We start from the raw sequence: 57,168 nt of genomic DNA, 5'->3' as shown, positions 1-57,168 counted from the left end.
CATTGCCATCAATTGCGTCACTAAAAATCTCGTGATGGTTGATGGTGGTGTCCCCGTTGATCTCGCATTGCAATGCAGGCATCACGACTCTTGCGCAGGGGCCTTTCGGCACTATCGAACCGCCTGAATTCGGCCATCGGTAGCCGTCGGCAAACGTAATGCAGAAAGTGTCGGATATCCGGTCGCCCTTGGGGACCAATAACGACCCATGGTAAGGAATGGAAAAGCCCTGCATCTGCGCAAGCACGCCCTCCATGGTCGGTGAGGGTTTAACCTCCCAGAAGCCGCCGCCACCCGTCATCCACGAGCTATTGCCGGGGGATTGGGCGCCGAAGATGTAAATGGTGCATAGGGGGGCGTCGAGGTTTTCGCAAAATGTTCCACCGCCGTTCATCCAGTCGGATACGGTGAAATAAAACCTTATTCCCGCGGGTTCGTAGCGACTTTTTGTTGAGCTGATAACCACCGCATGTGCAAGGGCGGATAGTGAAAACAGGAATATAAAAAAGGCGACCCTGTATATATTTGAATACTTGAACATCGAAGGCTCCGCCCAAAAAAAGACAGGATATGCGGATTTTTGCCTTTGGGATGCCGGGCGTTGCGACAAGGTTCGTGGGAAATTTCCGACTGGAGGAGTATCAGCGGTATCGCAGGCGCGGTCACGGAAGGGAGACCGTCAGCACGGTGGACCCGGAAAACTCGCCTGATTTGACGATTCCCCTTGTGACGAGCGTCGATTTCAAGGAGATATTCGTATGCACGTTATCGGAAACGTTGATTGGCACGCCGCGCGCCGTGCTTTTCCCATCAATCGTGAGTTTCGAATACAAGCCTTCGTTCGTTCTAAGCTTGACGCCGAGCGTGTCATCGGCAGTCGTTTTGACGATGACGCTGGTGACTCCGGTGCAGGTTAATTGCAGTTGGGTTTGTGCTTCATTGCCATCGATCGCATCGCTGAACAATTCGCGGTGGCTGATGGTGGTATTGCCTCTGATATCGCATTGCAACGCCGCTGGAATGACCTTCGCGCACGGGCCGATAGGGGCGACTGCCCCTCCGGAGGATCCCCAGCTATATCCTTGGGCAAAGGTAATGCAGAAACGGCTCGAGGTTTGCGTGCCTTTCGGAACAAGTATTGATCCACGATAAGGGACGGAAAACCCCTGCCTGTTCAGCTGGGAATACACTTCCTGCATGGATGACGGTGTTACGCTCCAGGATATTCCATTCGAGATCATTCCCATGAAATCATCGGGTGACCGAACTCCAGCTATTATTAGTGTGCACCTTGTTGCGGACGTGTCATTACAGAGTTTGACGCCGCCGCTATCCCAGTCGGTAACGGTAAAATAATATCTGATTCCCGTGGATTCGTGCTGGCTGTCTGTTGACGTTATTACCACGGCAGCAGAAATGCTTGACAGAGAGAACAAGAAAATAAAACAGACGACCCGGCATATATATAAACGCTTTAACATCAATAGCTCCGCCCCAAAAACACCAGAGTAGGCGGATCCTTGCCTCCACGATGCAGGGCGTTACGGCAAGGTCTGTAGGGAATTTCCGAGTAACGCCTGCGCTTGCATCGTAGGTCTGACTGAGCGCAGCGAAGCGATCGTATTCGGAAAGGGCTTAGGAAAGCGTGCGCGTTGACGTTCCAGCCAATTCATCCAGACTCAGGCCGCAAGCGCGGGCGCGCTCGGCCAGGGATTCGCTTTGCGCCAGTGCGCGCTGGCTGGCCTCCAGCAACACATCCAACTTTTCCTGCAACGTGGCCGCCATAACCCACGCCCGCTCGGCGAACAGCGCGGCGAACTGGTCCACGCAGGTTTTACAGATGGTCTCGCCGTTCTTTTCAAGCAGCAGCGCGCCTTGTGCCAGCGTCGATTCACAAAAAATACAGGCAATGGCGCGGTTCATGCGTCTGGCGGCTCGGGGTCTGGTTGTGGCGGATGGCGCCGCACATCGCGGCGCCTGGCACATAGACAACGGCCTGGCGCGCCAAGTCTTAAGCCAATGGAAAGCCCTAGGCCACTGGTAGTACGCCATACGGACGAACTTGGCCCCGTGGCTTAGTCCACGATGAAGCCGCCGGGGCCGCTGTGTCCCAAGAGCTCGCGCGCGCATTGCATCGCTTCGCCGGGGGTGGCGACCGCCAGGAACGGCATGCCGAACGCGCGGGCCATTTTTTCGCCCTGTTTGCGGACCTTGTCCAGCGCATCCGTGTCGCGTTCGACGGCGATAAAGGCCCGGCAGCGCGCCTTCAGGCGCGGCATATTGGTCGTCTGCCATTCGATCATGGCCTTGCGGTCGTCATGGCCGGCTTCGTGGCGCATGTCGGGCACGACCATGACGAAGGTCTGGGGGTTATTCACCAGCAGTTCCATTTCGCGGATCCAGCTTGCCGAATAGCCTTTGGGCGCGCCGCCGTGCTTGGCGGTGACGATCGGGAACTGGGATAGGTCGTGGAAGAAAAATTGATCGCGGTTCATTCGAATTCTCCGTGGGGTTGAGCGGGCGCGCCGGGCTTGCAGCCGCAGCCGCCGTAGAGCACCAGGCTGTAGGAATCCAGCGCGAAGCCGCTGCGCTTGGCGATCTTCCTGACCAATTGCGCCATGGCGGGATCGCTGGATTCCAGGATCTGCCCGCAATGCGTGCAGACCATATGGTCGTGGTGCCCTTTGTCGTTGAGCTCGAATACGGTGATGTGCGCATCGAGCTGAGTACGTTTGAGTAGCCCGGCGTCCTCAAGTTGCGTAATCACGCGATAAACCGTCGCCAGGCCGATGCTGCTGCGGTCCGAGATGAGGCTGCGGTAGACGTCTGCCGCGCTCATGTGCTGATTGGCGTGTTGATAGAAGATGTCCAGGATCTTCAGACGGGGGAAGGTGGCTTTGATGCCGGCGTCGCGCAGCCGCGTGGTGTCCATGTGGTTTCTCCGTTCGGGGGGCTGATGCCCGACTGATGAGAATGATGTACATTTTCAACTGAACCCGCTAACGGGAACCCGTCAACCTGTAGCTCAAACCTGCCAACCATGCTTCATGTGGCTATCGCCGACCCGCTTCCCGACGTGCTGCTGACCCCGTTCCGCGTGCAAGGCCGCCGCGAAACCAAAGGCATTGCGGTGCCCTCGCATGTCCATGACGAGGGCATGCTGGTGCTGGTGCACGAAGGGCTGGTGTTGGTGCAGGCCGGGGCGGAGGTCTGGACCGTGATGCCGGGCAGCCTGGGCTGGATCCCGCCGGGCACGCCGCATGGCGCGCGCTGGTTTGGCAATGCGCGAGGCTCATTCCTGTATGTGCGGCGCGACGTCTGCGGCCGGCTGCCGCCACACTGCCGTTCCTGGCCGTCGTCCAAACTGATCGAAGCCCTGATCGACCGGTTCACCAGCAACCAGGACGGCGCGGTCTCGGCCGCCTACCAGCAGCAGTTGTTCGACGTGCTGCTGCAAGAGCTGGCGCAGCGCGAGCATGCGCCCCAGCTGTTGCCCATGCCCGACGATCCGCGCTTGCAGGACCTGGCCAATACCTTGCTGGACACGCCGGACGATACCGCCGGCATCGACGAATGGGCGCAGCGCTTGAACATGTCGTCGCGGACCTTGATGCGCCGGTTCCGGCAAGAAACCGGGGTGACGCTGGGCCAATGGCGGCAGCAGGCGCGACTGTTGCGCGCCCTGGAGATGCTGAGCCGAGGCGGCTCCGTCACCGAGGCCGCGCTGTCGGTGGGTTATGAAAGCACCAGCGCGTTCATCGGCAGCTTCCGCAGCGCTTTCGGCATGACGCCGACCCGCTACCTGGCGGACCGCTAGCCGGGCGGCCGTGCCGCCTTTACGCATCTTCACGTTTCTCCGACATTTTTGCGGATCTTCATTTGCGCCCCGTCCCTAGTATGGCGGCACGGGGTGGGCAGGGGTTCGTTCGTCCACCGAGATGTTCTTGAGGTGAGAAATGAATGACCTTTTGAGGCCGCGGCGCACCGGCGCGTTGCTTATCCATGGGTTGGGCGGTACGGAATTCGATATGGGCGGGCTGCATAAGGTGCTGGCGCGCGCCGGCGTGGAGACGCACGGCGTGACGTTGCCCGGCCACGCCGGCCAACCGGAAGACCTGCTGGACGTGCGGGTGGAAGACTGGATGGACGTGGTGACGCGGCGTTATCGGGAGCTGTGCGCGCGGTACGAGGTGGTCCACGTGATCGGCATGTGCCTGGGGGCGTTGTTGGCCGTGGAACTCTGCAAGCGTGAATCGCACACGCGGGGCGCGCTGGTGGCGCTGTCGGCGCCCGTGTTCCTGGATGGCTGGAGCACGCCGTGGTATCGCGGCCTGCGGTATCTGCTGTATTACGTGCCGGGGGTGCCGCGGCGGATCCGGGTTCAGGAAGAAGACCCTTACGGCGTGAAAAGCGAGCTGGTGCGCGCCTTCATCAAAGCGGGTTTTGCGCGCGGCGACGGGTTCCATTACCAGTGGGTGCCGCTGGCTTGCGTGCGGCAGGTGGACCGCCTGCGCGGCATGGTGCAGCAAGGGTTGTGGCAACTGGATTGCCCGACGCTGATCATGCACGCCGAAGAAGACGAGCTGACCAGTCCGCGGTCGGCGCGCTTCCTGGGTTCGCGCATTCCCGGCGCGACGGTAGTGATGCTGCAAGACAGCTATCACATGATCTGCGTGGACCATGAGCGCGACCGCGTCATGCGCGACGTGCTGGCCTTTCTGGGCAAGGATCCAGAGCTGGTGCGGGTACGCAAGCGGCCGGCGATGGCCAGCGCGCCGGATCAGGCCGCGGCGGGCTGGTCCGGAAGCAGCGGGCCTTGCGGATCGTTTTCCGCATCCGGGCGCGGCGGCACCGGCGGCAAGCCCAGCCCGATACGCAGGCGCTGGCAATCAGGGTTGGGCGAGCCGTCCGGCATCCAGATGTCGAATTCCCGGCAGGGCGTGGGGCGGTTCTCGTAGATGGCGCAGTGGATGCCGGGCTGGCCGAGTTCGCCGCGCAGCGATATGCAGCGGCCGCCGCCCATCTCGGTGCCCTTCATGCAGGCGCGCAGCGGACTCATCTGGGTGACCAGTTCCACGGGGACGTGGCCGCCGTTTTCGCCAGCCAGTTCCCCGCAATAGAACGACACCCTGAAGTGCGAGCAGCAGGCGCCGCAATCAAGGCAGGGGTTTGCGTCGGGATGGTCACCGGCCAGCACGGCGGGTGACACGAACGTCAGGACAGCGGTCTCGAGCAGGGACATGGGGAGCAATTCGAAAGCCTGTCCAGGCCGCGGCCGGCGCGGGATCAGGGCGCAAATAGTAGCGGGATTCGGACTGCGGCCGCTACGACTTTTTTCGGGGACGTTGCTGGGGTAGCATCGGTGGCCTGACTGCCGCCTGGAGCAACGCCTTGAACGCTAAAACCGATTTCCCCGACGGCCTGGCCCGTTGCGGCTGGGTGGATACATCCGCCGAATACATGGCTTATCACGACCAAGAATGGGGGCGTCCGCAAGGCGATGACCGCGCCTTGTTCGAACAGCTTTCCCTGGAAGGGTTCCAGTCGGGCCTTAGCTGGCGCACCATCCTGAACAAGCGTCAGGCATTCCGGCGCGGCTTCGCCGATTTCGACCCCGCCAAGGTGGCGCGGTTCGGCGAACCGCAAGTGCTGGCGTTGCTGGCCGACGCCGGCATCGTCCGGCATCGCGGCAAGATCGAAGCCGTGATCAACAACGCGGCCCGCGCCCTGGAAATGATTGAAAAAGAAGGCTCGCTGGCGGCGTTCTTCTGGCGCTTCGAAGCCCCAACCGGCGCCGCCTCGACGTTGGGCGCTTCAACGTCCGAGCAATCCGTGGCCTTGTCCAAGGCGCTGAAGAAACTGGGCTGGAAGTTCGTGGGGCCCACCACCGTCTACGCATTCATGCAGTCGGTGGGCATGGTGAACGATCACAACCCGGGGTGCCATTGCCACGCGCTTAGCGAAAACGCGCGGCGGGACTTCAAGCGGCCGGCGGACCGGCGGCCGGCGGACCGGCGGTCGGTGTAGTGGTGGGCGCGGCGGCCTGCTCGGGCACAATGCCCGGCAAGCTGTAGCGGCCTTCACGGTAGGCCCAGCTGGGCCAAAGCGCGTGCGCCAGCGCTTCGGTCGCCAGCTCGGGGTTCAACGCCACGGGCGCGTAGTCTTCCGGGGCGGTGTAGCGGTATTGCAGGGGCGTCTTGTTGGGCGCCAGCACCAGCAGATCGTTTTCCTTCAGATAGCCGTAGGTGCTGTCGTACTGCATGATGGCGCGGCCCGGCGTGCTGCGCGTCAGATCGTGGCCGATCATCGGGTGTTCGGTATCCACGCCAATCAGTGACAGCAGGGTCGGCGGCAGGTCGATCTGGCTGATCAGGCGGTCGTCGCGGCGCGCTTCGATACCCGCGCCCAGGATCACGGCGGGGATATGAAAGTGGCGCACCGGCACCAGGCTGGCGCCAAACACGCGGGAATCGTGGTCGGCGGCCACCAGGAAGACCGTATTTTCCCAATAGGGCGATGCTTTGGCGCGTTCAAAGAAGCGGCCCAGTGCCCAATCCGCATAGCGCACGGTGTTTTCCACCGTGGCTGGGTTGCCTTCCGTCTGAATGCGGCCGGCGGGGTATTCCCAAGGCGAATGGTTCGATACGCTGAACGCCAGCGTGAACGTGGGCTGGTCGGCGTCTTCGCGCAGCAGCCTGTCCAGTTGGTTGAACATGTCTTCGTCCGACGCGCCCCAGGTGCCCACGAAGGCGGGGTCGACGAAGTCGGCACGGTCAACGATCTGCTTGAAACCGTTGCCCAGGAAAAAGCCCTTCATGTTGTCGAAGTGCGATTCGCCGCCATAGATGAAGCGCGAGTGGTAGCCGTGGCGGCCCAGCAGGTCGGCCAGCGAGAAAAACCCGCGCTGCGAACGGGGCAGCTTCAGCACGGCTTGCGCCGGGGTGGGCAGGAACCCGGTCACGACCGCTTCCAGCCCGCGTACCGAGCGCGTGCCGGTGGCGTAGGCGCGCGTGAACGTCCAGGACTCCCGCGCCAACGCGTCCAGCTCGGGCGTCAGGTTGGCGCCGCCCAGGTCGGCGCTGTACTGCGCGCCCAGGCTTTCTTCCAGGATGATCACCAGGTTAAGCGGGCGCGGCGTCTTGCGCGTGGCGGCCTGGTGGTGCAGGCTGGGGTAGTCGGGGTTGGCGGGCGGATTGGGTAGCCCGGATTGCGCCAGCACCAGATCGTGCATCTTGGCGTCATCCATGCCGCCGTAAACGTCCGATGCCGACTTCTCGTTCTTCATGCTGTAGATGGCATAGAACACGTTGTAGAGCGAGTTCAGGGCCAGCGTGTTGAGCATGCCGTCGGAGCTGTAGGCGACCGAGGACGGATTGATGGGGCGGTGGCCCAGCGTGCCGCGGATGGCAAGGATAACGATGGCCAGGATGGCCACGCTGGCAAGCGGCATCTGCCACCACGTAAGTTGCGCATCGGGCTGGGCATGGCCGAACAATCCATACGCGCCCCAGCCGATCAGCGCTACGCCGCCCAGGCCACCCAGCAGCGCCAGCTTGTATCCGCGCCAAAGCATGCCGGAGACTTCGCGCGGGTGCTTCAGGTATTCCACGAACAGCCGGTTGGGCCGCGTGTCGTATTCCACGATGAACGGGGGCGACGCCACCTCCAGGAAGGCCAGCAGAATGAAGGCCGCCAGATACCAATAGCCCGTGATTGTCGCGGCGATGGCGAAGTGCCCCAGCAAGGGCGACAGCACGGCGGGCAGCGCGGCCAACACGGCGATCTGATGCGCGTCGATGCGCAAGCCGCCCAGCAGCAGCGGGAACAGGCCGCCGGCGTTGCGCACGCGCGGCCATTGCCAGGCAGCCAGCGCCAGGCGGCTCAGCGTCAACAGCGCAAACGCCGCGACCACGAAAATCAAGGTTGAATGCCGCATCAGGCCTCCAGGTTGTTCTGCTATCCGACCCGGTGGGGCGGAATCGATCGTCCGCGCATTGGAGCAGAGGGCGCGTTGAAAATTCAGTGAGCTACTGCATTCCGGTCACTGTTCCGGCATTCATAGCCATTTCGCTTTGTAACTGCCGGGCGCCGGGGCCGGGAACACGGCGTGCTGCGCAAACCCCCAGGCGGCGATGGGTCGCAGCGCGGCGTGAGCCGCCCGCCAGCCTGGCTGGCGGAAAGATCCGCACACATTATGGGGCCGGCGAGCTTAACCCTTGCAGTGGGCCGCGATACCCTTGCAGGTAACAGAGGGCCAGCGGCCGTAGGCTGGCCACAACGCCAAGGATAATAACCATGACGCGCACAAGAAAAATAGCGATCGGGATTGTAGGGGGTCTGGCCCTCGTCGTGCTGGTGCTGGGAGTGGTGATCGCCACTTTCGACTGGAACCGGGCCAAACCTATGATCAACGAGCGCGCCAGCGCTGCCATCGGGCGTCCTTTCGCCATCAATGGCGACCTGAGCGTCAAATGGGAGCGCCAGTTGGATGAAGGCGGATGGCGCGCCTGGGTGCCATGGCCGCGCATCATCGCCAACGACATCTCGGTAGGCAACGCGCCGTGGGCCAAAGCCCCTGAATTCGCCACCCTCAAGCGCGGCGAGTTCAGCCTTGCGCCGCTGCCGCTCTTGAGCCAGCGGGTCGTCATCCGGCGCATCCAGCTGACCGAACCCGCCGCCGACCTGGAACGGTTGGCCGACGGCCGCGCCAATTGGGTCTTCACCATGCCGGATACCGGCGAGCCCTCGCCCTGGGTGCTGGACATCAACGAAATCGGATTCGACAAGGGGCGAGTCGGGCTGGTCGACGAGATCCTCAAGGCCGACCTGACCGTGCTGGTGGATCCGCTGGGCAAACCGGTGCCGTTCGCGGATGTGGCGGGCGCCGCGTTCGTGCCGGAAGACGGCGCGGCGTCCGCGCCCCGTGATTACGTGTTCGGCTGGAAAGTAGATGGCAAGTTCAAGGGGCTGGCCACCAAGGGAGAAGGCAAGGTGGGCGGAATGCTTGCCTTGCAGGATGCCAGGCAGCCGTTCCCGGTGCAGGCGGATGTCGCGATCGGAGGTACCAAGGCGGCCGTGACGGGGACGTTGACGGACCCGGCCAATCTGGGCGCGCTGGATTTGCGGCTGAAGCTGTCGGGCGCGTCGATGGCGCAGCTGTATCCGTTGACGGGCGTGACGTTGCCGGACACGCCGCCTTATTCCACCGACGGGCATCTGGTCGCCAAATTGCAGAACCCGGGCGGCGCCGTGTTCGACTACAAGGATTTCAACGGCAAGGTCGGCAACAGCGACCTGCATGGCGACATCACCTTTGCACTGGGCGCGCCGCGGCCGAAGCTGAGCGGCAAGCTGTCGTCCAAGCAACTGCGCATGGTCGACCTGGGGCCGCTGATCGGCGTGCCCGCCGGTGGTACGTCGGCGGCGCCCGCCGACCGCGCCAAGGACGCGCCCGCCAAGCCCAAGGGCGGCAAGGTGCTGCCCACGCAGGCCTTCCGCACCGACCGCTGGCGCGACATGGACGCCGACGTCACGCTGGATGCGGGGCGCATCGTGCATGACAGCAAGCTGCCGTTGTCGGACCTGTCGGTGCACGTGGTGCTGCAAGATGGGAAGCTGACGCTGGACCCGTTCCGGTTCGGCATCGCCGGTGGCAGCATCAACGGCACCATCAAGCTGGACGGCGCCAGCGAAGCGCTGACGGGGCGCGTTGACCTGCACGCCCGCCGCATGCGCCTGAAGCAATTGTTCCCGGCGACGCAGGCCATGCAGAAGACCCTGGGCGAACTGAATGGCGATCTGGCGATCAGCGGCACCGGCAACTCGGTGGCCGCCTTGCTGGGCTCGGCGACGGGCGACGTGAAGATGCTGGTCAATGACGGCGTCATCAGCCGCAGCCTGATGGAAATCGCGGGGCTGAACGTGGGCAACTACGTGGTGTCCAAGTTGTTCGGCGACGATGAAGTGAAGATCAATTGCGGGGCGGCCGATCTGGCCATGAAGAACGGCGTGATGACGCCGCGCGTGTTCGTGTTCGATACCGAGAACGCGCTGATCAGCATCACCGGCACGGCCGACTTCAAGAACGAAACGATGGACATGGACATTACGCCGGACAGCAAGGGATTCCGCATCTTCTCGTTGCGTTCGCCGCTGTATGTGCGCGGCACCTTTGGCTCGCCGGACGTGGGCGTGCATGTCCTGCCGCTGGCGGCGCGCGGGGCGGGCATGGTGGCATTGGGCGTGTTGTTGACGCCCGCGGCCGGCTTGCTGGCGCTGATCGCGCCCAGCACCACCGACGAGAACGCCTGCGCGCCTTTGCTGGAGCAGATGCGCAAGCCGCCCAAGGCGCCGGCGCCCGCCGCGCCCAAGGGGAAGTAAGGAAAAGCCGGCAGCGAAGGCTGGCAAGGACGCTGGCAAGCGCCGGTCAGCCCGGCGACGCGCCGCGCGAACCGCCGTGTACGTCGTCGTCGGCCACGCACACGGCGTTGCGGCCGTGGTTCTTCGCGTAGTAGAGCGCTTGGTCTGCGCGTTGGAAGACGGCATTCAGCGAGACGCCGTGGTCGGGGTATCGCGCCACGCCCACCGAGACCGTGATGGGCGAACCCATGGCGCCGGGGGCGGGCTGCGAGGCCAGCCGCTGGCGCAGGCGCTCCGCGGCGGAGACGGCCGCGGTGAGCGATACGCCCGGCATCAAGATGACGAATTCCTCTCCGCCGGATCGCGCCAGCGTGTCGCCGCTACGCGAACCTTCGCTCATCAGCGTGGCCAGGGCCTGCAGCGCCTGGTCGCCGGCGGTGTGGCCGTAGCGGTCGTTGATGCGCTTGAAGTGGTCGATGTCGATGACCATCAACGCTACGGGCGACTCGTCGGCCTGCAGCATCGCCAGCGCTTCGTCCAGACCACGACGGTTGAGCAGACCCGTCAAGGTATCCGTCGTGGTTTCGCGGCGCAGATCGCGGATCTTGTGATGAATCGACGCCAATCCCGTGAGCAGCGCCCGCTTGAGTTGCGCGGCTTCGAAGTACCAGGAGCGGACGCCGCGGATGCGCGCCGCTGAATCGGGATCCTGCATGTGGCGGGCGATGCTGGCCAATTCGCCCAGCGGCCGCGCGATCCAGCGCGACAGCAGCCAGATCAATACCACCGACAGCAACAGCAGGGGCAGGGCGTTTGCAGCGGTGGCCATGACCAGGTCGCTCAAGGGTTGCAGGGTGCTGGCCACCGGACGTTGCGCGATCAGGCTCCAGCCTGTGCTGGGCACCGGCGCATAGCCTGCCAGCATGTCGCGTCCCTGGCTGTCCGTGAAGCGCTGTTCTCCGGTTTCGCCCCGGCGGGCCGCCGCGAAGACCTCGTCGTCGGGTGCTTTGTGTCCCAGCTGGCTGCGATCGGGGTGATAGATCAGCGTGCCGTTGCGGTCCATGACGTACAGGGAGGAATCGTCGCGATAGAAATGGTGGCCCAGCAGGCGGTCCAGCGCATTGTCCTCATGCAGGTACAGCGTACCGGCGATGTAGCCAAGATAACGGTAGTCGCGCGAGAAGATAGGGTACGAATACAGGATCAGCCAGCGGCCGGTGGCGGTCTGGTAGGGCTCGCTGATGATCGGTTGCTTGGTACGGATCGCGGTCTCGGAGGCGTCGCTGGTCAACTGCTGGCCAAGCAATTCCGGGTAGGCAGAGGACACCGCGATCACTTTGCCGGCCGGCGATACGATGACGCTGGAATTGAAATGGCCCAGTTGTCCCTGCTGGCGCCGCGTCTCTTCGGCCATCAGCCCGGGGCGGGATTCCATGTCGGCGAGCACGTCGGCGCTGTACGCCAGATAACGCCGCACATCGCTGAGAAAGGTATCGGTGGTGGACGCCAGTTTGGAGGCATAGGCGCGGTTGACCTCCAGCGCGTTGTGCAGGAGCAGGTCGCGCTGTACCAGATAGCTGGCGTGCAGGCCCCCGGCCAACACCAGGACGACCGACAGCAGGCTGATCCACAGGATGAGGCGCCGAAGGTCGATGCGGAACATGACGGTATCCGTCAGCCGCGGGCGCTGGCCGGCGCAAGGCCGGAAAGCGGCGGGCCTGCGGTCAGGGCATCCCAGGCGCACATGGCTTGGCGCGCCACGCCTTGCAGCGTCTTGCGGGTGGCGCCGTCGCGCGCCTGGATGGACATGCCGTGCAGCACGGTCGTGTAGAAGGCCGCAAGGCTCTTCGTATCGGCGCCTGCCGGCAATTCGCCTTGAGCGACGCCCGCGTTCAGGCGGGCCAGGATGCGGCCCTGCATGTCGCGCCGGTTGTCGCACAGAAAGCTGCCCACGCTGGCGTGGTTGACGCTGCCCGACGGCGCGCCCAGCACGATCATGCAGCCTGGCGGCTGGCCGGGGGCGGTGAAGCGTTCGGCTGCGGCCATCAGCATGGACTCGATGCCACCGCGCGCCGTGGGCGCGTTCTGCAACGCGCGCCGCGACGAGCCGCCCTCTGTTTGGCGGTAGAGCTCGACGGCTTCGCGGAATAGTCCTTCTTTTGAGCCGAACGCGCCGTAAAGGCTGGGCGAGTTGATGCCCATCGCCTCCGTCAGATCGGTTAGCGATGCTCCTTCATATCCCTTCGACCAGAAGATTTCCATGGCCTTTTGCAAGGCCTGGGCCCGGTCGAAGCTCCGGGGGCGCCCACGTTCTGCCATGCGGCGATTTTACCCATGACAGTAATTTTGTGTTGATCGATAAAAAAATGATTGACGCCCGCGTCGCGATACGGCGATGATATTTGTACTGATCACTACAAATTAAGGAAGAGCGATGGGCAACCTGACTGGAAAAGTGGCATTCGTGACCGGCGGCAGCCGAGGCATCGGCGCGGCCATCGTGCGGCGACTGGCCGCCGATGGCGCCGATGTGGCGTTCACCTATGTCAGCGCGTCGTCCGCCGACGCCGCGCAGGCGCTTGCCGGGGAACTGACCGTGGAGGGGCGCCGCGCGCTTGCGATCCAGGCCGATTCCGAAGACGCGCTGGCGGTGCGGCAGGCAGTGGAAGCAGCGATCAAGGAACTGGGCCCGGTGGATGTGCTGGTCAACAACGCGGGGATCTTCGTCGCGGGCCTGATTGGCGACACCAGCGTGGACGACTACGAGCGCACGATGGACATCAACGTTCGCGCGCCTTTCGTCGCGATCCGCACGGCACAGGCGTCCATGCCGGACGGCGGCCGCATCATCAATATCGGCAGTTGCCTGGCCGGCCGCGCGGGTCGAGCCGGCGTCGCGCTGTATGCCGCCAGCAAGTCTGCGCTGGTCGGATTGACGCAAGGCCTGGCGCGCGACCTTGGCACGCGCGGCATCACCGTCAACGTCGTGCATCCCGGCCCGATCAACACGGATATGAATCCGGCGGACGGCGAGCGCGTGGGCGAATTGGTGGCCGTGCTGTCCCTGCCGCACTATGGCGAAACCCGCGACATCGCCGGCATGGTGGCGTTCCTGGCGGGCCCCGAGGGGCGCTACATCACGGGCGCGAGCCTGGCGGTGGACGGCGGCTACGCCGCGTGATGCGGCCGGCGTGAAAAGTTTTTTGGCACATGACTTGCACAAACCAAAAAACCTACATATAATCTTGCTTCTTCGCACTGCACACATAACGAAACGCAGACAGCGGCACCGCACCGGCAACGGTAAAGCGCAGTTGAAAACGAATCGGAAATGAGTGGATTGCAGGGCTGTTAGCTCAGTTGGTAGAGCAGCGGACTCTTAATCCGTAGGTCGAGTGTTCGAGCCACTCACAGCCCACCAGAATTCTCTAGTAGTATCAAGCGCTTAGCCCACCGGAAACGGTGGGCTTTTTGCTTTCTGGGAATTTTGACCGCACTTCTAACGCACTTCGGTGTTTTGGCGGACTCTGGCAGCGACCTTCGAGCGCTGTTACAGAAAAAATTTCTGCCTCCATTTGCTGGCAGTTTTCGGCGAATCGGAGCCCGTGAAGCAAGGGCCCTCCCGCGTTGGCGCTTATACCTCAATCCTCAAATTGTGAGATAAGCAGCATGGCTAACATTCAGAAGCGCGGTGAATACCAGTACCAGGCCGACATTCGCCGTAAAGGCTTCCCGCGGCAAACCCAGACGTTCTTGACCAAAGACGACGCCGAACGGTGGGTGCGAAAGCACGAGGGGCAAATGGACGAGGGGAAATTCAGAGACCTGCGCCCCGTCGCGAAACTGACCCTCGGCGACGCCTTGGACCGCTACATGGAAGAAGTCGTCCCGACCAAGGCTGTAGGCGGGCAGCGCAATGAGCGCAATCGAATTCGACTGCTGAAGAAGCATCCACTGGCCAAGCGTGAGCTGAGCACTCTTCAGTCCTCTGACTTTGCCAAGTACCGCAATGAGCGAACCGCACAGGTAGGCAGTGCTAACACCGTGCGGCTGGAGCTGGCGCTGCTCTCGCATCTGTACACGATTGGCAAGAAGGAGTGGAACTGGCCACTCGACAATCCCTTGAAGGACGTGAGGCGGCCTTCGGCGCCCGAGGGCCGTGAGCGTCGGCTTCGTGGGGATGAGGAAGCCCGGCTCCTCTCTGGAGTCAGTGACGAGCGCGTTCGCCAACCAGTTTGGCTGGAAGCATGCATTCGACTCTCACTTGCCACGGGTTTGCGTGCCGGGGAACTGCTGACTCTCGAGTGGTCACAGGTTGATCTGAAAGGCGGCGTCATGAACCTGACAAAGGCCCGCAATGGCAGCAAGCGATCAGTGGGCTTGAATCTCGAGGCTGTACGCGTCCTTCAGAGCCTTCCTCGTTCGACCGAGAAGGTCATCAAGGGCTATCACGAGACCGGCAAGCTGGATTGCGATTTCAAGGCAGCCTGCGTTGCTGCTGGTTTGCTTGATTTGCACTTTCACGATCTTCGTCACGAAGCGGCGACTCGCTTGGCTCCGCACATGATGCCTCAGGAGCTGGCCAAGATCATGGGCTGGAAAACGCTGCAAATGGCCATGAGGTACTACAACCCGACTGCACAGGAATTGGCGGCGCGAATGCGTGCGGTGGAGGCGGCTCGATCGGAACCGTTACCTGGCGCGGCGAATGCTTTGGCTGTGCCCAGGGCTATCGAACTGGCTTCCGGGACGACGGTGGGTGTGCCTGCTCAGCGGGTCGGCGACCCGACCACGAGCAACGTCATTCGAGTGCAGTTCTTGCGTGAAATGCCATCGCGGACTCGCGCTATTGCCTAGTTTTGGCATCTGATGGGGATTGCTGGCGGGCAGCGGAAGAGGTCTGCTCGCCCGCCAGCATTCAAGATAAAACCCGCCGCAGCGGCGAGGACATATTGCTGCTCAGTTAGGAAACATTGATTTCGTTGCGGCACGTCATTTAGGCGTGCCATGTCAGCAGCTTTGCTTGCTCGCATTGAAGCGTCTGCGCCACGTCGGCCGTGGTGTGGACCAGAGAAAGACCGTTGCCGTGTTCGGCCTTTAGCGACTGCCTTAACGGAACCCTACATTCAACTCAACCCGCCGGCGCATGTGTTCTGGCTCCAGTTTGATATCGACAAGGGGGGAGCGTCTCATACCTGGGAGGACTGTAATCTTCCCCCTCCCACCTATGTCGCCGTAAATCCCTCCAACGGCCATGCGCACTACGGATATGCGCTTACCAGTCCAGTGTGCAAGACGGACGCCGGTCGTCAAAAGCCCTTGGCTTATCTTGCGGCCATTGAGTACGCCTACAACCGTAAGCTTGTAGCTGATCGCGCGTTTCGAGGGCCTTTGGCGAAGAATCCGCTGCATGCCAACTGGCATCTATGGCAGCCCGCGAACGACGTTGAGTACGAGCTTAGTGAACTTGCTGAGCATGTTGAGCTGCCTCGCTTGGAGGAGATGCGAACAGATCGAATCAATCCGGACTATGCCGCCTTGGGGCGGAATTGCTGGTTATTCGAAGGCTTGAGACAGCAGGCGTACTTGCGGGTAAAGGCGTTCTGGCGACCGGCAGGAGACGAGCTTTTTTATGAATGGCTCTTGCGGGAGGCTGAATCCCTGAACCGAACTTTACCGGTCCCATTGGGCTTCGGAGAGGTGAAGAGCATTGCACGCAGCGTCAGTCGCTGGGTGTGGAAGCGATTTACGCCAAGTGGCTTCCGGGCTATTCAGGCGGCTCGAGGGCGGGCCTCTGGCGTCGCGCGAAGGTTCGCCACTCAGGAGCTGCGGGAGAGGGCTGCGATGCTGACCGCCTCCGGTTTGACCTCGCGGCAAGTGGCAGGGCAGCTGGATGTGAACCAATCCACCGTGGTCAGATGGCTGCGGGCTAAAGAAGCCGGTGAGACTTGATATGGGCCTGCCGGGATTTGCCTCTGTGGATGGTGACGGCAATTGATCTCGTGTGTCTGCGCACTCGCCGAACTCCGTTGATATACTGGCGAGGCTGAAATCGACGATGAGTCCGGCCGGAGTGACATTACGGTCGAAGCTTGTGGAGCAGGACTGGAGTCACTCAGCGTAGCTGTCCAGTCGAACGGGGTGCCTCAATGAGGCGCAATTTGCGAATAGCATTTTGCGGGCGCCGTTCCGAAGAGTTAAACAGGGCCCATGCATAGCGTGGGCCTTTCCTTTGGGTGGTTCAAAGCTCAGCCCTGCTTTGGCTTATGGGGCCTCGCCACTCACAACGCTGCACGGTTCGCTTTCTCTGATGTCAGTAGGCAGACAACAAAGCTTCTGCGCCTTGGTTTGATCGGATTTCCGCAAGCGTTTCGGTGATGCACGAACCATATCAGGTAACAGCGAACTTGGGGCGCTTCTCGCCTATTCAACGGTGAGGGTGTGACCGGGTCCCTCCATAGATATCGCTATTGCAAGTTTGTGGACTCGCTATACGGCGGTTAACACTGGGTTGCCACCACGAAGCCTGAATCAAGCGCGTTACTGAGCGAGAGTGATTCGATGTTTATCTGAACGACCTTCTCACATTGGGATGGGCGCACAGGGAGCCGCAGAATGCGGAACTGCACGTATGGTGGGGTGGGACAAGCAGGGGGATCCCTTACCCAACCCAATGACGGTTGGTTGACTTACCGACTTACTTCAGGCGGGTGAGCTTCTAGTGCGATGCACGAGCCATGTCAGGTAACAGCTTATCCCAGGCCGTTCAGCTCCCGGCCAGAGCAGGGCAGTCAGGACCATTGACGTCGTCCGCTTCCGACCCCGAGCCTCCGTTGAGCAACGGCACCCTGAAGCTGCCATCGATTTGCCGCCCGCTACTGTTGGAAATTCCGGTCTCCGCCTACTAGCAATCGATAGTGTGGCAAGTTGGCGTGTGACGGGCTTCACGGAATTCTTATACTTGTACTTTTGACTGGGTCGTCCCGTGCAAACCTTTGTCGCGAGCCTCTTCCAGGAGAAGTCAGTGTCCAGAATATCCCGCACGTCCTGGTTTATTTCGTAGGTTTTGCGGGGGGGCTGCGGCTTAAGGAAGCTGCGGCGGTCCACGGCGTGGCCTGAACAGCCGTATTGGTCACCGACCGAGACGGCGCAACACCTCTGACTCTAAGTGACCAGAAAATGAACAGAGACTGGATTCTTCAAACACGCGAGACGCGCCGATCCTTTGCGAACGCGACATGGGTGCCGCTGCGCGCATCACAAGATGCTGAGCAGGGCAAAGCTCTGGTTACTCAAGTTGGCTATGTCAGCGAGTTCTTTGGCTGTGGATCGGTCGCGTTCCCTCCGCAACACCGAGAATTCGCAGAGACACTGGGCTGGAGCGATCTGGGCATCGGCCACAGCGCGCGACCGTACGCATATGAGGATGGCTACTACTCGCCGGTAGACCAGTACCAGTACAACGACAAAGAGCCGTTTGGAGTTGAGCTGGTATTCGTGCATGACCAGCCTGTCGTCGGAGGCACAAAGTGGATATTGAATCCAGACCTTGTCATCGCGCTCCGCCTAGTTAAGGAAGGCAACAACTGGGTGAGGCCGGAGGAAGACTTCGTTGTCGTCGCTCGCGAGTTCTTGGACGACGATGGCAGGTATCGGCTTATCGAGATCAAACGAGAGTTTCTGATTGATTATCTTGCCGCCAGAGGTCTAGCGCTACGTCTCTCCTACTATCGGCAACGTGTTGAAAATGTAGGTTCGCTTGAAGGCACTGAGTACGAAGGGCTGGAGAACCATCAGGACGATCGAGATGGCGGTCGCTTTGAACTCCTCTCTCGAAGCCTCAATGACGTCTATGGCGGAAGTTGGGCGTCGTTCCGCATCTGGAGAACTGATGTCGATGAGGAAGAAGACGCTCCAGTGCTGGGACCGGAGAGGGACGACAACACAGAATCCGAGCAGTCGGAAGGCGTCCGATCCGGGCCCGACGGAGTCCGCGTTGAAGGTGAGTTCTGGAAAGATGAATGGATCGATCACCGAGGCATGAGCGTGCGGGTTCGCGGCGACACCGATCAATCTTTGCCGCACTTCATCATTGAGACTGATGGAACAAGGGCGGCGTCCTCAGTGCTCGACTCTGAAGATATTGGTCGCTGGCTATGGTTTCGCACAAGCGTGGTGACCGACCTACTCGGTCGACGAGGTTTCTCCCTCAAGTGGTACACCGCAGAGACTGGTGCCATTGGGTCTACCTCTGGCTACGCCACGCATTTCGGTATCAATTCCGCTGACTTGCTAACTGTCTACGCCTACGATATCGCTCGGCTCGCGGCGTGGGAGCAGCATATCTGGGCAGCACACAACGTTCCTCCCGATGGAAAGGTCTCAGGAGAACTGCTATCTGCGCAAGTTAAGACGCAACCGGCGTCCACACATGCCGTGGAAGAGTTGCTCTTTGTGAGCATGCGAATGCTCGAACAGGGCTTCCGCGACAAGTTTGGGGTTGAGCTGTTCAGCCACAGTATCGACGACGATTCAGCCATGCAGCAGGTATCTCGCTTTCACAGCAAGGACCAAGCCTCATTGCTGCGTCTCGCGAAGGAGATCATCAGAGTCTTTTCGGATCGCCTTAACGTTCGAGAGCTCCGTAAACTCTCGACTCACAAGGAGAAGGACAAGCTTGGCTCCAACAAACTCCTTCAGGACGTACTAGCCAAGCAAGTCGGGGAGGATAGAGCGCGAACGGTGCTTGGTCCCGTAGTCGGCGCTTATGAGATGAGAGTCGGCGATGCGCATCCGACTGGATCGAAGATTGGGGACGCCCTGAAACTCGCCGGGATCGACGAGAATTTCTCGTACCTGCGCCAGGGCGAGCAACATATCCACAACGTCGGGCGCGCCGTGTGGTGGATCGGCAAGCTACTCTTCGAGAAGAACGCGAGTCCGTGAGGGCGTCGCAGATGCCGCATAACAGGTCGGTGGACTCGGACAAGTTGCGGCAAGGCGCTGCTCACCTTCACATTGAACGTCCGCTTTCATTTGCGGTGACGGCTGCCCCTGGCCGGAAGCAGCCGTTGACGACGGTCCGTTTTCGACCCTGAGCTGTGTTCCGGTGGGCCCCCGAACGCACGCAATCAGCGCGGTGATAGCCCAACGCTGTAAACGCCGACTTTTGGTTCTGAGCCTATAACGTCACAGACGTGGGCAGCGAACGGCTGACCTTAATGGTGGGAATTTATATAGCGTTATGATACAAACTGTTTCTATGGTTTTGGGCCGGCCGATTTAGACGCAGGCGCTAGCGATGGGCTACGGATCGGTGTAGCCGTACATTACGGTAGGCAAATGAAGGGAAAAAATTGATGACCGTATATATTGTGTCGTATGACCTCAACAAGGCCGGACAAAACTACAGCGCGCTCTACGAAGAACTGAAAAAATCTTCCAGTTGGTGGCACTACCTCGACTCGACGTGGTTAATCTCTACAGCAGAAAGCGCGGACCAGCTTTCTGATCGGTTGTTGGCGCACACCGACAAGAACGACCGGCTTCTCGTCATTAAGGTCGTGCGCACGTATCAGGGTTGGCTCCCGGAAGACGCTTGGGAATGGATCAACGAACACGTCATCGATCCAGCCTAACTCGTCGCTCAGACGGACGCCTAACTGCGTACATCACCTCCAACATAAGGCCGCACAAGAAAACCTAAGGAAGCGCCATTCGCGTAAAAATGCAACGTCTTTCTCACACTGCTCCCAAATGAATTTGGGAACCGGAGCACTACCGTCGTGTGGACGGGTGGTTAGCCCTTGTGAATGCTACGAGTCTGCCACGAGACACAACTTATGGGCGTGCGGGGCAGTTGCGGAACAGCGAGCGCTTAGAGTGGAGAGATATCATCGCACACATTCAGGCTCGCTGAATGTGAGGCCGAAATTGAATAAATATCAAGAGTGATCTTAGATGACAGAGGGATTTCCAAGCATCCGCCAGCCCATACGAACTGGGGAAACGGGCGTCAACGCTGTTTCGTCCACAGTGAACAACAAGTTCGAATGGATATTTCGACGAAATCACAACGAGCATGACTTCGGCATTGATGGCTATATCGACATAGTCACTGACAGTAGAGCTGTCACCGGTCAATGCCTCGCAGTTCAGATCAAGACTGGAAAGTCGTTTCTTAGAGATGGCGGAGCCGCGGGTTTCACATTCTATGGCGAGCTCAAACATCTGAACTACTACTTGAATTTACCTATGCCGGTTTTGATCGTCATTCATGACGACACAAGCGGGAAGACTTATTGGCAGCATTTCAGCCAGTCTCGAATTGAGGGAACTCCTACAGGGTGGAAGATGTTAATTCCCAGGGAGAACATCTTCGAACGCGACAAGAAGAGACTACTTGAAATTGTGGGTCCACCCACGGACCACCTAGATCGGTTGAAATCGCATTGGGTCTTCAATGACACGCTGTCTCGTTTCGATTTCATTCACTACGCCGTCGACCGGAAGGACATTGAAGACGGAAATGTTCGCCCAGTAATTAGTTTTTTTCGCCGGATTGAAGCCAGTGACGCACTGTGCCGGAAATTCCAAGGCCGTGTCGAATTGAGCATCTCTGGCTATGATGCAGACCGGAGGGAACTCTGGGAAATTCGGAAGGTGTGCAAGTGGTTCAAGAAGGTTGATCCAAATATTAACTGGTTTTATTTTTGCAACCTCATCTCACCTGCCTATGGATTTAAGGCATATATGGCTTGCCTCAGTAATACTCAACGAGTACCTGATCAATCTGGAGCTCACGCTCGATCTATGATGGTTTCCATGGATAACGGTAAACGGATGGAAATTCTTGAGAGCAACTGGCCAAAACTGAATGCGATGACAGACAGATTGGGCATGTCGATTGAAGAAAATAAGAGAATTTCTTTTGAGGTGCTGGATGTAATGGAAATTCCTCATTAGTGATGTTTTCTATGTCATCGCTGTCGCTTGGAGGCGAAAGCGACGCCTGATGATCGCTCTACCGAATCCGCTTGGACAAGCGTCATTCCGCCGATGAGCTTCAACGTTGAAAGTCCGCCTTCGCTAGTTGTCATTGGCTGCTATTGGCAGTGAATAGTCGCTCGTGACTGTCCACTTCCTGCCTCCGCATTTCTGAGCTCGCTGAGAGTGATCCCCCGCAGGCGCCCTCTGGTCTTCGGCGAATGCCGATTGCATAGGTTGCTCATGTTCATCAGAAGTCTCTGCCCGGATTTGTTGCGAGACCTTCGCTCGGCCCATTAGAAGTCGAGATGGCGTAGTAGAAAGAACAAATCCCTGAATGTTGTTGTGTGATAACTGCTTCAAAGGCCCAGAGTGATCGCCACTCTCCGATCAGCCTGGGCGCTGGTTTGTCGCTCTGGACTGCCAGATCTAAGCCCTCGTCGGCCACCATCAAGACGGTATCGGGTGGCAGTTTAAGGAAGGTTCTACTCAGCGTTGGCGTAGCTCCAGCAGCGCACGTGCGAGTCCCTGGTCGGACGGCTCATAAGGATGTTCGAAACAGTCGATCCTTACCCACTGAGAACGCTGCCCGGGGTGGACATATCCTTCAAAGTCATCGACTAGAAGGCACTGCTGAACCGTTGCGCCATGGATCCTTGCTAAGTCCTTGGTCGCGCCGTTCCACCGCACGTATTCAATTTGCGCAAACCAGTTGGGTGCCAGACCTTCATCAACGAGCAGTTCTGCGATTGGGCGAAACCTTGTTTCGCTTACCGTCGTGTACATCACGATCCTCGGAAAAATCTCACGGCACTGAATCAGGAACTCGCTGAGTCCAGGTCGAGGGATTTGGCTGGCGGCGTTAGAAATTAACGTGCCTTCTAAGTCGAGAGCAAGGGTATTGGGGCGAGTCATAGGTGAAGCCTGTGTCAAAAAGGGAGGGGTGGCAATACTGATGATATGGTCCAGCGCTTAAAGCGGAGGCGGGCCGCGCCGGCACGACTGGGGAGGTCATTCTTGGCCGCCATCGTCGTTGCCAGCGGGCACCGCGCTTTCCCCTGTGGCAAGACGAGCTTCCAACGTGCCATCTGCACGTAGTTCGAATTGGAGTCTGTTGCCAGGCCTGAGAGACAGCTTCTCGCGGATGGCGCCGGGGATCGTCACTCTGCCTTTGGTGCTCAGCTTCGCTGAGATCTGCTCATCGGTCATGCCTTAGATGCATTCTCACGTCGCCGAAGCTCCAGCAGTTCCGAGCGCATTGAGTTTGCTGATCTGAGGAGGTTAATGACTGAGTTCCAGTATTCCGCGCCTAAGTCCCCGTCCTCGTGAGCGAGTCGCCAGAGCGTTCGAACTGCCTCGTTCAGGTCGACGGGTTGGTCAGAGTTATCGCCTCCTGCGTTTGCCAGGGAAATGCGGCTTGAGTTTGAGGTCTCGATCATCTCCTTGCTTCCTGGCCAGCCTTGGTCGGATCCGGCACGAGTGTTGAATGACGCACTATCGTTTACTACACGCGTCGGAAGAACCGGAACAACTTTGTGCGGATGTAGAGGAAGCAGGCTTTGAAGTTCTGACGCCGACAGTCCATAGATGGGCCGAAACATTCGGTAGATCACTTCATCATGGTCTTGGGCGACATATTGGAAGACAGGGCAGCTTGCCTCTAGCGCGTCGTCGTTGCTGTCGTCATCCGGCTCAAGCAAACCCAAGGCTTTCGTGCATTCGATGAGCAGGACCCGCATTAGCGATCGACTTTCTCGTGGCAGATCTGCTCGTCGCAGAAGTTCCTCAGCCTCCACGCGATGATGGTCGCTCTCGCCTAGCTCGATTCCGATGGCCATCATTGTGTGAAGGAGTCGCTTTGCCGGGTCACCTAGGTCAGAGGTGTCAAGAGCGTTGGGGTGAAAGTAGATCATCTGGGGTCCGGGAAAATATGCTCCAGCCTACTGGTCTCCACTTGGCATGGGGCCTTTATTGCTGGGGGCAATGGGATTGCGCTGACCGCAATGCCTCATCGTGCGCCACATCTAGCTATACGCCTGTGGGCATGTGCCCGTTCTATTAGGCAAGAATTATGGAGAAAGGAAATAAGGGCCTTCGGCTCCGGCACGCTTTGCGAGTTGCCATGCGTGAACGTTCGCATACTGTTTCGCAGATGGCCGCTCACGTCGGGGTCAGTCAGAGCTACCTGTCTCAGTTGTTGAACGGCGATAAGGCGATGGATGCAGTGAGCGATCTGCATTTGCGGCGGTTCTCGGCATATCTCGGCATTCCGCCGATCGGCGCCTTCGTGCTCGCAGGTCGGCTGGAGTTGGCCGACTTCATCGAGGACATCCCGACCTTCGAAGAGGGGATTTCGAGAGGGCTGGCTTCGATTAGCAGCAGTCCATCAGCGGCAGAGGCAGGGGTTGATCTCACGGACCTCGAACGCCTGCCTGTTCCAATGAAGGTACTTATTGTTCTGCTGCATCAGCGCGCTCAGCTTGAGGATTTCCTCCGGCCGATGGGAGATTGGTGGTTGACGCGGAGGATCAAGCTTCAGGTTTGATTTGCGTTGAACTTGGCCCCCACGCTATGTAGCAGTGGGGGTTTTTGCATGACGATCGGTTCAGGCCCGTCTTGCTCCTCCGTGTCTCAGCTAACTATCATGAGGCTGCCGGGGATACTGGCGCATCAATCTTTGGCAAAGAGGGGCTTCATATGCTCCTCATTCAGATTGAATGCCGATTCGCTCTTACGGTGGGCATAGTGTTTCAGCAGCGTTTCCAGCTTGTCGTGCAACAGTGCTGCCACCACCGTGAATGCCCTGGGTTCCCTTGGGCCTATTGCTTTGGGTAGCGGGGCGTCGTGGTCCTCATCTTTAGATCCATCGTTCTTGACGCCTACCTTCCAAAAGCGAAGACTCCACGTGCCGTCCTCGGTCTGATACAGATTTGAGGCGATAGGTGTTGAAAGAGCCGACAATGTAGTGGTTGATATTGGTGACGGCCTCAGCGGGATTGGCGTAGTTCCGTTGCCAGATCCGCTCCATCTTCAAGTTCAGGAAGAAGCGTCCCATCCCGGCGTTATCCCAGCAGTTCCCTTGCGACTCATGCTGGTGAGCAGGCCGTGGCGAGCCAGCAGATCGCGGTGAGCCTGGCTGGCGTACCGGCGGCCACGGTCGGTATGCCCAATCAAGCTGGGCGCGGGTTGGCGCAGCGCGATGGTGATGCGTAAGGCCGCGTAGACTAGCTCCGCATGCATGGTGGGCGTCATCACCCAGCCGACGACCTTGCGCAAGTACAGGTCCATCACGGCGGCCAGATAAAGCCAGCCACGTTTCGTGCGGATGTAGGTCATGTCGGCCACCCAGGCCCGAACAGTTGGTCTCAGCTCCAGGTTTGCCTTGAGCTACCCCTACGATCGCCTACGTTGCTCATCGCAGGTCCCGCTCCAACAAAAGAGCAGAGGGTTCTGATCGGCGCCTCCAAAGGTACTTCGACCGCAGAGGTGGGTACGCCCTGATGTCTGAAAACCACTCGATCACCCTGCGAAACCGGGTAAACATGTCTGAAAAGTAGTCACTTACCGCTTGTTTTGTCTGAAAAGTGCGCGATTACTGTCCAATATGTCTGAAAACTACCGCCTAGCAGACCTTCTGTGAGCGTCCTTGTTTGCATAGCAATCATTACTTCAAGTCAGGAGCTGGTTCTCGATATGCTGGGAACTTGGCCACCTTCATCTGATAGGCAATAGATCGCACCTCCCGCTTGGTAAGCTACGGCCCGTAGAAGCTGGCTCAAGATGGGGGAGCAGCTCTGGTATGCCGGAGAGTCTTGCTGCACGAGGTCGGTGAGCGCTTGAGCCATACCGTGCAGCTTGAGCGCCTTCAAGCGCTCGATTAGGCCCAAGCTTAGCGTGGGCCCTTTTAATTGACGGTCGATGCTGTGCCAACAGTGTGCCATTCTGCCGACGTAGCGTGAGGGTGGACGCATAGGAAAATTTGGTATCAATCCTCGGCGAAGAAGGACCTCATATGTTCTTCGTGTAGGTTGAATGCTGATTCGCTCTTGCGATGCGCGTAGTGCTTCAGCACGGTTTCCAGCTTGTCATGCAACAGGGCTGCGACCACCGTGTAATGCCCGGGGTTCCTATTCAGGAAGTCAGTCGCTACGATGTGTCGCACAGCGTGCATCCGCAGGCGTGAGACCTCCGGGATGTAATTCTGAGCCACGCCAGCCATCAACTGTCCGACGTCCTTGTGCATATTGCCGTGGAGGTTGGGAAACACCCAAGGGGCGCCTAGATTGCGCCGAATCAAAACGGGTCGGTATACGTCCAGGTACTCCTCGATCCGGGAGGCCAGGGCTTTGGGAAGTGGCGCGTCGTAGTCATCATCTTTTGATCCGTCGTTCTTGAAGTCCCCTTTCCAGAAGCGCAGGCGCCACGTGCCGTCCTCAGCTTGATAAAGGTTCGAGGCATATGCGGAGAACTCTCCCGGCTTGATGTACTTCATGATGGTCAGCGTACGGTGCCGAAGCGGGTTGGACAGGGAAATAGCAACGAGCAGAGCATCTCGCTTGTACGTAGCCTGAAACGCCGAACCCGGTGCGCAGTTCGCGGCAGCGATGTCCAGTTGCTTGATTGCCCGTTTGAACGGCACCAACGGATCGTCAAGGCTGAGCAAGTGAAGCAAGGGTGCTTTGGGGTCGCGCGATTTTTTGCCTTTCCCGGCTTGTTGCCATGATTTGCACAGGCTGTGCGTCTCATCGCACAGTTGCTGCCATGTCCGGTCGCGAGCGAATTCCTGCACCTTCTCCAGAAGCTGAGGGTGCTGCCACAGGTATCCGTCTCCCGGGTTCGTCAGGTTGCAGACGGCGCCAGCCACATTGATGTGCCCGTTGTGTATGGTGTGGCCAGAGCGTGCCTTCATGAACTGGAGGTATGCCTCTAGGTTCTCAGGGATCACCAAGTGGGCAAGTGTTTGCACCTTGTCCACGGGCAGTCCCAGCCCTGCTACGGCGGTGTTTCCTTCTTTCGGTTTGCTCAGAAACCCGAGGAACGCGCGAACGATCTGAAAGTTGCGGGAAGCGCTGGGGCTGTAGTAGCCCTCCGTGACGCAGCAGAACTGCTCACTCGAGATCTCCGGCCCCACTTGATCCTTGGCAAGCACGCGCCAGCGTCCGCGAGGTGACCGACGCAGGCCAACCGGGTGCTCGGCGGTCTTGTAGCGCAAAAGCGCGAACCACTCAGCCTTCAGTTCGCAGCTGAATTCGCTGCGGGGCAGATAGAAGGGGTCTTTGACCAAGGAGCGCATGCGTTCGATGTACCGGTCGCCAGCCACCACCATTGCAACGCGTGTCTCCTTGCGGGGGTACTCCAGCTTACTTTCGAGGAAACCGCGTTCGAGCCCCAGGTGACGCTCCAGGCGACGTAGTGTCGGCATCCCCTTCTTCATTGGGTTCGCGCCATCCATCCAACGTGGCAGCGTCAGGGGTGCGGCACCGATCGCCTTCGCGATCTCTTCCGGCGTTTGTCCGCTGCTGGCGACGGCCAAGCGCAGCTCTTTGTGGAACATCGAAATGCCTGACACGGGTGCCAACTGGGCCTTGCGATGCAGGGTGTCCACGGTCTTTTTAATGGCCCTGAGCATGCTTAGCTTATCGGCAGCCGTCTTGCGATTGCCGCCGGAAATCAGCTGAGCGAACTCTTGCATGCGCTTGAGGAAGTCGGCGGTGAACTCGCGGCTGACGCGCTGATTCAGGTCCTTGCCACAGAACACCAGGTAGGCCTTCAGGGCGGAGGTGTGGTTGCGCAGTACCTGCTCGGAAAAGGATTCTCGTTCTTGGGTCAGGCGGGCTTTGTGGTGTTCAAGGAGTTGGTTGTATGTGATGTCCATTTCGTCTTCGGATAAAGGCGAAACGGGAGGAGCGAAACTCGGTGTGACGCGCGAGGCGAGCTGGGTTTGGTAGCTCACTGCGTACGACGAATAGTTGCCTAATTGAAAAATGCCCTGTGCTCTATGCTGTTTTTCTTCCATCGCGTCGCAGTAGTTATCTGAGAACGATGGGTACAATAACATGCTGAATAAAAAATGATTCTTATATGCCAAATAGATTTGTAGTCAAAACGACTACTGTATTTGATTCGTTATTTTGACCTGATGTCCACGGGTCCGATTCTGCCGTTTCTAGTGGTTGATTTGGCTACGCGTGATTGCGCAGGACCATCACGCGTAGCGCAAGATATGTATAGCGCACGAAGTCCAGGATGCGGTGAGTAACTCTTCGCTTGCCGCCCTTGAGGTTCGTGGGCGGTCGGGGTTCAGGTCAGTTTCGGTCCGAAGAAGGGCGGGCAGCAATGCCTCGCCGTGTGTATAGCGTGAGGCGTTGCGGATGACGAGCGAGAGCCGAGTTTTGGCTTCTTGAGCGTGCCCTCCTTTGCTAGTGGACTCTCAGGTTTGTCATGTCTTCGAGGCGCTTACCGTGGGATGGGCCGACTCTGTTATCCCTTGCTCTGTCTGTCCCTCTTGCGCGTACCGTCTGGTTTTCGCTTTTGGGGTGGTCGAAGCCTAGGGACAGCGTACCGTCCTCGCGGAGCAAAAATTCATGCGACGCTCCCGGTTGAGCCTTAGCTGTTTGCGCAATTCATGAGGAACAGTGACCGTCCCTTGCTTAGACAGAATGCTGGTCAATCGAGGGTGGCGCACGAAAGTTACTCCTCTTGGGGGTGAAGTCTCGCGGGTGGAAGCTCACGGCAAGGTCAACTTCATCTGATGGTCATGTTCAGCGGCATATGTCGCCAGAGTGAATTGAACAGCGAGATCATGATCCAAGACGCTCGTCCAGCGACGCATCTCTTGGGTGGGAGGGTAAAATTGGCCAAACTTTGGAAAACTTTGCCGTGCGACACCAAGCGAGCCGCCTGAAATGAACCCACCCGATAGTGAAATTCTCACCCTGGACGAAGTGGCGGTCTATCTCAAGGCAGGGAAGAAGACCGTGTATCGGCTCGCCCAGCAAGGGGAGATGCCGGGATTCAAGCTGGGCGGCACTTGGCGTTTTCGTCGCAGCGAGTTGGATCGCTGGATTGCCGCGCAGATAGCTGAGAAAACGCAGGACAAGACATGAGCGCACCGAAAGACGAACGCAACCAAGCCGCCTCGCCCGGAGAAGAGGCTACACGCCCATGAATGCAGTAGAAATCGAACAAGCCATCACAGACTTGGCGGAGCAGCCGTTCGACAGCGCAGAGTTCCCCTATGCCTTCCTTGAGGCGTTCGGCAACAAAGCGACGACAATCAAGCGCCTGCGTGCGGGGGCGTCTAACAAGTCCGACCTCGGCGGTGTTCTCCAGACCAGCAACATCCACATCCTGACCTGCGACGCAGGGCGGGTGACGCAGATGTTGGCCGCTCTCAAAGCCAGCCCGGCGACGGCCAAGGCCAAGGCCAAGTTCATCCTCGCTACCGACGGCGCGGACTTCGAGGCCGAAGACCTGACCAGCGGCGAGACAGTCGCCTGTGCCTTCAAGGACTTTCCCGACCACTTCGGCTTCTTCCTGCCGCTGGCGGGCATCAGTACCGTGCGCCAGATCAGCGAAAACGCCTTTGACATTCGGGCCACCAGCCGCCTGAACCGGCTGTACGTTGAACTGTTGAAAGACAACCCTGCCTGGGGAACAGCGGAGCGCCGCCACGACATGAACAAGCTCATGGCGCGGCTCATCTTCTGCTTCTTCGCCGAGGACACCGACATCTTCATCGGGAAGGGGCGCTTCACCGAAACCGTCGCGCAGATGAGCGCCAAGGATTCGTCGAACACGCACGAGGTCATCGCCACGCTGTTCCGCGCCATGAATACGAAGCGCGAGGACCGGGCAGCCGCCAAGATTCCCCGGTGGGCCGAAGACTTCCCTTACGTCAACGGGCAGTTGTTCTCTGGCGGCGACGAGGTGCCGCGATTCAGCAAGATCGCCCGGTCCTACCTGCTACACGTCGGCGGGTTGGATTGGACCAAGATCAACCCTGACATCTTCGGCTCGATGATCCAGGCCGTTGCCGAGGACGAGGAGCGCGGCGAGCTGGGGATGCACTACACCAGTGTTCCCAACATCCTAAAGGTGCTGAATCCGCTATTCCTCGACGACCTGCGTTCCAAGCTGGAAGAGGCGGGCGACAACCCTCGCATGTTGCTGAACCTGCGCAAGCGCATAGCGAGGATCAGGGTCTTCGACCCGGCCTGCGGTTCGGGCAATTTCCTGGTCATTGCCTACAAGGAAATGCGTGCCATCGAAGCCGAGATCAACCGGCGGCGCGGTGAACCGGATCGCGCATCGGAAATCCCGCTCACCAACTTTCGCGGGATCGAGCTGCGCGACTTCCCGGCGGAGATAGCGCGGCTCTCGTTGGTCATCGCCGAATACCAGTGCGATGTGCTGTATCGCGGCCAGAAATTGGCTCTCGCCGAGTTCCTGCCCTTACGGAACGAAAACTGGATCACTTGCGGCAATGCGCTCTGGCTCGATTGGTTAAACGTGTGCCCATCAATTGGGATCGGCGTGAAATTGCAATCGAGTGACCTCTTTGAGACGCCACTCGATCAGGCTGAAATCGATTTCGAGAACGAGGGCGGTGAGATCTACATCTGTGGTAACCCGCCGTACAAAGGAAGCCAAGATCAAACCGACCAGCAGAAATCAGACTTGGCCCATGTTTTTGCGGTGGAGAACATCAACTCTGGAGTGGCTGACTACGTTTTGGGGTGGTTTGCTAAGGCGGCAAATTTTGTCCGCAGGTATCGTGCCAAGTTTGCTTTTGTAGCAACCAACAGCATTCACCAAGGGAGGCAAGTTGCCAGAATTTGGCCTGCGCTGCTTGGTGACGATTTGAGGATTTTTTTCGCAGAGCCGTCATTCAAGTGGTCGAACCTGGCCTCGAAGAAGGCCGTAGTCACAGTATCCATTATTGGGATTTCTTCAGTGCCCGAGAAATGCCGAGTAATCTCAGATGGATTAGCCAGGGACGTGGATCAAATTGGACCTTACATGGTCCCTGGTCCGACGGTCTTCGTCGACGAGCGACGCACAGCATTGTCCGATGTGTCACCTATGTCGTTCGGCAGCATGCCCAATGACGGCGGGGCTCTGCTGATGAACTATAGCGAATACAAGGAGCTGATCACTGACCGCAGGACATTGCCGTTCGTTCGATCCGCAGCAGGCACGCGAGAATTCATCAATGGTGTTCCGAGATACTGCGTTTGGGTGAATGACGGCCAGTACGAGGAGGCAAATGAGATCCATACGCTCGCATGTCGCTTCAACCGTGTCAGAACAGCACGGGAGCAGAGTAAGAGACCAACTACAAACTCGCTAAGTCGATTTCCGTATCGATTTGGAGAGATTCGCCAGACCGGTGACGAGTCGGTCATCATTGTTTCAAAAACAGCTTCCGATAACCGCGATTACATTCCCGCTTCGTTGCTGGAGCGAGGTGGTATCGTCACTGAGGCGTTTGGACTCTTCAATGCGCCGCTTTGGAATTTGGCAATTGTGGTGTCCCGCCTTCATACAGTCTGGGCTAAGACAGTGTGCGGCAGAATGAAGAGTGACCCCAGGTATTCCAATACCCTTGGTTGGAACACCTTCCCGGTTCCAACGCTGACAGACAAAAACAGGGCCGACCTGACGCGCTGTGCCGAGGACATTTTGCTGGCGCGGGAGCATCACTTTCCCGCGACCATCGCGGACCTGTATGACCCTGAGAACATGCCCGCCGACCTGCGCGCTGCCCATGAACGCAACGACGAAGTGCTGGAGCGCATCTACATCGGTCGGCGCTTCAAGAACGACACCGAGCGGCTGGAAAAGCTGTTTGACCTCTATACCAAGATGACCGCTTCGGCTGCACCGGTTAAGGGCAAGAAGCGCAAAGCGGGAGCCAATGCATGAGCGACAAGATCAAGTCCGTACCGTCCGTTTCCGTCGCCTACGCCCGAAACGGAGCATCCACCAAGGCCAATGCTCTTGGGATGCGGCCCATGCAGGAGCGGGCCTACGAGAAGCGGGGCGAGCAATACCTGCTCATCAAGTCGCCGCCCGCATCGGGCAAGAGCCGTGCGCTGATGTTCGTGGCACTCGACAAGCTCAAGAACCAAGGCTTGAAGCAGGCAATCATCGTCGTGCCCGAGAAGTCCATCGGAGCCAGCTTTAATGACGAGCAACTGTCGAAATACGGCTTCTGGGCTGACTGGCACGTCGAGCCGAAGTGGAACCTGTGCAACGCGCCGGGCAACGACAACGGCGGTAAGGTCAAGTCGCTGGGCGCGTTCCTCGAAGGCAGTGACAAGGTGCTGGTTTGCACGCACGCCACCTTCCGCTTCGCCGTCGATGCCTACGGCGTGGAGGCGTTTGACGACCGACTGATCGCGGTCGATGAGTTCCACCACGTTTCGGCCAACCCGGACAACAAGCTCGGCTTGCACCTGGGACAGTTCTTCGCGCGGGGCAAAACGCACATCGTTGCCATGACCGGCTCCTACTTCCGTGGCGACGCGGAGGCCGTGCTTGCACCGCAGGATGAGTCGAAGTTCGATACCGTCACCTACACCTACTACGAGCAGCTCAACGGCTACGAGTACCTCAAGCAACTTGACATCGGCTACTTCTTCTACAGCGGGCCTTACGTCGATGACATCCTCAATGTCCTCGATCCCGCCGAGAAGACGATCATCCACATCCCCAACGTCAATTCGCGTGAAAGCACGAAGGACAAGATGCGCGAAGTGGAGCACATCATCGAAGCGCTGGGTGAATGGCAAGGCATCGACCCTGCGACCGGCTTCCAACGTGTCAAGCGCCCCGATGGCCGCGTGCTGCGGATCGCCGATCTAGTCGATGACGATGCCGCCAAGCGCGACCGCGTGTCCGCCTCGCTCAAAGACCCGGCGCAGAAGAACAACCGCGACCATGTGGACATCATCATCGCGCTGGGCATGGCGAAGGAAGGCTTCGATTGGATTTGGTGCGAACATGCGCTGACCGTGGGCTACCGCGCCAGCCTGACCGAGATCGTGCAGATCATCGGCCGAGCTACCCGCGACGCGCCCGGCAAGACCCGCGCGAGGTTCACCAACCTGATCGCCGAGCCGGATGCCGCCGAGGAAGCTGTCACCGAGGCCGTCAACGATACGTTGAAGGCCATCGCGGCAAGCCTGCTGATGGAGCAGGTTCTTGCTCCACGCTTTGAGTTCAAGCCCAAGAACCCCGACAGCGGCCCGACGCCGGGTTTTAACTACGGCGAGGGTGGCTACGACTCGGACCGCTGCAATGTCGGTGTCAATGAGCAGACAGGGGCGTACCAAATCGAGATCAAGGGCCTCGCCGAGCCCCAGAGCAAGGAGGCGGCGCGAATCTGCCAGGAAGACTTGAACGAAGTCATCGCGGCTTTCGTGCAGGACAAGCCCACCATCGAGCGTGGCCTGTTTGATGAGGAGTTGGTGCCCGAGGAGCTGACGCAGGTTCGCATGGGCAAGATCATCAAGGACAAGTATCCCGAGCTTGACGCTGAAGATCAGGAGGCCGTGCGCCAGCACGCCATCGCCGCCCTCAACCTAACGCAGCAGGCCAAGCGGCTTGTCACCGAAGGCGAGAGCGACGGGTCGCCCAACACCGCCCTGATCGACGGCGTGCGCCGCTTCGCGATGGACGTGCGTGAGTTGGACATCGACCTGATCGACCGCATAAACCCCTTCGGCGAAGCCTACGCCATCCTCGCCAAGACCATGAGCGAAGACAGCTTGAAGCAGGTTGCGGCGGCCATCTCGGCCAAGCGCACGAGCCTGACGCCGGACGAAGCGAGGGAGATGGCCGTTCGCGCCGTTCAGTTCAAGAAGGAGCGCGGCCGCATTCCGGCGCTCGATTCCCAGGATGCTTGGGAGCGACGCATGGCCGAAGGCGCGGCCGCCTTCATGCGCTTCAAGGCGGAGGGACGCTATGAGTAACTCCGATCTTGACGAACTCGCTGCGGAGCTTGCCGAGTTCGCACCGCCTGAGAAGAAGGGCGGACGGCCGGCCAGTGAGGAGCGCGTCATCGCGGGCTTTGAGGAAATCCAACGCTTCACCGAAAAGCACGGCCGTGCGCCGCAGCACGGTGAAGACCGTGACATATTCGAGCGCCTTTACGCCGTGCGTCTGGATCGTTTGCGCGCGCTCCCGGACTGCCGCACCCTGCTGGAGCCGCTAGATCATCACGGCTTGCTTGCCGGGACGCCTACCGTTGCCGCTTCGGCGGATGAAGCCATCGACATCGACGACCTGGCCGCCGAGCTGGCGGGTGTAGCGGACGCGGATGACATCACGGTCCTACGCCATGTCCGCACCAGCGCCGATAAGCGCGCCGCCGTGGAGATAGCGGATCGCAAGCCGTGCGAAGACTTCGACGTATTCAAGCCGCAGTTCGATCAGGTGCGAAACGACCTGAGCTCAGGTCTGAGGGTGACGCGACCCTTCGGGCAGTATGCAACGATCGATGTAGGTCACTGGTTCATTCTGGATGGTCAAACGGCTTACGTAGCAGAGGAAGGCGAGGAATTCGACTCGCCGCAAGGGAAGCGAGATGCGCGCCTTCGTGTAATCTTCTCCAATGGTACGGAGAGCAATTTGTTGCGGCTTTCCCTTGTGCGGGCTTTGTACAAGGATGAGGCGGGACGCCGGATCACCGATCCAGACATGGGTCCCCTGTTCAGTGACGCGTTGGAAGAAGGTGACCTGGAGAGTGGCACAATTTATGTGGTGCGTTCTCATTCCGACCATCCCTATGTGGCGCAGCATCGAGATGTCATCCACAAGATCGGTGTTACCGGCGGCAAGGTAGAAGCTCGCATTGCCAACGCTGAGTTGGACTCAACCTATTTGCTGGCGAAAGTTGAAGTCATCGCGACCTACAAGCTCGCGGGCATTAACCGAACCCGTATGGAGAGCTTGTTCCACAGGCTCTTCGCGCCGGCCCGCTTGAGTATCACCATCCATGACCGTTTTGGCCATCCGGTGCAGCCGGAGGAGTGGTTCCTGGTGCCGCTGTTCGTGATCGACGAAGCCGTTGCGCGCATCAAAGATGGCAGCATCCTTGATTACACCTACGATCCCAGCACAGCAATGTTGGTAAGGGCTAAGTGATTCGTCTCAAGCCAGCAAGGGCTTCTCCTTTCGGCTCTTGGCACGCGGCCAAGTAGTTTTGGCTGCTCCTGCTCGTCGTGGGCATTGTTAATGCCTCGTTGCCGAACCGCCTGCCTGAGAGCGGAGGCACGGAGCCTCGCTATCAAGCGGTGGCTTTGGCTGTGCACTCCAGTAGATCTGTCCACTACGCGGCCTTCCGATCATCGGTCAAAACCGAATCGAGAGCACTGAACCAGCCCCGGGTATGTACGATCCGTGCAGCATGGGCTCCCGCGTTGAGGATTTCAGCCTTGGTCATCTGGGCAATTTCCTCCCAAGAGTCCATCGGCAACACGTAAGTAGCGTTGTTAACCTGCGGGCACTCCAGGACGCACAGTTTCCGTTGTTCGAACCCGAACACGACATATCCTTCGAATCCGCCCAGACCGACGGCTACAAAATCCGGCTGCTTGGCTCCGACGGCCGACAAACGAGCACGCAGTACCCCGCGGTTTCCCGCAGGGGCACGTTCGACAACACGCTCCAGTGCCGGCACTGCGGACTCCCACGGGTTGCGGCCCGGTGGGAGTAGTTGCCAGTGCAGGCGCCGCAGTGGTGCATTGACCCAACTGGTCAAATCCCGGTTCAGCACTTCGAAGCCGCCGAGCGTCTCGCGCATCATATTGGCGCTGTTGGTCGCTACCACAACGGTTGCTTCATCGTTGATAAATGGTCCTGACACAACGTAGATCTGGCCGTCGGCACGGATCTTGATCTCCAGCTCGATGCTGTAGGGCAATACTGGGGTGCGGGGGTAGCGTTGGTACGGGACGTCTACCACCTTGGACTTTTCCTCTGTTTGATCACGTCCTGCAAACTGCGTCCAAGTCCAAACGACTTGGCGGTAGGCTGTCTCCTTCGGCTGGTCGCGGTGAACGATGGAGAAACCCTCGGCGTTACGACGGCATGCCGGCCCTTTGCGGGCCGATGCAAGGATGCGTTGGCCAGGCATTAGCGGCACATCGAATCCTAGGTCTTGTAGTCGTGCCTCGAGCCCGGGGTGGACGGCGAAACCGAGCATATATTGCTCGGATGCCTGAAGGTGGCGGAGGTACTTCGTGATGTTGCGTGTTTTCCGGTTAATCTGCATTGTTATATTTCCTTGTAAGTAAATGGGGCTGCAAGTCGCCCTCGCCTTGTAGGACTCTTCTCAACGGTTCCGTGGACGCCGATACTAAAAATTTTTCATCCGGGCCGTCCACGGCGGCTCGGTCGAGAGTCATAGGAGGAGGAGACCCCGTCTATGTCTGCTATTCCCGAACCCGACGAGCGCCTGTCTCAGGCCGAGGTGGAGGCTGTTCTACAGAGCCTGAGCCCGGCCGACTGGAGGCGAGCGGAAGCCATTGCGACGGTCTGCTGTGGTGGCCTGACTGGTTGGACGCCGGACGATCTGTTGCAGGAAGCGTTGTGCAGTCTGTTGAGCGAAACCCGGGTCTGGCGACCAGGACTTCACCCTCTAGTGGTGCTCAAGACCGTGATGCGAAGCGTCGGAAGCAATGCGCGAAAGCACAATGACGCCAGCCCGATCGACCGGAATGTGGTTGTGGAACCGGTCGGAGTCGATCAGGGCGAGAAGGTCGCCGCAGTTCACGGTAAGGTCACCGTCACCCCCGAGGACGAGCTGTCGGGAAAACAGCAGATGGCCGCCCTCTACGCCGCGCTTGGGGGCGATGAAGACTTGGAATTACTAGCCATGACCTGGGCTGACGGTCTTCGAGGTGCTGACGCTCGCGACGCACTGGGGTGGGATGAAAGAAAGTATGACGCGGCTCGTAACCGGTTCTTGCGCCGACTGAAAGCGCTGGACCCTGACTTGAGGCCGACATGAATACGAAACCGACCAACGAGTTTGACAACTTCATCGACGCATTCGTCGAAGAGCTAATCGCGACACCCGACGACCAAGTTCTTGATGGTCATGACCCGGCTGGCGTGCAGGCCAAGGGGCTTGATCTGCTGCGTGCCGCCAAGAGAAGCGTCAGCAAATCGCGGCTAGCCGCGGCCAAGGCCGGATATGCTGCATTGAAATCAACGTCTGCTCCAGTGCCGCAGACCGTTTCCGCAGAGGAAGCACGGAGCTTCTTGGCGCAGGCGGCCAATGACAACAGGTTTACCCTGGCTGCCCGCAATCTGGGTGAGCTACCTGACGACGAGGCCATCGCTCTGTATACGAAAATTAAGAGCATTGTTTCCAGGGAGGAGGGGGGCAAGTGACCTCCACTGCTGGCGAACGCGCCGAAGCGTTGATTGCGGACCTTGGCATCAGCAGTCCTGACGAACTGGATGTCGAGGCAATTGCGTTCGATTCCCAACTCGAGGTCGTGTATGAGGCAATGACAGGATGTGAGGCCTCGCTTGTGGGTTATCGCGACCGTGCTATTGCCACCATCAATCCCTCTGGGGTGCGTGGACGGGAGCGGTTTTCGGTGGCTCATGAACTCGGGCACTGGCATTTGCACCGCGGGCGTTCTTTCAAGTGTCGGGTGGACGACCCTAGTGCAAATTTGTCATCGGAGCGAGTCTTGGAAAAGGAGGCGGACAGCTTCGCTGCACACCTGCTGATGCCTAGGCCTCTTTTCAACCCAGTGATCGCGTCACTTGGGAAGCCGACGTTTCAGCAGCTGACCCGAATCGCGACCGAGTTTGAAACGAGCGTGATGGCTACCACGCTGCGCTTAGCCAACATCAATACGCTACCTGTCATCGTGGCCTGCTACGACAGCACAGGCAAACGTTGGGCGATGCCCGCTAGTGACATCCCGCGCCGCTGGGTCTTAAGAGAAAAGTTGGACGACGACTCTTTTACCTTTGATCTGCTTCACGATGGCAAGGAGTGTCGAGGTTTAGGGAAGCAACCAGCCGAGGTTTGGTTTGAGAACGACGATGCCGTCGAGTACGAAGTCCAGGAACAATGCATCAGTAGCGCAGCTGGTACAGCGCTAGTCCTGCTCTACCTGGAGTCGTCGATGCTCGAGGTTGGATTCGACTGGAACGTTCGACGGAAATACAACGAGCACGGCTCATACTTCGATCGAAAGACAACAGCACGATAGCTTCAGGCATGCTGTTGTGCACGCCTACGGATCTCTTCGGCCTTGGTTGGGCGGCCGCGTCGGCGTGGGGCGGTCGGGTGGTTGGTCTGCCCTGGTTCTCGTGATGGTGCCGCTTGGCAATTTCCCTCACCGTCCCGTTGGGCATCAAGCCAGGCCCGGACGTCCGTTTGAAAGAATCGCAGCCGACTCCCCAGCTTGACGCAGGGCGGCAGCGACTCACCACGAGCACGTCGGTTGTACAGCGTCTGTACTGACAGTCCTAGGGTTGCGGCCAGTTGCTCAAGGGTCAGAAGGGGTTCCATGAGGACCTCCGGGGGCACTGGCACATGCCAGTCCAGAGTATAAGAAAGCGGGCTACCCATATCGGGCATGTAGTAGAAAAAAGGTTTGGCTGGGAGGATCCGGTAGCTCGTACAATCCGCGTCGGCGCCATCGAAATTGACCGCACTTTTAACGCACTGACCGCAGTAAAGTGCGTTAGATCGCGGTAAGCTCCGGTAAGCTAAGATCATGATTTTTCTAGATATTCATGTTGGTCTGCCCCTGGCAAAACACCCTTAAAACGGACTCTTAATCCGTAGGTCGAGTGTTCGAGCCACTCACAGCCCACCAAATTTCAAGATGAAAGACGCCTTAGCCGCTTAGCGACTAGGGCGTTTTTTATTGCCCCAGGGTTATAGCGCCAAGGTTATTGCCGGAGGTTATAGCCCCAAGGCGGCAAACATCTCCCTCGCGTCCCCGCGGCGCGCGCGCTCCATTCCCCAAGCAAAAACGGTCCCCCGATTCCCCCGCGCACCCAGAAAGTCGGCAGGCGTTTTGGGCATACCACTTGCTAAAGGCTCATTCGTCATTGGGAGCCGACCATGAAAGAGAACTTTGACGCTGGGAACGGATACGCGGCCATCGCCCGCTCGCTGGGCGTGCTGCGGGACTTCGATGCCGCCGCTGAGCTCGAGTCCAGGATTAATTTTCTTCAAGACTATCTGTTGGCAAGCCGGAAAGCCGGATACGTACTTGGGATCAGTGGGGGTGTTGACTCTTTGGTGGCGGGCAGGATGGCCCAACTTGCGGTGGAGCGCATTCGCGCAGAAGGCGGAAGCGCGACATTCGTCGGCGTACGCTTGCCATACGGCGAACAAAAAGATGAAGACGACGCCGCCCTGGCGCTTGAATTCGTCGGGGCGGATCACCGGATGCGCGTGGACATCAAGCCTGCCGTGGAGGCGCAACGTGATGCGCTGGTGTCTGCGGGCCTGGCCTTCAATGATGCGGCCATGGAAGATTTCGTGGCGGGCAACATCAAGGCCCGGCAGCGCATGGTGGCGCAATACGCGATCGCGGGGGCCTTGGACTGTCTGGTCATCGGAACCGATCAGGCGGCAGAAGCGGTGATGGGCTTCTTTACCAAGTATGGCGACGGCGCCGCCGATGTCGTTCCACTCAGCGGCCTGACAAAACGGCGGGTACGTGCGCTTGCGCTTCTGCTTGGCGCGCCCGCGCAGCTGATCGTCAAGGTACCCACCGCCGATCTGGAGTCGCTGTCGCCGTTGCGTCCGGACGAGGAAGCCTTTGGCGTGACATACGACGACATCGACTCCTTCCTGGAAGGCCAGGCCGTGTCCGAGCGCGCTGCCGCGATCATTCGCCGCCAGTACCTGGCCACCGCGCACAAACGCCGCCAGCCCGTGGCGCCCTGACATAGCGCAATGCCATGTGGCGGGCGCGAATGATCGCTACAGGCCCAGTGCCAGCAACATCAGAAAGGTCGTGAACAGGATGAAGTGCGTCATGCCTTCTATGGCGTTGGTCTGGCCGTCATTCAAGTTGATCGCCGCGACCAACAGCGTCACCAGCATCATCAACGTCTGCGGCGGCGTCATGGCCAGGTCGATGCGTTGCCCGGAAATAAGCGCCATGGCCTCCATGGCGGAGACGGTGAGTATGACCGTGGACAGCGAGGCGCCAAGGGCGATGTTCACCACCGACTGCATGCGATTGGCCAGTGCGGCGCGCACCGCGGTCAGCATTTCCGGCGCCGCCGAAATGCCGGCCACGATCAGGGCAACCAGGCCAGCGGGAACATTGACGCCTTTCAGGCTGCGATCAAGCGAATGCGACATGAGTTCGGCAATAAGCCCCACGGCGATGATGCCGCACGCCATCATCGCGGCCGAGTATCGCCAACCCGTGGAAGCGGGGGCGGGCGCGGGCCGGCGGGTTTTCTTGTCGGGGTAGCTGTAGCTGAAAAAATAGCTGTGCGGGCCGGTTTGCATGCGCAGGAATACGCCGTACAGCAGCAGCATCGCCACGATCGTGAAGGCGCTATAGGTGCGCCAGTCGGCCTGGGAAACGAATTCGGGAATGATCATGGACACCGTGACCGCGGTCAGGATCATGACGCTATAGGTGCGGGCGGAATCGTCGTTGTAGGCCTGTTCTCCGTGCCTGAAGCCACCGATGAGGGCGGCGATGCCGAGAAGGCCGTTGATGTCGAGCATGACGGCTGAATAAATACTGTCACGCACCAACGTGGGGGAGCCGGTTTTGGCGGAGACGGTCGCCAATACGATGACTTCGACCAGTACCGCCGACAGCGTCAGGATCATGCTGCCGTAGGGATCGCCCAGCTTCTGGGCAATGCGTTCGGCATGGCGCGCCACATTCAGCGACGCTGCCAGGATCGCCCCGATTAGAAGGACTGTCTCGGACACACTGGCGAGCCGGCCAAAGCCCGCCAACGGGGTGTCCACCGCATAGCCTGCCGCTGCGACGGCAAATGCCAGAAGCAGGGATTTCTCGGACTGAAGAATGGATTTCATCTGGACCGAACAGGTGGCTCGGCCCGAGCTACCAGGGCACGAGGGACATGGCCACCGCAAAGATGACCACGAGCACAACAAGCGTCAGAATGTGTCGGTTTCGCATATTGTCTTTTGGAGTATCGTGAATCGTTGCCGACCCGCGGCGCATTGGGCTGCGGGACCTGAACGTTTTGTCAGCAAGCGCTGTGCCCGGAGAGCCCCATGCGCGATGTCGTGCAATTGCGTCCCGAAGGCCTGTACTGCCCGGCAGGCCAGTTCTACATCGATCCGTGGCGGCCGGTGGCGACCGCCGTGCTGACGCATGGCCATGGCGACCACGCCCGGGTGGGGATGGGCTGTTACCACACCAGCGCCGAAGGGCTGCCGATCCTGCAATGGCGATTGGGCGATCAAGACTATCGCGTGCATGAATATGGTCAGCCGTTCATGCTTGGCAATGCCCGCGTATCGCTGCACCCCGCTGGCCACGTGCTGGGTTCCGCCCAGGTTCGCATCGAGGCCGACGGCCAGACCTGGGTGGTGTCGGGCGACTACAAGCGGCAGCCCGACCCGACGTGCAGCCCGTTTGAAGTCGTTGCTTGCGACACGTTCATCACCGAAGCCACGTTCGGCCTGCCCATCTATCGTTGGCCCGGCACGGCGGACGTGGCACAGGACATCGTGCAATGGCGTGACCACTGCGCGACACGCGGCGAGGCCGCTATTCTCTATTGCTACGCGTTGGGCAAGGCGCAGCGGGTATTGGCGGAACTCAAGCCGTTCATCGACCGGCCGGTCTACGTGCATGGTGCTATCGCGGCCGGGGTGGACGTGTACCGGCAGGCCGGCATCGACATGGCCGATACGCAAGGGGTGATCGACGCCGATGGCGACTCGCCGGCCTCAAGGGCCGGCTTCGCGGGCGAGCTGATCATTGCGCCGCCGTCGGCCGCCGGCAGCGCGTGGCTGCGGCGCTTCCGCAAGGCCCAGCATGGCTTCGCATCGGGCTGGATGCGGTTGCGGGGCAATCGGCGCCGCCGCAACATGGACCGTGGCTTTGTCGTGTCCGACCATGCGGACTGGCCGGATTTGTTGCGAACCATCCATGACACCGGCGCGCGCCGCGTCATCGCCACGCATGGCGACACCGACGCGCTGGTGCGCACGCTGAACGAAGCCGGCGTGGCGGCCGAAACGCTGGCCACCCAGTATGGCGAAGACGACTAGACCTAGGAGGCGCACCCTGGCATGAAGCGATTCGCAGCGCTGTATCAAGAGCTGGACCGCAGCACCGCCACCTTGGATAAACGTGGCGCGGTGGCTGCGTACTTCCGGGACGCGCCACCACGCGACGCCGCCTGGGCGCTTTATCTGCTTGCTGGCGGAAAAATCACCAGCGCGCGGCGCAAGATCGCGGGCGTGGCCGAATTGCGTGCCTGGGCAGCCGCCGCGTCGGGCACCGCGCCCTGGCTGGTCGACGCCAGTTACGACCAGGTTGGCGACTTGGCCGAAACGCTGGCCTTGCTGATGCCCGATCCCGCTCATCCCGCGCCGGAGCGCGGTTTGGCGGACTGGATCGAAGAGCGGTTGCTGCCGGTCGCCAATCGTGACGAGGCCGAGCGGCGCGACGTCGTCGTATCGGCGTGGCTTGGCCTGCCGTTCGATGAGCGCCTGGTATTCAACAAGCTGCTGACCGGTGCGTTGCGTGTCGGCGTATCCCAACGCATGGTGCAGCAGGCGCTGGCCGAGATGTCGGGCGTGCCGATTGCGCGGATCGCCCAACGCATGCTGGGCGCCTGGGAACCCAGCCCGGCTTTCTTGCGCGACCTGCTTAGTGCCGAGGACCTGCCCGGTGACCGCCAGCAGCCATACCCTTTCTTTCTGGCGTCGCCGCTGGAAAGTCCGCCGTCGGCGCTCGGGCCCATTGATGACTGGTTGTTGGAATGGAAGTGGGACGGCATCCGCACCCAACTGATCCGGCGTCATGGCGAGGTGGCGTTGTGGTCGCGCGGCGAAGAACGCCTGGATGGCCGTTTTCCCGAAGTGGAAGCGGCCGCGGCGGCGCTGGATGTGGATTGCGTGCTGGATGGCGAACTGCTTGCATGGCAAGAAGATGCGGCGCAACCCATGCCGTTCTCGGCGTTGCAAACGCGGATTCAACGGTTGAAGCCGGGTCCCAAGTGGCTCGCCGACGCGCCTGTTCGCATGCTGGCCTACGACCTGCTGGAACTGAATGGCGCCGATATGCGCGAGCGGCCTCAGGCCGAGCGCCGCGAGCAACTGGAAACGTTGCTGCGCCGCCAGCCCGATGCGCGCCTTGGCCTTTCGCCGATCGTGACGCCCGCCAGTTGGGACGCCGCCGCGGCGCTGCGCGAGGAAGCGCGCGAACGCGGCGTCGAAGGCTTCATGTTGAAGCGTCGTCGCGCTGGCTATCAGAGCGGACGGCGGCGTGGCGACTGGTGGAAGTGGAAGATCGACCCGTTGACGATCGATGCCGTGCTGCTGTACGCGCAGGCCGGCCACGGCCGCCGCAGCACGCTCTACACCGACTACACCTTTGGCTTGTGGCAGGGCGATACGCTGGTGCCTATCGCCAAAGCCTATTCGGGCCTGGACGACAAAGAGATTCTGGCGCTGGACCGCTGGCTGCGCGCCCACACGCGTGAACGGTTCGGTCCGGTCCGGTCGGTCGATCCCGTGCAGGTCTTCGAACTGGGTTTTGAAGGCGTCAACCTGTCCAAGCGGCACAAATCCGGTGTCGCCGTGCGGTTTCCCCGGATCCTGCGCTGGCGGCATGACAAGCCTGCTGCTGAAGCGGATCAACTGGACACCCTGAAGGCGCTGGCGCGATGACCGCAACGCCGCGCGGTTGGGATGCTCGGCTGTCGGCCTGGTTCCAGGCGCGCGGGTGGAAGCCGGCCGCGTTCCAGCGCGAAACCTGGCGCCGCTATCTGGCGGGCGAATCCGGGTTGCTGCACACGCCGACCGGCAGCGGCAAGACGCTGGCCGCGTTTGGCGGGCCGCTGCTTGAAGCCTTGGCCGACCCCGCCCTGGCCCTGCCCGTGGGCGGCGCGGGGCCACGCGTGCTGTGGGTGACGCCGCTGCGCGCGCTGGCGGCCGATACGGCGCGGGCCTTGGCGCAAACGGCCCACGAAATGGAGGTCGATTGGACCGTCGCGCTGCGGACGGGCGATGCCAGCGCGCGCGACAAGCGCCTCGCTCGTCAAGGCAAGGCGGACGTGCTGGTGATCACGCCGGAATCGCTGGCGCTGTTGCTGTCTTATGCGGATGCGTCGCAGCGCTTTCGCGCGCTGCGTTGCGTCGTGGTCGACGAATGGCATGAACTGCTGGGCAACAAGCGCGGCGTGCTGCTGCAATTGTGCCTGGCGCGATTGCGCCGCTTGTCGCCGGCGTTGCGCACATGGGGGCTGTCGGCCACGCTGGGCAACCTGGAGGAAGCCCGCGCGGTGCTGTTGCCGCATGCGCCGGATAGCCCCCTGGTCGCGGGCGCCACGCCACGCAAGGTCGTCATTTCGACGTTGCTGCCCGAGCGCAGCGGCGCGTTGCCGTGGGCAGGGCACCTGGGGCTGTCTCAGTTGCCGCGCGTGTTCAAGCGCCTGTTCGATGTGCGGACCAGTCTGTTGTTCACCAACACCCGCGCGCAGGCCGAGCTATGGCACCGCGCATTGGAATCCATCTGGCCCGAAGCGGCGTCCACGCTGGCGCTGCATCACGGTTCGCTGGATCCCAAACTGCGGGCGCAGGCCGAGCAAGGGCTGCGGGACGGCGTGATGCGCTGCGTGGTGGCGACGTCGAGCCTGGATCTGGGTGTCGACTTTCCCGCCGTGGACCAGGTGCTGCAGATTGGCAGCCCCAAAGGCGTGGCCCGGTTGTTGCAGCGGGCCGGCCGCGCCAGGCACCGGCCGGGCGAGTCCGGCCAGGTGATCTGCGTGCCGGCGCAAGCCCTGGAACTGATCGAATATGCCGCCGCCCGCCAGGCGATTGCGCGCGGCGCCATCGAGTCGCGGCCCCCGCCGCGTGGCAGCCTGGATGTGCTGGCGCAGCACGCGGTCACCTTGGCGTTGGGCGGCGGCTTCAATGCCGCCGAGCTATATGAGGAAGTCCGGGGCACGCACGCCTACGCTGCCCTGGACAGCGCCACGTGGCAGGCGGTGCTGGACTTCATCGTTCAAGGCGGCCGAGCGCTGGAGAACTATCCCGAATTCCGCCGGGTGCAACGGGACGACGATGGCTGCTACCGCGTTCATGACCGCCGCATCGCGCTGCGGCACCGGCTGTCGATCGGCACCATCACCGCCGACGGCGCCGTCTCGGTGAAGTACTTGCGGGGCGGTGGGCTGGGGTCGGTGGAAGAGGGGTTCCTGGCGCGCCTGCGTCCGGGCGATCACTTCCAGTTCGCCGGCCGGACGCTGGAACTGGTGCGGCTGGAAGGCATGACCGCCTATGTGCGCCGCGCCAAGGGCGGCAAGGGGCCCGTGGCGACCTGGCAGGGCGGGCGCATGCCGTTGTCCACGCAGCTGGCGAGCGAGGTCGAAAGCCTCTTCACCCATCCGGGCCGCCACGCCGAGATGCGCGCCGTGGAACCGTTGCTGCGAATCCAGCGTTCGGCCAGCGGGCTGCCGGGCCCCGGCCGTCTGCTGGCCGAGCGCATCGTCACGCGCCGCGGCATGCATCTGTTCCTGTTCCCTTTCGCGGGGCGCGCCGTCCATGAAGGCATGGCCGCCATGATCGCGCTGCGGTGGGGCCGGCGGCAGGTCAACACGTTTTCTTATACGGTCAACGACTACGGGCTGATGCTGACGCTGGCCGAACCTGCGGAACTGGACGACGCCCTGCTGCGTGAATGGCTTAGCCCCGAGCAGATGGACGTTGATCTGCGCAGCGGCGTCAATCTGGGAGAGTTGGCGCGCCGCCAGTTCCGCGAAATTGCCCGCGTGGCCGGCTTGCTGACCCCTTCGCTGCCGGGGCGCGCGGCACGCTCGCTGCGTCAGGTGCAGGCGTCCAGTGGACTGTTGTTCGACGTGCTGCGCCGCTACGATCCCGATCATCTGCTATTGGCGCAGGCGGAAAGGGAAGTCCTTGAAATCCAGCTGGAAGCCCCGCGCTTGCTGGCGGCCTTGCACGATTGCGCGACGCGGTCGCTGGATCTGCGCGCGCCGCGTGCGCTGACGCCGCTGTCCTTTCCGCTATGGACCGAAAGCCTGCGCGGCCAGCTCAGCACCGAAACCTGGCAGGCTCGCGTCAGGCGCGCCGCGGCGCAATTGGAGAAGCGCTATGCCCGAATCGCGGGATGAAGGGCTGTCCGTGAACGTGGCGGACGAACCGATGCTGCTGCTGGGCGATCGCGCCATGTACTGGCCGGCGCGGTCGCGCCTGATCATCGCGGACTTGCATCTGGGCAAGAGCCATGTGTTTCGCCAGGCGGGCATCGCCGTTCCGCAAGGCGCGACCCGGGATGACCTGATGCGCCTGGACCGGCTGCTGGATTCCACCGCTGCGCGGCAGTTGTGGATCGTGGGCGATGTGCTGCATGGGCCGATGGCCCAGGCGGGCTGGCGCGACGCCTGGACGCAATGGCGCAAGCGGCATGCCGCGCTGGACGTGGCTGCCCTGACCGGCAACCACGACCGCGCGCTGGATGGCGCTGCGCTGAATATCAGGCAACTGGGTGAATCGATGGCCGATGGGCCGTTTCTGTTCCGGCATCTGCCGCACGCCGACCCGCATGGCCGACACGTCATCGCGGGCCACGTGCATCCAAAGACCCGCGTGCCTGGCGTGGCCCGCAGTTGGCCCGCGTTCTGGTTACGGGACGGCATGACCGTGCTGCCTGCGTTTTCTGACTTTACCGGTGGGCATGCCGTCGACGCGGGCGATGGCAGCAGGCTTGTCGCATGCGTGGAGGGCAGCGCCTTGGCGATAGGATTCACGTCGTAGACTGAAGGGCGGGCAAGGGCATCGCAGAACCTAAGCAAATGGAGAAAAAATGCGCGAAAAAGGGATTGCCGCGTTGAAGGCGCCGGGCATGTCCGGGGCAGATGAACATGCCTGACCGTGCCTGCCGCGGATCGACGCCGGGGGGCGCCGATGGCATCCAGGCGGCGGTCTATACCCGTTGGCATCAGTTGTCGGTGCCGCTGGCGTTCGCGCTGGCAGCCGGCGGCTTCATGCTGGTGGTGTTCAACCGTGGCCCGGTGCTCTGGGCGGCCATTGTGGCGCTGGCCGGGCTGCTGGTGCCACCCCTCGTGGCCTTCAAAGGGTTTCCCACCCGCAACCGAGTCACGGTGATGCCGGACGGGCTGGTGTTCTCGCGGCGCGCACCGGTTGCGTTTGCCGACTTGACCCGGTGGGGCACCGACGATTTCCTGAAGCTGGTCCGGCCGGGGCGTCCCACGCTGCTCGTCAGCCCGGTCGACGCGCCCAACCGTGAGCGCTTGCTGCGCGAATTCCAGGCCGCGCTTCAGGCCTGGCAGAAGCGTCAGCCGGCGGGCACGGAGCCGGCGCGTCGGACGCATTTCTACGGATCAACGGGCGCCCGCTTGGTTGGCGCGGTGATCACGGCCCTGGGCGTGGGGGCGGCCATCATGGCGTTGAACCTGCGCGAACCGTCGGTGCCGCTGGCGATTGTCGGCGGGCTGGGGGCGTTGTTCGGCTTGGCGATGCTGGCGGGCAAGCGCGTTTGAGTTAAGCGTGGCCTTAACGATGGGTAAAGGCAGGCTGAATCACACCGGACGCAAGGCTCTTTATAGTGGCCGCATTGCCATCCCAGGAGCGCCCGCATGTCCCCCCACCAAGATCCCGCTGATTTTCCGGATACCGATGCCCCGTCCGGCTACCCGCGCGCGGTGCTGTTCGACCTGCTGACCGCCTTGCTGGATTCCTGGACCGTCTGGAACCGCGCGGCGGGCACGGAGGCCCTGGGCCGTGCGTGGCGTGCCGAGTATTTGCGCCGCACCTATGGCTGCGGCGCTTATCAGCCGTACGAGCAACTGGTGCAGGAAGCCGCCGCCGCGGTCAGCCTGCCGGCCAGCGCCCCGGATGCGCTGGAAGCGCATTGGGCCGAATTGCCCGCATGGGACGGCGCACGGGAATTGTTGCAGGCGCTGCGCCCGCATTGCCGCCTGGGCGTGGTTACCAACTGTTCCGACCGCCTGGGCCGCCAGGCCGCCAGCCTGCTGGGGGTCGATTGGGATGTGGTGGTGACGTCCGAAGAGGCCGGTTTCTACAAGCCCGATCCCCGGCCGTATGCCCTGGCGCTGGCGCGTTTGCAGGTGCGTCCGGAGGATGCCGCGTTCGTCGCCGGCTCGGGCTATGACCTGTTCGGCACCAGCAAGGTCGGGCTGCGCACGTATTGGCACAACCGGGTGGGGTTGTCGTTGCCGCAAGGCGCGCCAGCGCCGGAACGGGAGTCGCCCCGGCTGGACGCCGCGCTGCCGTGGCTGGCCCGGTTCCGCAACGCTTGAGCGGCTTGGCGCGCACGGCGGCAGCCTGGACTGGCCGTGTGCGTAGTACAAAATGTTGCCGGTGCCCTTGTCCGCGCTTGCTAGCATGGCTTACGCCGGAATAATCCGGCGCACCACGGGATAGTGGAGGTTGCCATGAACTCAAGAACAATGTTCAACCGGATCGCGGTGGTTGCGGCGGCAGGAGCGCTGCTGGCGGGCTGCGCTACGCAGCAGCAGACGAACACCGCCGTGGGCACGGGGGCGGGGGCGGCGGTCGGCGCCGGTATCGGTGCCCTGATCGGGCACGGCAAGGGGGCGGCGATCGGCGCCGGCATCGGTGCGGTGGCGGGCGGCCTGGTGGGCTACAACTGGAAGGTCGTCAAAGAAGATGTGCAGCAGTCCGGCGCGTCGTCCCTGGGGATCGACGTCGTGGAAATGCCCGATGGCAGCCTGAAGGTCAATATTCCCAGTGGCGTGTCGTTCGACACGGACAAGACGCAGTTGAAGCCCGCCTTGCTGCCGGTGCTGGACAGCGTGGCGCGTTCGCTCAACCAGCATCCAGAGCTGCGCACCAAGGTGGTCGGCCATACGGACAGCACGGGGGCGTTGGCGCATAACCAGACCTTGTCGGTCAACCGCGCCAAGAGCGTGACGGACTACCTGGCCAAGCAAGGCGTGGCGGCTGGCCGCATGGCGGCGGAAGGGCGCGGCCCGAACGATCCCATCGGCGATAATGCAACCGCCGAAGGGCGCGCGCTGAATCGGCGCGTGGAAATCTACCTGTACGCGGTCAAGCAATAGGGTCTGTCATGAGCATGTTTCCTCCCGCCCGTATCGGGTCCGATATCGCCGTGGCCGCGCTGTCCGGCTGGCAGGCCGCGGCCACGCGCGACGCCATCGAAAAGCGTTTCCGCTTTCCGAACTTCAATGCGGCGTTCGGATTCATGGCGCGGGTGGCCATGTTCGCGGAAAAGCTGAACCACCACCCGGAGTGGACCAACGTCTACAACCGGGTGGATGTGACGCTGACCACCCATGACGCCGGCGGCGTGACCGAATTGGACGTGCGCATGGCGCAGTTCATGGACGAGGCCGCCGCGCAGATGGGGGCCACGGCGCCTGCGGCCGGCGCCTAGCCGTCTTCGCCGTCCGTGTCGTCTTCCCGGGCTTGCAGATGGTCGATCAGGCGATCCAGCATGTCGCCCAGGGCCCGCTGTTCGTCCGCATCCAGGCAAGCGAAGATCTCGTCGTTGCGTTGCGCGATCAGGGCGATGATGCGCTGGTACTGCGCCAGGCCGGCGGCCGTCGGCGTCAGCACCACGCCGCGCCCGTCGGACGCGGACAGCGTCTTTTCGACCAGCCCGCGTTCGACCAGCGCTTGCGCCGAACGGCTGGCCTGACCCTTGTTCAGGTTGGCCGATCGCGCCAGGTCGTTGACGGACAGCGGCGCGTAGCGGCCAATGGCCGCCAGGCAGCGCGCTTCGCCCAAGGGAATACCGCAGTCCGACACATAGGCGCGATTCGTGTCCCGGTCCGTGATCTTGTTGAGCACGTGCAGGCGATAGGTCAGGAATCGTTCCAGGGCGGGCGGTTTCACGTCGGGCGGGCAGGAGTGGGGGCGGGATAGTTTGCCACAGCGTTTTCGCCCAGGCAGGCGCTTTCCGCCTGCGCCAGCAGCGCCAGCGCCGATGCGGCGTCCGGCTGCCGACTTAGCAGCGACAAGCCGAGTATCGACAGAAATAGCGGCGCGCGCGGTTCACCCATGCGCGTCAGCGCTTGCGCCATGCCGGTGTACACCTGGTCCAGTTCTTCGGGGTTCATGCTTGGCCTTCCTTGTGCGCGGATACGGTGATCGAAGGGTAGTAGGGGGCAAGGGCGGCGCGCAGGCGGGCGGCGTCCGGGGTATTCCAGCGGCCCAGCACATAACCGTCGGGACGCAGCAGATAGATGAGGCCGTCCGCGGCGCCGTAGCGTTGCTGCAATTGGCCATGCGCATCGTCCCAGCCGCCGGCGCCCGCGCGCACGATGCGCAGCGGATGCGGCGCCCCTTGCGTGCTTGCCGCCAGCGCATCCAGATCGGCCGTCAGCGTGGCGGTCGGAGAAACGGCCAGCGCGACGAAGCCGTTGCCAAAGCACTCGCTTAGATAGCGCGGCGTATCGCCGTCCTGCAACCGTGCATCGGGCGCGGGCTGGCCGGGCGCGGCGCCCGGGCCGGCTTGGGGCGCGCCGTCGGCCAGATTCAGCGGCGAGGTGTCGTAGGAAATAGGCGCGGATTGGCGCGGGTTGATCAATGACCGCACGGTGTCGTCCGCCAGGGCCAGGCGTAGCGCGGCCTCGCGCATCAGGCGAAAGCCGAAATCCGGCGGCGCCATGAATTCGGTGCTCTTGGCGCCGTAGGCCAGATTTTGGCGGGTGGCGTGCACACGTTCGGTGCTGTAGCTGTCCAGCAGGCTGGCGGGCGCTTGGCCCTTCAGCACCCAGGCCAGCTTCCAGGCCAGGTTGCCGGCGTCGTCCAGGCCGGAATTCAGGCCGCGCACGCCGAAGATCGGCACAAGGTGGCCGGCGTCTCCGGCGAACAGCACGCGGCCGTGACGGTACTGGTCCAGCGTCAGGCATTTGGCGTTGTAGATGGAAATCCACAGCGGCTTCCAGGGCGCGGTCTCGCCGATCATGTCCAGATGGCTTTGCACGCGCGGCAGCACGTTCTCGGGCTTGACGGCTTCGTCGGCATCTTCGTCGTCGCGGATCTGGTAATCCACACGCCATACGTTGCCCGGCTGCCGATGCATCAGCAGCGTCGAACCGGGGTTGGACGGGGGGTCGAACCACGCCAGGCGTTCGACCGGGCGGGTGGACGCCTGCTCGATATCGACGATGACGTAGCGGCCTTCGTACTGCATGCCTTCCAGCTTCAGGCCCATCGCTTCGCGCACGGTGCTGCGTCCGCCGTCGCAGGCGATCAGCCAGTCGGCGCGCACCGTCTGGCGTTGCCCGCCCGCATCGACCTCGACCGTCACGCCGTCGGCGTCCGCGCGCAACCCGGCCACGCGGGCCGACCATTGCAGCGCGGCCCGTTCGGGATGGCGTTGCATGGCTTGATGGGCGTATTCCTCGATCGAGTACTGCTGGATGTTGACCATCGGCGCATAGCGTTGCAGCGGGTCGTGCGGCATTTCAAAGTGCAGGACTTCGCGGTCGCGGTAGTAGCTGCGCCCGCCGGTCCAGGGCAGGCCGGTCGCCGCCAGCGGCTGGTCGGCGCCGGCCCAGCCCAGGATTTCCTGGGACCGGCGCGAGATGCAGATCGCGCGGCTGCCGGTGCAGTAATCATCGTCGGCTTCCACCGTCAGCGAGGCGATGCCGTATTCGGCCAGCAGGGCGGCAAGCGTCAGGCCGACGGGGCCTCCGCCGGCAATCAGGACGGGAACGTGCGAGGGGAGCGGCATCTTGTCTCCGAAATGTAGTTGTGTGCGCAACTATATTATTGAAAGGTTGCGCACGCAACCAATTTCGCCAGGCAAAAAAAACCCGCCTGATCAGGGCGGGGTTTCGCAGCGATGCCGAAGGCGTCAGTTGCGGACGTAATAGATGCGCATCGCCTGTTGTTTCTGGCCGCCGTCCATCACGCGCAGCACCACCACCTTGGGGGTGAAGCCGTCTGGCAGCTTCAACTGGCCCAACGCGTAGTCGTAGCGATCGACGGTCAGTGCCGGACCTTCCGGCGTGACGGTGGCCGCGCGGCCGTTGGAATAGCTGCCGTCGATGGAGAACGTAAGCGTGCCCTTGAAGGGCGCGCCGGTGCGTTCTTCGCGCATGACCAGCACCTGGTAGTCCAGTTGGCCGGGGGCGCGCTTGAACGTGGCCGAGCGGATGCCCAGGTTGCCGCCGCGCGGATCGGGCGGCATGGCGTCCTGGAACAAGACCAGTTCCTTGTTCATCGTCTCGATTTTGCTGCGGGCTTCGGCCAGGTCGGCGGTCAGCTTTTCATGGCCGGACTTGTTGGCGTCGCGCTGCTGGGTGGCTTCTTCCAGTTGGGTCTGCAGGCGCTGGCGTTCCAGGTTGGAAGCGCTGAGCTCGCTATGCAGCGACTCGGACTGCTCTACGGTCAGGCGTTGCGGACCGTAGTTGGTTTGCAGGAAGAGCACGCCGCCCGCACCCAGGGCAATCCCCACAAGAAGCAGGACGAGCCAGCGCGGCAGGCGCCGCGTGCGTTGACCGGGTTGGTATACGGAGGGCTTGAACACGGCCCGTTGCGATCTTCCAAACATCCCCATTCCTAGAAAACTTCCTGTGTGTTGCTCGTTCGCGCGAAGCTCGCGCGAGCCAAAGCGTCAGAGAATACCCCGTTACCCGGGGGCGTTGGGTGCGCGGAAAATCCTGGTTGCGCACCTTGATATTGTGAAATATGTGAGCATCAGCGCGCCGCCGCGTGGAGCTCGGCGTCCAGGTCGGCAAGCCGTTGAGGGGTGCCGACGTCGGTCCATCGGCCACTATGGTGCGCGCCGCGAGCCAGGCCTTTGGCCATCGCCTGCCGAAAAAGGGGCAGCATGGGCATCGCCGCGCCGCGCGGGACATCCGCAAACAACGAGGGATGGTAGACGGCGATGCCCGCATAGGTCAAACGAGGCTCCCCCTGCGCGTGCAGGCTGCCGTCGGGGGCGAGCCGGAAATCGCCATGGGGGTGCTGAATCGGGTTGTCGACCATCAGTAGCCACGCTCCGCCCTCGGGCAGGCCGGCAGCCAGGCCGGCAGCGGCGGCGGGGTCCCAATCGCACCAGACGTCCCCGTTCATCACCAGAAAGGGCGCGTCTCCCAGCAGCGGCAGCGCGTGGGCGATGCCGCCGGCTGTTTCCAGCGCGGTGCCTTCCGCCGAATAGCGGATCCGCACGCCGAAGGCCGTGCCGTCGCCCAGCGCGCGTTCGATTTCGTGGCCCAGCCAGGCGTGATTGATGACGATGTCACGGATGCCGGCCGCGGCCAGACGCTCCAGGTGCCAGACGATCAGCGGTTTGCCGCCGACCGCAAGCAGGGGCTTGGGGCACCGGTCGGTCAAGGGGCGCATCCGTTCGCCGCGTCCCGCGGCAAGAATCATGGCCTGCATCAGAAGGTGTATCCGACGCGGACCTGGCGGTCGTCCAGCTTGTCCAGCAGCCGCAGCAGAGGGGTGAACACGCCGTAGCGTTGCGCCACCTGGCGCACGTAGCCGTTCATGCGCGGCATGTGGGCCAGGTAGTGCGCCTTGCCGTCACGGTGGTTCAGGCGCGCGAACACGCCCAGAATGCGCAGGTTGCGCTGCAGGCCCATCCACTCGTAGGCGCGGTGGAACTCGGCGAAATCGGACGCGACCGGCAGCCCGGCGGCGCGTGCCATTTCCCAGTAGCGGATGGCCCAGTCCAGTTGCTGCGGTTCTTCCCAGGTGGTGCGGGCATCGGTCACCAGCGAGGCCAGGTCGTAGGTGATGGGGCCGGCCAGCGCGTCTTGGAAGTCGATGATGCCGGGGTTCGGGCCGTACTGCGGCTGGCCGCAGACCATGAGATTGGGCGAATGGAAATCGCGGTGCACCAGGACTTGCGCCTGCCCGCCATTGCTGGCCGACAGCAGCGCGAAGATCTTATCGAGAGCGTTGGCCGTCTTGTCGTCCAGTGCCTCGCCGTGGTGCTTTTGCACGTACCACTCGGGGAACAGCTTCAGCTCGTCGGCCAGCCGGGTGCTGTCGTACGTCGCCAGCCCGGCGGTGGAGGCCTTTTGCAGTTGGACCAGCGCGGCCAGCGCCTCGCGATACAGCGTCTGGAGTTCGCTGTCGGGCATCCCGGCCTGGATGCGCTGATAGTAGGTCTGTTCCCCCAGGTCGGACAGCAGCAGCAGGCCCTGGTCCAGGTCCTGCGCCAGCACCTTGGGCACGTTCAGGCCGGCGTCGGCCAGCAGTTGCCCCACATGCAGGAAGGGGCGGCAGTCTTCATGGGCAGGGGGCGCATCCATGACAATCAGGGTGCGCTCGCCGGCGTTCAGCCTGAAATAGCGGCGGAAACTGGCGTCGGCGGAGGCGGGGCGCAGCGTGTCCACGGCCAGATCCAGGTCGGCGGGCAGGCTATCCAGCCAGTTGCGGATCTGCGCCAGGCGGGGGTCGTGATCGTTTTTCAAGGAAGATCCGTGTCAGAAAGGCAATATTGCTGAAATTTGCGTCCGGCGCACATAAGGCTGGGCGTATGGCGCGGCTTCTCTATAATACCGGCTCGTTTCCGTTCGCATTGGCCCTTCCGCGGTGCCGGTGCCAGGTTTTCCCATCGTCACAAAAGGGCAGTTTTCACTCGTGCGCAAGGTTCGGTGGTTGATCCTCTCTGCTGTCAGCGTCGCCGCCGGGGCCGTCCAGGCCCAGGGCAGCCAGGATCCGGCTTCCGCCGCATCATCCGCTAGCGTCTCGCCCGCGGCCCCGGTGCTGCGTACGTCCCCCGGTTTGCGGATGCACCGCCTGCCCGACGACAGCATCCCCGCGTATATGGAAGCGGACAGCATCGAGGGCGATCCCGAGTCCGACCTCACCCTGACCGGCAGCGCGCAAGTGCGCCGTATCGACGGCATCATCAAGGGCGACCGGATCAACTACCGCAAGGACACCGGCGAAGTCGACGTGCAGGGCAGCGCGCGCATGATGCGCGACGGCACGCTGGTGACCGGTCCCAACGCCAAGTTCAACGTCGACAAATATTCCGGCGAAATCGAAAAGCCGAATTTCTGGATGGGGGCCACGGGCGGGTTCGCCGTGGCCGAGCACGCGGACATCTTCAGCAAGTCGCAGATGCGGCTGCACACCGTCACGTATAGCGGCTGCGCGTGCGAGACGCCGTCCTGGTACATCAAGGCCAATACGGTCGACATCGACTTCGACGAAAACGAAGGCGTGGCGCGCAATGGCGTGCTGTATTTCAAGGACGTGCCGATCCTGGCTTCGCCCTACATGACCTTCCCGGTCAAGAAGGAGCGCAAGTCCGGCTTCCTGGTGCCGACGTATGGCACGACGAGCCAGGGCGGCTTCGATTTTTCGCTGCCGTACTACCTGAACCTGGCGCCGAACTACGACGCGACGATCCAGCCGCGCTATTTCTCCAAGCGCGGCATGCAACTGGGCGGCGAATTCCGTTACCTGGGGTCGAGCTACCTGGGTACCATCGATGGCGCCTATCTGCCCAACGACAACGTCACCAGCGAAGACCGCTGGATGTACTGGTGGCGTCACCAGCAGACGTTCTCGCACGGCTTCTACGCAGACTGGGATATTGCGAAAGTCTCGGATGACAACTACTACCGCGATATTTCCCAACTGGGCTTGAACCAGGCGTCCACCACGTATCTGCCGCAACGCGGCCGTGTGGGCTGGGCTTCCAACTACTGGAGCGCCTACGCGCAGGTCTACAAGTACCAGACCTTGCAGGATCCGGACGCGCCCCTGCTGCCCCCATACGATAAAGAGCCCGAACTATATCTGCGCGGCGCGCGCTATGACTGGGGCGGCTTCGATGTGGACTGGACCTCTACCGCGGTGCGTTTCCGCCGGCCGGATTTCGGTTCGACCGTACGCTATCCGGAAGGTGACCGCCTGCAAACCTACCCGACGGTGTCCTATCCGATCGTGCGTCCGGGTTGGTTCATCATTCCGAAAGCGGGCGTCAATTACACGCAATACCAGACCAAGTGGTATGGCGTCGATGCGTTGGGCCTGAACGGCGGGACGGCGGATGGTTTGCCGCGCTCGCAGTCGCGGACAGTGCCGATCATGTCCTTGGACGCCGGCCTGATCTTCGAACGCGATACTTCGCTGTTCGGCAAGGCGTCCACTCAGACCCTGGAACCGCGCCTGTACTATCTGCGCGTGCCGTACCGCGACCAGTCCAAGCTGCCGGTTTACGACACCTCGCTAGCGGATTTCAGCTTCTCTCAGGCTTTCGAAGAGAATATCTACACGGGCGGCTGGGACCGTATATCCAACGCCAACCAGCTGACCGCGGCATTGACGACGCGCTGGCTGGACGCCAACACCGGTTTCGAGCGCCTTTCGCTGGCCGTGGCGCAGCGCCTGTATTTCGCCGACCAGCAAGTCACTTTGCCGGGCGAAACACCGCGTGAAAACGTGCGCTCCGACTTCCTGGTGGGCGCCAGCGCCGCGCTGACCGACACGCTGAGCACCGACGTGGCGGCCCAGTACAATCCCTACGACAACAAGTGGTCGCGTGGGCTGATCAGCGCGCGCTGGTCGCCGCAACGCCTGACGACGGTGGCGCTGTCGTATCGGTATCAACGCGACCCTCCCACCGGCGTTTCGTACCAGCCGCAGGGCCAGAACCAGGTCAGCCTGGCGCTGCAATGGCCCTTCACCAAGCGCTGGTACGGCGTTGGCCGGGTGGATTATTCGTTGCGCTCCGGGCCTTCCAGCACCGTGGCCAATACGATGGAGTCCCCTCGTGTGACGCAGGCCATTGCCGGCCTGGAGTACAAAGGCGATTGCTGCTGGGTGGGCCGCGTGGTCTACCAGCGCTATGCCGTATCTGCTACGGACGCCAACTCCGCAGTGTTCTTCCAGCTTGAGCTGACCGGCCTGGGTTCCTTGGGGACCGATCCGATGAACCTGCTGAACAGAAGTATCCCCGGCTACACCAGCGTTACACCGCCCGTGCCGGCTGGGACCACATTTGAAAGGTATGAATGATGCGTAGGTTGCACTCTTTGCGTCGCCTGTCGGGCAGCGCGCTGCTGCTGGCTCTTTGCACCGGCTTGTCCGCCGCGCATGCGGCCGAGCAGACCGGCCGGGCCGCGAACAATGGCGCCAAGGCCGCGCCGCAGGCCGCGGCTCCCGCAGCGAAGGGCGAGCAGTTCGTCGACGGCATCGCCGCCGTGGTCGACAAGGACGTGATCACGTTGCGCGAACTGCGCGATGCGTCGCTTCGCATTTCCGGCGAACTGAAGTCGCGTGGCATCCAGGTGCCCGACGACCAGACCTTGCAGCATCAGGTGCTGCAGCGCCTGATCATGGAACGCGTGCAACGCCACGAAGCCGACCGCCTGGGCATCCGGGTGGATGACGCCCAGATCGATCAGGCGATCCAGACGATCGCCGGGCGCAACAAGATCAGTGTGGCGCAACTGCGGGCCGAAATCGAAAAATCGGGCACGACGTGGGACGCCTACCGCAAATCGCTGCGTGACGAGATCCGCACGGACCGCCTGCGCCAGCGCGCGGTGGACTCCACCATCGTCATTTCCGATACCGAAGTGGATGCCTTCCTGAAGGACCAACGCCGTAATCCGGCGTTCGGCGCGGGG

49 protein-coding genes, 1 tRNA gene and 3 pseudogenes (1 of these 53 running past the window's edge) are annotated in these 57,168 nt (G+C 61.5%); 30 read left to right on the top strand and 23 right to left on the bottom strand.

The annotated features are described in order from the left end of the window. The 5 genes from ACE039_RS11690 to ACE039_RS11670 all read right to left on the bottom strand — a co-directional run. On the bottom strand, positions 1-541 hold the 5' portion of the coding sequence (locus tag ACE039_RS11690) for an MrpH family fimbial adhesin (protein WP_485822438.1). 275 nt of this gene lie to the left of the window's left edge; only the first 541 of its 816 coding nucleotides appear in the window; its start codon is at positions 539-541; the stop codon falls past the left edge of the window. 121 nt (positions 542-662) lie between these two features. After that, entirely contained in the window at positions 663-1,199 is a 537-nt protein-coding gene (locus ACE039_RS11685) for an MrpH family fimbial adhesin (protein ID WP_485822437.1), read from the bottom strand. 436 nt (positions 1,200-1,635) lie between these two features. Further along, a complete protein-coding gene (locus ACE039_RS11680; protein ID WP_448710528.1) occupies positions 1,636-1,923 on the bottom strand; it encodes an MSHA biogenesis protein MshH in 288 nt (95 codons plus the stop codon). A gap of 152 nt (positions 1,924-2,075) precedes the next feature. Then, entirely contained in the window at positions 2,076-2,495 is a 420-nt protein-coding gene (locus ACE039_RS11675; protein ID WP_448710530.1) for a hypothetical protein, read from the bottom strand. After that, entirely contained in the window at positions 2,492-2,932 is a 441-nt protein-coding gene (locus ACE039_RS11670) for a transcriptional repressor (protein ID WP_448710531.1), read from the bottom strand. The genes ACE039_RS11675 and ACE039_RS11670 overlap by 4 nt, the downstream gene beginning before the upstream one ends. Before the next feature lie 108 nt (positions 2,933-3,040). Here ACE039_RS11670 and ACE039_RS11665 point away from each other — a divergent pair, with 108 nt between their 5' ends. Further along, positions 3,041-3,817 carry a helix-turn-helix domain-containing protein gene (locus tag ACE039_RS11665; protein WP_485822436.1) on the top strand — a complete coding sequence of 259 codons (777 nt, stop codon included), beginning with the start codon at positions 3,041-3,043 and terminating at the stop codon, positions 3,815-3,817. A 139-nt stretch (positions 3,818-3,956) separates the two neighbouring features. Then, a pseudogene (locus tag ACE039_RS11660) lies at positions 3,957-4,685 on the top strand (alpha/beta hydrolase); the annotation flags it as partial. A 95-nt stretch (positions 4,686-4,780) separates the two neighbouring features. On the opposite strand, the gene ACE039_RS11655 reads toward ACE039_RS11660, so the two are convergent. Continuing rightward, positions 4,781-5,242 carry a YkgJ family cysteine cluster protein gene (locus ACE039_RS11655; protein WP_313456771.1) on the bottom strand — a complete coding sequence of 154 codons (462 nt, stop codon included), beginning with the start codon at positions 5,240-5,242 and terminating at the stop codon, positions 4,781-4,783. Between the two features lie 149 nt (positions 5,243-5,391). Between ACE039_RS11655 and ACE039_RS11650 the strand changes: the two genes are divergently transcribed. After that, positions 5,392-6,027, top strand: coding sequence for a DNA-3-methyladenine glycosylase I (locus ACE039_RS11650; protein WP_485822435.1), 636 nt, complete (start codon positions 5,392-5,394; stop codon positions 6,025-6,027). Here the strand turns inward: ACE039_RS11650 and ACE039_RS11645 are convergent. After that, positions 5,981-7,936, bottom strand: coding sequence for an LTA synthase family protein (locus ACE039_RS11645; protein WP_485822434.1), 1,956 nt, complete (start codon positions 7,934-7,936; stop codon positions 5,981-5,983). The genes ACE039_RS11650 and ACE039_RS11645 overlap by 47 nt on opposite strands. A 359-nt stretch (positions 7,937-8,295) precedes the next feature. Between ACE039_RS11645 and ACE039_RS11640 the strand changes: the two genes are divergently transcribed. Then, on the top strand, positions 8,296-10,380 hold the full coding sequence (locus tag ACE039_RS11640) for an AsmA family protein (protein WP_485822433.1): 2,085 nt from the start codon (positions 8,296-8,298) through the stop codon (positions 10,378-10,380). A gap of 46 nt (positions 10,381-10,426) precedes the next feature. Here ACE039_RS11640 and ACE039_RS11635 read toward each other — a convergent pair whose 3' ends face one another. Both ACE039_RS11635 and ACE039_RS11630 read right to left on the bottom strand, forming a co-directional pair. Beyond that, positions 10,427-12,022 carry a diguanylate cyclase gene (locus ACE039_RS11635; RefSeq protein WP_448710539.1) on the bottom strand — a complete coding sequence of 532 codons (1,596 nt, stop codon included), beginning with the start codon at positions 12,020-12,022 and terminating at the stop codon, positions 10,427-10,429. Positions 12,023-12,033: 11 nt separating this feature from the next. Then, entirely contained in the window at positions 12,034-12,678 is a 645-nt protein-coding gene (locus ACE039_RS11630; protein WP_485822432.1) for a TetR/AcrR family transcriptional regulator, read from the bottom strand. A gap of 115 nt (positions 12,679-12,793) precedes the next feature. On the opposite strand from ACE039_RS11630, the gene ACE039_RS11625 reads away from it, so the two are divergent. The 7 genes from ACE039_RS11625 (at position 12,794) to ACE039_RS11595 (ending at position 21,324) form a co-directional block, all read left to right on the top strand. After that, positions 12,794-13,540, top strand: coding sequence for an SDR family oxidoreductase (locus ACE039_RS11625; protein WP_485822431.1), 747 nt, complete (start codon positions 12,794-12,796; stop codon positions 13,538-13,540). A 164-nt stretch (positions 13,541-13,704) separates the two neighbouring features. Beyond that, positions 13,705-13,780: transfer RNA gene (locus ACE039_RS11620), tRNA-Lys, on the top strand. Between the two features lie 248 nt (positions 13,781-14,028). Further along, a complete protein-coding gene (locus ACE039_RS11615; protein WP_485822430.1) occupies positions 14,029-15,216 on the top strand; it encodes a tyrosine-type recombinase/integrase in 1,188 nt (395 codons plus the stop codon). A 150-nt stretch (positions 15,217-15,366) separates the two neighbouring features. Beyond that, positions 15,367-16,311, top strand: a complete 945-nt coding sequence (locus tag ACE039_RS11610; RefSeq protein ID WP_485822429.1) for a replication initiation protein — start codon at positions 15,367-15,369, stop codon at positions 16,309-16,311. Between the two features lie 1,227 nt (positions 16,312-17,538). Further along, on the top strand, positions 17,539-19,305 hold the full coding sequence (locus tag ACE039_RS11605; RefSeq protein ID WP_485822428.1) for a hypothetical protein: 1,767 nt from the start codon (positions 17,539-17,541) through the stop codon (positions 19,303-19,305). 413 nt (positions 19,306-19,718) lie between these two features. Next, on the top strand, positions 19,719-19,997 hold the full coding sequence (locus tag ACE039_RS11600) for a hypothetical protein (RefSeq protein ID WP_183004673.1): 279 nt from the start codon (positions 19,719-19,721) through the stop codon (positions 19,995-19,997). A 322-nt stretch (positions 19,998-20,319) separates the two neighbouring features. Then, complete coding sequence (locus tag ACE039_RS11595; RefSeq protein WP_183004675.1) at positions 20,320-21,324, top strand: DUF4365 domain-containing protein; 1,005 nt, start codon at positions 20,320-20,322, stop codon at positions 21,322-21,324. Positions 21,325-21,834: 510 nt separating this feature from the next. Here ACE039_RS11595 and ACE039_RS11590 read toward each other — a convergent pair. Both ACE039_RS11590 and ACE039_RS11585 read right to left on the bottom strand, forming a co-directional pair. After that, positions 21,835-22,260: an NIF family HAD-type phosphatase gene (locus ACE039_RS11590; RefSeq protein WP_485822427.1), complete on the bottom strand. Its 426-nt coding sequence runs from the start codon at positions 22,258-22,260 to the stop codon at positions 21,835-21,837. Positions 22,261-22,356: 96 nt separating this feature from the next. Then, the gene (locus tag ACE039_RS11585) at positions 22,357-22,554 is read right to left on the bottom strand and encodes an AbrB/MazE/SpoVT family DNA-binding domain-containing protein (protein WP_485822426.1); all 198 of its coding nucleotides are present in this window, start codon (positions 22,552-22,554) and stop codon (positions 22,357-22,359) included. 913 nt (positions 22,555-23,467) lie between these two features. On the opposite strand from ACE039_RS11585, the gene ACE039_RS11580 reads away from it, so the two are divergent. Next, complete coding sequence (locus ACE039_RS11580) at positions 23,468-23,890, top strand: hypothetical protein (protein WP_485822425.1); 423 nt, start codon at positions 23,468-23,470, stop codon at positions 23,888-23,890. A gap of 312 nt (positions 23,891-24,202) precedes the next feature. Here ACE039_RS11580 and ACE039_RS11575 read toward each other — a convergent pair. The 3 genes and pseudogenes from ACE039_RS11575 to ACE039_RS11565 all read right to left on the bottom strand — a co-directional run. Then, a pseudogene (locus tag ACE039_RS11575) lies at positions 24,203-24,696 on the bottom strand (DDE-type integrase/transposase/recombinase); the annotation flags it as partial. Positions 24,697-25,030: 334 nt separating this feature from the next. Beyond that, positions 25,031-25,286 (bottom strand): annotated as a pseudogene (locus tag ACE039_RS11570) (ATP-binding protein); the annotation flags it as partial. Positions 25,287-25,330: 44 nt separating this feature from the next. Then, complete coding sequence (locus tag ACE039_RS11565) at positions 25,331-27,361, bottom strand: hypothetical protein (RefSeq protein ID WP_485822424.1); 2,031 nt, start codon at positions 27,359-27,361, stop codon at positions 25,331-25,333. 889 nt (positions 27,362-28,250) lie between these two features. Here ACE039_RS11565 and mads1 point away from each other — a divergent pair. Genes mads1 through ACE039_RS11545 form a run of 4 tightly spaced genes read left to right on the top strand, consistent with a single transcriptional unit; the run spans position 28,251 to position 34,497 of the window. Further along, positions 28,251-28,451: a methylation-associated defense system helix-turn-helix domain-containing protein MAD1 gene (gene mads1 / locus ACE039_RS11560; protein ID WP_485822423.1), complete on the top strand. Its 201-nt coding sequence runs from the start codon at positions 28,251-28,253 to the stop codon at positions 28,449-28,451. A 58-nt stretch (positions 28,452-28,509) separates the two neighbouring features. Beyond that, on the top strand, positions 28,510-31,272 hold the full coding sequence (locus ACE039_RS11555; RefSeq protein ID WP_485822422.1) for a class I SAM-dependent DNA methyltransferase: 2,763 nt from the start codon (positions 28,510-28,512) through the stop codon (positions 31,270-31,272). Further along, positions 31,269-33,323 carry a DEAD/DEAH box helicase gene (locus ACE039_RS11550; RefSeq protein WP_485822421.1) on the top strand — a complete coding sequence of 685 codons (2,055 nt, stop codon included), beginning with the start codon at positions 31,269-31,271 and terminating at the stop codon, positions 33,321-33,323. Before ACE039_RS11555 ends, ACE039_RS11550 begins: the two co-directional genes overlap by 4 nt. Continuing rightward, on the top strand, positions 33,316-34,497 hold the full coding sequence (locus tag ACE039_RS11545; protein ID WP_485822420.1) for a GIY-YIG nuclease family protein: 1,182 nt from the start codon (positions 33,316-33,318) through the stop codon (positions 34,495-34,497). The genes ACE039_RS11550 and ACE039_RS11545 overlap by 8 nt, the downstream gene beginning before the upstream one ends. 184 nt (positions 34,498-34,681) lie before the next feature. On the opposite strand, the gene ACE039_RS11540 is transcribed toward ACE039_RS11545, so the two are convergent. Then, complete coding sequence (locus tag ACE039_RS11540) at positions 34,682-35,626, bottom strand: hypothetical protein (RefSeq protein WP_485822419.1); 945 nt, start codon at positions 35,624-35,626, stop codon at positions 34,682-34,684. 153 nt (positions 35,627-35,779) lie between these two features. Here ACE039_RS11540 and ACE039_RS11535 point away from each other — a divergent pair, with 153 nt between their 5' ends. The 3 genes from ACE039_RS11535 to ACE039_RS11525 are packed head-to-tail and all read left to right on the top strand — an operon-like array spanning position 35,780 to position 37,589. Further along, a complete protein-coding gene (locus ACE039_RS11535) occupies positions 35,780-36,364 on the top strand; it encodes a hypothetical protein (protein ID WP_485822418.1) in 585 nt (194 codons plus the stop codon). Continuing rightward, a complete protein-coding gene (locus ACE039_RS11530; protein WP_485822417.1) occupies positions 36,361-36,750 on the top strand; it encodes a hypothetical protein in 390 nt (129 codons plus the stop codon). The genes ACE039_RS11535 and ACE039_RS11530 overlap by 4 nt, the downstream gene beginning before the upstream one ends. Continuing rightward, complete coding sequence (locus ACE039_RS11525; RefSeq protein ID WP_485822416.1) at positions 36,747-37,589, top strand: ImmA/IrrE family metallo-endopeptidase; 843 nt, start codon at positions 36,747-36,749, stop codon at positions 37,587-37,589. Before ACE039_RS11530 ends, ACE039_RS11525 begins: the two co-directional genes overlap by 4 nt. Positions 37,590-37,591: 2 nt before the next feature. Here ACE039_RS11525 and ACE039_RS11520 read toward each other — a convergent pair whose 3' ends face one another. Next, on the bottom strand, positions 37,592-37,891 hold the full coding sequence (locus ACE039_RS11520) for a helix-turn-helix transcriptional regulator (RefSeq protein WP_485822415.1): 300 nt from the start codon (positions 37,889-37,891) through the stop codon (positions 37,592-37,594). Positions 37,892-38,452: 561 nt separating this feature from the next. Between ACE039_RS11520 and nadE the strand changes: the two genes are divergently transcribed. Then, positions 38,453-39,286 (top strand): ammonia-dependent NAD(+) synthetase, encoded by an 834-nt coding sequence (nadE, locus tag ACE039_RS11515; RefSeq protein ID WP_485822414.1) that lies wholly within the window; start codon positions 38,453-38,455, stop codon positions 39,284-39,286. A gap of 36 nt (positions 39,287-39,322) precedes the next feature. Here the strand turns inward: nadE and ACE039_RS11510 are convergent, their stop codons facing one another. Then, complete coding sequence (locus ACE039_RS11510; RefSeq protein ID WP_485822413.1) at positions 39,323-40,408, bottom strand: calcium:cation antiporter; 1,086 nt, start codon at positions 40,406-40,408, stop codon at positions 39,323-39,325. A 204-nt stretch (positions 40,409-40,612) separates the two neighbouring features. Here ACE039_RS11510 and ACE039_RS11505 point away from each other — a divergent pair, with 204 nt between their 5' ends. The 8 genes from ACE039_RS11505 to ACE039_RS11470 all read left to right on the top strand — a co-directional run bounded on the left by ACE039_RS11505 (position 40,613) and on the right by ACE039_RS11470 (position 48,992). Beyond that, the gene (locus tag ACE039_RS11505; protein ID WP_313458106.1) at positions 40,613-41,617 is read left to right on the top strand and encodes a ligase-associated DNA damage response exonuclease; all 1,005 of its coding nucleotides are present in this window, start codon (positions 40,613-40,615) and stop codon (positions 41,615-41,617) included. A gap of 21 nt (positions 41,618-41,638) precedes the next feature. Then, the gene (locus ACE039_RS11500) at positions 41,639-43,243 is read left to right on the top strand and encodes an ATP-dependent DNA ligase (protein ID WP_485822412.1); all 1,605 of its coding nucleotides are present in this window, start codon (positions 41,639-41,641) and stop codon (positions 43,241-43,243) included. Further along, entirely contained in the window at positions 43,240-45,705 is a 2,466-nt protein-coding gene (locus tag ACE039_RS11495; protein ID WP_485822411.1) for a ligase-associated DNA damage response DEXH box helicase, read from the top strand. Before ACE039_RS11500 ends, ACE039_RS11495 begins: the two co-directional genes overlap by 4 nt. Continuing rightward, a complete protein-coding gene (gene pdeM / locus ACE039_RS11490; protein WP_485822410.1) occupies positions 45,686-46,348 on the top strand; it encodes a ligase-associated DNA damage response endonuclease PdeM in 663 nt (220 codons plus the stop codon). Before ACE039_RS11495 ends, pdeM begins: the two co-directional genes overlap by 20 nt. A 107-nt stretch (positions 46,349-46,455) precedes the next feature. Next, a complete protein-coding gene (locus ACE039_RS11485; RefSeq protein WP_448710549.1) occupies positions 46,456-47,094 on the top strand; it encodes a hypothetical protein in 639 nt (212 codons plus the stop codon). A gap of 96 nt (positions 47,095-47,190) precedes the next feature. Next, on the top strand, positions 47,191-47,874 hold the full coding sequence (locus tag ACE039_RS11480) for an HAD family hydrolase (RefSeq protein WP_448710550.1): 684 nt from the start codon (positions 47,191-47,193) through the stop codon (positions 47,872-47,874). Positions 47,875-48,009: 135 nt separating this feature from the next. Further along, on the top strand, positions 48,010-48,657 hold the full coding sequence (locus tag ACE039_RS11475; RefSeq protein ID WP_485810793.1) for a YiaD family glycine zipper/OmpA-like lipoprotein: 648 nt from the start codon (positions 48,010-48,012) through the stop codon (positions 48,655-48,657). Positions 48,658-48,665: 8 nt separating this feature from the next. Continuing rightward, positions 48,666-48,992, top strand: a complete 327-nt coding sequence (locus ACE039_RS11470) for a 4a-hydroxytetrahydrobiopterin dehydratase (protein WP_105555472.1) — start codon at positions 48,666-48,668, stop codon at positions 48,990-48,992. On the opposite strand, the gene ACE039_RS11465 is transcribed toward ACE039_RS11470, so the two are convergent. The 6 genes from ACE039_RS11465 to ACE039_RS11440 form a co-directional block, all read right to left on the bottom strand. Next, entirely contained in the window at positions 48,989-49,453 is a 465-nt protein-coding gene (locus ACE039_RS11465; protein WP_105555471.1) for a MarR family winged helix-turn-helix transcriptional regulator, read from the bottom strand. The two genes, ACE039_RS11470 and ACE039_RS11465, sit on opposite strands and share 4 nt — an antisense overlap. Further along, positions 49,450-49,677 carry a hypothetical protein gene (locus ACE039_RS11460; protein WP_448708577.1) on the bottom strand — a complete coding sequence of 76 codons (228 nt, stop codon included), beginning with the start codon at positions 49,675-49,677 and terminating at the stop codon, positions 49,450-49,452. The genes ACE039_RS11465 and ACE039_RS11460 overlap by 4 nt, the downstream gene beginning before the upstream one ends. Continuing rightward, positions 49,674-51,299 (bottom strand): FAD-dependent oxidoreductase, encoded by a 1,626-nt coding sequence (locus ACE039_RS11455; RefSeq protein WP_485822409.1) that lies wholly within the window; start codon positions 51,297-51,299, stop codon positions 49,674-49,676. The genes ACE039_RS11460 and ACE039_RS11455 overlap by 4 nt, the downstream gene beginning before the upstream one ends. Before the next feature lie 123 nt (positions 51,300-51,422). Further along, entirely contained in the window at positions 51,423-52,121 is a 699-nt protein-coding gene (locus tag ACE039_RS11450; RefSeq protein ID WP_448708579.1) for a DUF6776 family protein, read from the bottom strand. 146 nt (positions 52,122-52,267) lie between these two features. After that, a complete protein-coding gene (gene murU / locus ACE039_RS11445) occupies positions 52,268-52,954 on the bottom strand; it encodes an N-acetylmuramate alpha-1-phosphate uridylyltransferase MurU (protein WP_448708580.1) in 687 nt (228 codons plus the stop codon). Beyond that, positions 52,954-53,994, bottom strand: a complete 1,041-nt coding sequence (locus ACE039_RS11440; RefSeq protein WP_448708581.1) for an aminoglycoside phosphotransferase family protein — start codon at positions 53,992-53,994, stop codon at positions 52,954-52,956. Before ACE039_RS11440 ends, murU begins: the two co-directional genes overlap by 1 nt. Positions 53,995-54,163: 169 nt before the next feature. On the opposite strand from ACE039_RS11440, the gene ACE039_RS11435 reads away from it, so the two are divergent. Next, complete coding sequence (locus ACE039_RS11435) at positions 54,164-56,554, top strand: LPS-assembly protein LptD (protein WP_448708582.1); 2,391 nt, start codon at positions 54,164-54,166, stop codon at positions 56,552-56,554. After that, a partial coding sequence (locus tag ACE039_RS11430; protein ID WP_448708583.1) for a SurA N-terminal domain-containing protein occupies positions 56,551-57,168 on the top strand: 618 nt, incomplete at its 3' end. The genes ACE039_RS11435 and ACE039_RS11430, both read left to right, overlap by 4 nt.

The sequence above is a fragment of the Achromobacter maghribensis genome (assembly GCF_057334215.1).
The sequence above is the reverse complement of the archived record's forward strand: the minus strand, read 5'-3'. Positions and strand labels throughout refer to the sequence as shown.

Excerpts from the sequence above, each read along its gene's own strand:
- ACE039_RS11485 (WP_448710549.1), top strand. The coding sequence starts at position 46,456 with ATGCCTGACCGTGCCTGCCGCGGATCGACGCCGGGGGGCGCCGATGGC.
- ACE039_RS11565 (WP_485822424.1), bottom strand. The coding sequence starts at position 27,361 with ATGGAAGAAAAACAGCATAGAGCACAGGGCATTTTTCAATTAGGCAAC.
- ACE039_RS11500 (WP_485822412.1), top strand. The coding sequence starts at position 41,639 with ATGAAGCGATTCGCAGCGCTGTATCAAGAGCTGGACCGCAGCACCGCC.
- ACE039_RS11555 (WP_485822422.1), top strand. The coding sequence starts at position 28,510 with ATGAATGCAGTAGAAATCGAACAAGCCATCACAGACTTGGCGGAGCAG.
- ACE039_RS11675 (WP_448710530.1), bottom strand. The coding sequence starts at position 2,495 with ATGAACCGCGATCAATTTTTCTTCCACGACCTATCCCAGTTCCCGATC.
- ACE039_RS11610 (WP_485822429.1), top strand. The coding sequence starts at position 15,367 with ATGTCAGCAGCTTTGCTTGCTCGCATTGAAGCGTCTGCGCCACGTCGG.
- ACE039_RS11585 (WP_485822426.1), bottom strand. The coding sequence starts at position 22,554 with ATGACCGATGAGCAGATCTCAGCGAAGCTGAGCACCAAAGGCAGAGTG.
- nadE (WP_485822414.1), top strand. The coding sequence starts at position 38,453 with ATGAAAGAGAACTTTGACGCTGGGAACGGATACGCGGCCATCGCCCGC.
- ACE039_RS11520 (WP_485822415.1), bottom strand. The coding sequence starts at position 37,891 with ATGGAACCCCTTCTGACCCTTGAGCAACTGGCCGCAACCCTAGGACTG.
- ACE039_RS11595 (WP_183004675.1), top strand. The coding sequence starts at position 20,320 with ATGACAGAGGGATTTCCAAGCATCCGCCAGCCCATACGAACTGGGGAA.
- ACE039_RS11670 (WP_448710531.1), bottom strand. The coding sequence starts at position 2,932 with ATGGACACCACGCGGCTGCGCGACGCCGGCATCAAAGCCACCTTCCCC.
- pdeM (WP_485822410.1), top strand. The coding sequence starts at position 45,686 with ATGCCCGAATCGCGGGATGAAGGGCTGTCCGTGAACGTGGCGGACGAA.
- ACE039_RS11635 (WP_448710539.1), bottom strand. The coding sequence starts at position 12,022 with ATGTTCCGCATCGACCTTCGGCGCCTCATCCTGTGGATCAGCCTGCTG.
- ACE039_RS11630 (WP_485822432.1), bottom strand. The coding sequence starts at position 12,678 with ATGGCAGAACGTGGGCGCCCCCGGAGCTTCGACCGGGCCCAGGCCTTG.
- mads1 (WP_485822423.1), top strand. The coding sequence starts at position 28,251 with ATGAACCCACCCGATAGTGAAATTCTCACCCTGGACGAAGTGGCGGTC.
- ACE039_RS11495 (WP_485822411.1), top strand. The coding sequence starts at position 43,240 with ATGACCGCAACGCCGCGCGGTTGGGATGCTCGGCTGTCGGCCTGGTTC.
- ACE039_RS11655 (WP_313456771.1), bottom strand. The coding sequence starts at position 5,242 with ATGTCCCTGCTCGAGACCGCTGTCCTGACGTTCGTGTCACCCGCCGTG.
- ACE039_RS11600 (WP_183004673.1), top strand. The coding sequence starts at position 19,719 with ATGACCGTATATATTGTGTCGTATGACCTCAACAAGGCCGGACAAAAC.
- ACE039_RS11640 (WP_485822433.1), top strand. The coding sequence starts at position 8,296 with ATGACGCGCACAAGAAAAATAGCGATCGGGATTGTAGGGGGTCTGGCC.
- ACE039_RS11545 (WP_485822420.1), top strand. The coding sequence starts at position 33,316 with ATGAGTAACTCCGATCTTGACGAACTCGCTGCGGAGCTTGCCGAGTTC.
- ACE039_RS11505 (WP_313458106.1), top strand. The coding sequence starts at position 40,613 with ATGCGCGATGTCGTGCAATTGCGTCCCGAAGGCCTGTACTGCCCGGCA.
- ACE039_RS11680 (WP_448710528.1), bottom strand. The coding sequence starts at position 1,923 with ATGAACCGCGCCATTGCCTGTATTTTTTGTGAATCGACGCTGGCACAA.
- ACE039_RS11480 (WP_448710550.1), top strand. The coding sequence starts at position 47,191 with ATGTCCCCCCACCAAGATCCCGCTGATTTTCCGGATACCGATGCCCCG.
- ACE039_RS11685 (WP_485822437.1), bottom strand. The coding sequence starts at position 1,199 with ATGCAGGAAGTGTATTCCCAGCTGAACAGGCAGGGGTTTTCCGTCCCT.
- ACE039_RS11590 (WP_485822427.1), bottom strand. The coding sequence starts at position 22,260 with ATGACTCGCCCCAATACCCTTGCTCTCGACTTAGAAGGCACGTTAATT.
- ACE039_RS11470 (WP_105555472.1), top strand. The coding sequence starts at position 48,666 with ATGAGCATGTTTCCTCCCGCCCGTATCGGGTCCGATATCGCCGTGGCC.
- ACE039_RS11450 (WP_448708579.1), bottom strand. The coding sequence starts at position 52,121 with ATGTTTGGAAGATCGCAACGGGCCGTGTTCAAGCCCTCCGTATACCAA.
- ACE039_RS11625 (WP_485822431.1), top strand. The coding sequence starts at position 12,794 with ATGGGCAACCTGACTGGAAAAGTGGCATTCGTGACCGGCGGCAGCCGA.
- ACE039_RS11530 (WP_485822417.1), top strand. The coding sequence starts at position 36,361 with ATGAATACGAAACCGACCAACGAGTTTGACAACTTCATCGACGCATTC.
- ACE039_RS11645 (WP_485822434.1), bottom strand. The coding sequence starts at position 7,936 with ATGCGGCATTCAACCTTGATTTTCGTGGTCGCGGCGTTTGCGCTGTTG.
- ACE039_RS11605 (WP_485822428.1), top strand. The coding sequence starts at position 17,539 with ATGAACAGAGACTGGATTCTTCAAACACGCGAGACGCGCCGATCCTTT.
- ACE039_RS11550 (WP_485822421.1), top strand. The coding sequence starts at position 31,269 with ATGAGCGACAAGATCAAGTCCGTACCGTCCGTTTCCGTCGCCTACGCC.
- ACE039_RS11540 (WP_485822419.1), bottom strand. The coding sequence starts at position 35,626 with ATGCAGATTAACCGGAAAACACGCAACATCACGAAGTACCTCCGCCAC.
- ACE039_RS11665 (WP_485822436.1), top strand. The coding sequence starts at position 3,041 with ATGCTTCATGTGGCTATCGCCGACCCGCTTCCCGACGTGCTGCTGACC.
- ACE039_RS11535 (WP_485822418.1), top strand. The coding sequence starts at position 35,780 with ATGTCTGCTATTCCCGAACCCGACGAGCGCCTGTCTCAGGCCGAGGTG.
- ACE039_RS11580 (WP_485822425.1), top strand. The coding sequence starts at position 23,468 with ATGCGTGAACGTTCGCATACTGTTTCGCAGATGGCCGCTCACGTCGGG.
- ACE039_RS11475 (WP_485810793.1), top strand. The coding sequence starts at position 48,010 with ATGAACTCAAGAACAATGTTCAACCGGATCGCGGTGGTTGCGGCGGCA.
- ACE039_RS11455 (WP_485822409.1), bottom strand. The coding sequence starts at position 51,299 with ATGCCGCTCCCCTCGCACGTTCCCGTCCTGATTGCCGGCGGAGGCCCC.
- murU (WP_448708580.1), bottom strand. The coding sequence starts at position 52,954 with ATGCAGGCCATGATTCTTGCCGCGGGACGCGGCGAACGGATGCGCCCC.
- ACE039_RS11460 (WP_448708577.1), bottom strand. The coding sequence starts at position 49,677 with ATGAACCCCGAAGAACTGGACCAGGTGTACACCGGCATGGCGCAAGCG.
- ACE039_RS11615 (WP_485822430.1), top strand. The coding sequence starts at position 14,029 with ATGGCTAACATTCAGAAGCGCGGTGAATACCAGTACCAGGCCGACATT.
- ACE039_RS11510 (WP_485822413.1), bottom strand. The coding sequence starts at position 40,408 with ATGAAATCCATTCTTCAGTCCGAGAAATCCCTGCTTCTGGCATTTGCC.